55 protein-coding genes, 2 tRNA genes and 3 rRNA genes are annotated in these 52,439 nt (G+C 35.5%); 59 read left to right on the top strand and 1 reads right to left on the bottom strand.

What is annotated here, in order from left to right:
- The 12 genes from CIB95_RS15245 to rsmI all read left to right on the top strand — a co-directional run.
- A 23S ribosomal RNA gene (locus tag CIB95_RS15245) occupies positions 1–99 on the top strand; the annotation flags it as partial.
- A 188-nt stretch (positions 100–287) separates the two neighbouring features.
- A 5S ribosomal RNA gene (gene rrf, locus CIB95_RS15240) occupies positions 288–404 on the top strand.
- 175 nt (positions 405–579) lie between these two features.
- A complete protein-coding gene (locus CIB95_RS15235) occupies positions 580–792 on the top strand; it encodes a sigma factor G inhibitor Gin (protein ID WP_094926582.1) in 213 nt (70 codons plus the stop codon).
- A 160-nt stretch (positions 793–952) separates the two neighbouring features.
- The gene (locus CIB95_RS15230) at positions 953–2,401 is read left to right on the top strand and encodes an aminotransferase class I/II-fold pyridoxal phosphate-dependent enzyme (RefSeq protein ID WP_094926580.1); all 1,449 of its coding nucleotides are present in this window, start codon (positions 953–955) and stop codon (positions 2,399–2,401) included.
- 21 nt (positions 2,402–2,422) lie between these two features.
- Positions 2,423–3,073 (top strand): dTMP kinase, encoded by a 651-nt coding sequence (gene tmk / locus CIB95_RS15225; RefSeq protein WP_094926578.1) that lies wholly within the window; start codon positions 2,423–2,425, stop codon positions 3,071–3,073.
- Between the two features lie 21 nt (positions 3,074–3,094).
- Positions 3,095–3,424, top strand: a complete 330-nt coding sequence (locus CIB95_RS15220; protein WP_094926576.1) for a cyclic-di-AMP receptor — start codon at positions 3,095–3,097, stop codon at positions 3,422–3,424.
- 14 nt (positions 3,425–3,438) lie between these two features.
- Entirely contained in the window at positions 3,439–4,437 is a 999-nt protein-coding gene (gene holB, locus CIB95_RS15215; protein ID WP_332893450.1) for a DNA polymerase III subunit delta', read from the top strand.
- A gap of 2 nt (positions 4,438–4,439) precedes the next feature.
- Complete coding sequence (locus tag CIB95_RS15210) at positions 4,440–5,270, top strand: PSP1 domain-containing protein (protein ID WP_094926573.1); 831 nt, start codon at positions 4,440–4,442, stop codon at positions 5,268–5,270.
- Positions 5,267–5,647, top strand: coding sequence for a DNA replication initiation control protein YabA (gene yabA / locus CIB95_RS15205; RefSeq protein ID WP_094926571.1), 381 nt, complete (start codon positions 5,267–5,269; stop codon positions 5,645–5,647). The genes CIB95_RS15210 and yabA overlap by 4 nt, the downstream gene beginning before the upstream one ends.
- A 69-nt stretch (positions 5,648–5,716) precedes the next feature.
- On the top strand, positions 5,717–6,457 hold the full coding sequence (locus CIB95_RS15200; RefSeq protein WP_094926569.1) for a tRNA1(Val) (adenine(37)-N6)-methyltransferase: 741 nt from the start codon (positions 5,717–5,719) through the stop codon (positions 6,455–6,457).
- The gene (locus CIB95_RS15195; protein WP_094926567.1) at positions 6,447–6,731 is read left to right on the top strand and encodes a GIY-YIG nuclease family protein; all 285 of its coding nucleotides are present in this window, start codon (positions 6,447–6,449) and stop codon (positions 6,729–6,731) included. Before CIB95_RS15200 ends, CIB95_RS15195 begins: the two co-directional genes overlap by 11 nt.
- Positions 6,697–7,584 (top strand): 16S rRNA (cytidine(1402)-2'-O)-methyltransferase, encoded by an 888-nt coding sequence (gene rsmI / locus CIB95_RS15190; RefSeq protein ID WP_094926565.1) that lies wholly within the window; start codon positions 6,697–6,699, stop codon positions 7,582–7,584. Before CIB95_RS15195 ends, rsmI begins: the two co-directional genes overlap by 35 nt.
- Positions 7,585–7,842: 258 nt before the next feature.
- Here the strand turns inward: rsmI and CIB95_RS15185 are convergent, their stop codons facing one another.
- A complete protein-coding gene (locus tag CIB95_RS15185; protein ID WP_094926563.1) occupies positions 7,843–8,127 on the bottom strand; it encodes an AbrB/MazE/SpoVT family DNA-binding domain-containing protein in 285 nt (94 codons plus the stop codon).
- A gap of 305 nt (positions 8,128–8,432) precedes the next feature.
- Between CIB95_RS15185 and metG the strand changes: the two genes are divergently transcribed.
- The 47 genes from metG to CIB95_RS14950 all read left to right on the top strand — a co-directional run.
- Entirely contained in the window at positions 8,433–10,388 is a 1,956-nt protein-coding gene (metG, locus tag CIB95_RS15180) for a methionine--tRNA ligase (protein ID WP_094926561.1), read from the top strand.
- A gap of 180 nt (positions 10,389–10,568) precedes the next feature.
- The gene (locus CIB95_RS15175) at positions 10,569–11,333 is read left to right on the top strand and encodes a TatD family hydrolase (protein WP_094926559.1); all 765 of its coding nucleotides are present in this window, start codon (positions 10,569–10,571) and stop codon (positions 11,331–11,333) included.
- Between the two features lie 83 nt (positions 11,334–11,416).
- Entirely contained in the window at positions 11,417–12,412 is a 996-nt protein-coding gene (locus CIB95_RS15170; protein WP_094926557.1) for a G5 and 3D domain-containing protein, read from the top strand.
- Positions 12,413–12,594: 182 nt separating this feature from the next.
- Positions 12,595–13,155 (top strand): ribonuclease M5, encoded by a 561-nt coding sequence (gene rnmV, locus CIB95_RS15165; protein ID WP_094926555.1) that lies wholly within the window; start codon positions 12,595–12,597, stop codon positions 13,153–13,155.
- Positions 13,148–14,023 carry a 16S rRNA (adenine(1518)-N(6)/adenine(1519)-N(6))-dimethyltransferase RsmA gene (gene rsmA, locus CIB95_RS15160; RefSeq protein ID WP_094926553.1) on the top strand — a complete coding sequence of 292 codons (876 nt, stop codon included), beginning with the start codon at positions 13,148–13,150 and terminating at the stop codon, positions 14,021–14,023. Before rnmV ends, rsmA begins: the two co-directional genes overlap by 8 nt.
- 82 nt (positions 14,024–14,105) lie before the next feature.
- A complete protein-coding gene (gene yabG, locus CIB95_RS15155; protein ID WP_094926551.1) occupies positions 14,106–14,975 on the top strand; it encodes a sporulation peptidase YabG in 870 nt (289 codons plus the stop codon).
- A gap of 194 nt (positions 14,976–15,169) precedes the next feature.
- Entirely contained in the window at positions 15,170–15,439 is a 270-nt protein-coding gene (gene veg, locus CIB95_RS15150; protein WP_094926549.1) for a biofilm formation stimulator Veg, read from the top strand.
- Between the two features lie 146 nt (positions 15,440–15,585).
- Positions 15,586–15,765 (top strand): small, acid-soluble spore protein, alpha/beta type, encoded by a 180-nt coding sequence (locus tag CIB95_RS15145; RefSeq protein ID WP_094926547.1) that lies wholly within the window; start codon positions 15,586–15,588, stop codon positions 15,763–15,765.
- 120 nt (positions 15,766–15,885) lie between these two features.
- The gene (ispE, locus tag CIB95_RS15140) at positions 15,886–16,752 is read left to right on the top strand and encodes a 4-(cytidine 5'-diphospho)-2-C-methyl-D-erythritol kinase (protein WP_094926545.1); all 867 of its coding nucleotides are present in this window, start codon (positions 15,886–15,888) and stop codon (positions 16,750–16,752) included.
- A 26-nt stretch (positions 16,753–16,778) separates the two neighbouring features.
- Entirely contained in the window at positions 16,779–17,639 is an 861-nt protein-coding gene (gene purR / locus CIB95_RS15135; RefSeq protein ID WP_094926543.1) for a pur operon repressor, read from the top strand.
- A complete protein-coding gene (locus tag CIB95_RS15130) occupies positions 17,620–18,003 on the top strand; it encodes a RidA family protein (RefSeq protein ID WP_094926541.1) in 384 nt (127 codons plus the stop codon). Before purR ends, CIB95_RS15130 begins: the two co-directional genes overlap by 20 nt.
- A gap of 121 nt (positions 18,004–18,124) precedes the next feature.
- Positions 18,125–18,412, top strand: a complete 288-nt coding sequence (gene spoVG / locus CIB95_RS15125) for a septation regulator SpoVG (protein ID WP_094926539.1) — start codon at positions 18,125–18,127, stop codon at positions 18,410–18,412.
- 170 nt (positions 18,413–18,582) lie between these two features.
- The gene (gene glmU / locus CIB95_RS15120) at positions 18,583–19,944 is read left to right on the top strand and encodes a bifunctional UDP-N-acetylglucosamine diphosphorylase/glucosamine-1-phosphate N-acetyltransferase GlmU (RefSeq protein ID WP_094926537.1); all 1,362 of its coding nucleotides are present in this window, start codon (positions 18,583–18,585) and stop codon (positions 19,942–19,944) included.
- 28 nt (positions 19,945–19,972) lie between these two features.
- Positions 19,973–20,920, top strand: a complete 948-nt coding sequence (locus CIB95_RS15115; RefSeq protein ID WP_094926536.1) for a ribose-phosphate diphosphokinase — start codon at positions 19,973–19,975, stop codon at positions 20,918–20,920.
- Positions 20,921–20,997: 77 nt separating this feature from the next.
- The gene (locus CIB95_RS15110) at positions 20,998–21,630 is read left to right on the top strand and encodes a 50S ribosomal protein L25/general stress protein Ctc (protein WP_094926534.1); all 633 of its coding nucleotides are present in this window, start codon (positions 20,998–21,000) and stop codon (positions 21,628–21,630) included.
- Between the two features lie 75 nt (positions 21,631–21,705).
- The gene (gene pth, locus CIB95_RS15105) at positions 21,706–22,263 is read left to right on the top strand and encodes an aminoacyl-tRNA hydrolase (RefSeq protein ID WP_094926532.1); all 558 of its coding nucleotides are present in this window, start codon (positions 21,706–21,708) and stop codon (positions 22,261–22,263) included.
- Positions 22,264–22,332: 69 nt separating this feature from the next.
- Entirely contained in the window at positions 22,333–22,563 is a 231-nt protein-coding gene (locus CIB95_RS15100) for an anti-sigma-F factor Fin family protein (protein WP_094926530.1), read from the top strand.
- A gap of 52 nt (positions 22,564–22,615) precedes the next feature.
- Positions 22,616–26,155, top strand: coding sequence for a transcription-repair coupling factor (mfd, locus tag CIB95_RS15095; protein ID WP_094926529.1), 3,540 nt, complete (start codon positions 22,616–22,618; stop codon positions 26,153–26,155).
- Between the two features lie 131 nt (positions 26,156–26,286).
- Complete coding sequence (gene spoVT / locus CIB95_RS15090) at positions 26,287–26,826, top strand: stage V sporulation protein T (RefSeq protein WP_094926527.1); 540 nt, start codon at positions 26,287–26,289, stop codon at positions 26,824–26,826.
- A 345-nt stretch (positions 26,827–27,171) separates the two neighbouring features.
- Positions 27,172–28,758 (top strand): putative polysaccharide biosynthesis protein, encoded by a 1,587-nt coding sequence (locus tag CIB95_RS15085; protein ID WP_158217650.1) that lies wholly within the window; start codon positions 27,172–27,174, stop codon positions 28,756–28,758.
- Between the two features lie 13 nt (positions 28,759–28,771).
- Complete coding sequence (gene yabN / locus CIB95_RS15080; RefSeq protein WP_094926523.1) at positions 28,772–30,226, top strand: bifunctional methyltransferase/pyrophosphohydrolase YabN; 1,455 nt, start codon at positions 28,772–28,774, stop codon at positions 30,224–30,226.
- Positions 30,227–30,312: 86 nt separating this feature from the next.
- Positions 30,313–30,582, top strand: coding sequence for an RNA-binding S4 domain-containing protein (locus tag CIB95_RS15075; RefSeq protein ID WP_094926521.1), 270 nt, complete (start codon positions 30,313–30,315; stop codon positions 30,580–30,582).
- 118 nt (positions 30,583–30,700) lie between these two features.
- A complete protein-coding gene (gene yabP / locus CIB95_RS15070) occupies positions 30,701–31,009 on the top strand; it encodes a sporulation protein YabP (protein WP_094926519.1) in 309 nt (102 codons plus the stop codon).
- Positions 31,006–31,611 (top strand): spore cortex biosynthesis protein YabQ, encoded by a 606-nt coding sequence (yabQ, locus tag CIB95_RS15065; RefSeq protein ID WP_094926517.1) that lies wholly within the window; start codon positions 31,006–31,008, stop codon positions 31,609–31,611. The genes yabP and yabQ overlap by 4 nt, the downstream gene beginning before the upstream one ends.
- Before the next feature lie 15 nt (positions 31,612–31,626).
- Positions 31,627–32,004 carry an FtsB family cell division protein gene (locus CIB95_RS15060; protein ID WP_094926515.1) on the top strand — a complete coding sequence of 126 codons (378 nt, stop codon included), beginning with the start codon at positions 31,627–31,629 and terminating at the stop codon, positions 32,002–32,004.
- 76 nt (positions 32,005–32,080) lie between these two features.
- Positions 32,081–32,512, top strand: a complete 432-nt coding sequence (locus CIB95_RS15055; RefSeq protein WP_094926513.1) for a S1 domain-containing RNA-binding protein — start codon at positions 32,081–32,083, stop codon at positions 32,510–32,512.
- 111 nt (positions 32,513–32,623) lie between these two features.
- Positions 32,624–32,700, top strand: a tRNA-Met gene (locus tag CIB95_RS15050).
- Between the two features lie 13 nt (positions 32,701–32,713).
- Positions 32,714–32,785: transfer RNA gene (locus CIB95_RS15045), tRNA-Glu, on the top strand.
- Between the two features lie 172 nt (positions 32,786–32,957).
- Positions 32,958–34,247 carry an MFS transporter gene (locus CIB95_RS15040; RefSeq protein WP_094926511.1) on the top strand — a complete coding sequence of 430 codons (1,290 nt, stop codon included), beginning with the start codon at positions 32,958–32,960 and terminating at the stop codon, positions 34,245–34,247.
- A 14-nt stretch (positions 34,248–34,261) separates the two neighbouring features.
- Positions 34,262–35,020: a hypothetical protein gene (locus CIB95_RS15035; RefSeq protein ID WP_094926510.1), complete on the top strand. Its 759-nt coding sequence runs from the start codon at positions 34,262–34,264 to the stop codon at positions 35,018–35,020.
- A 188-nt stretch (positions 35,021–35,208) separates the two neighbouring features.
- A complete protein-coding gene (spoIIE, locus tag CIB95_RS15030; protein ID WP_094926508.1) occupies positions 35,209–37,659 on the top strand; it encodes a stage II sporulation protein E in 2,451 nt (816 codons plus the stop codon).
- Positions 37,660–37,797: 138 nt separating this feature from the next.
- Entirely contained in the window at positions 37,798–39,192 is a 1,395-nt protein-coding gene (gene tilS / locus CIB95_RS15025; RefSeq protein ID WP_094926507.1) for a tRNA lysidine(34) synthetase TilS, read from the top strand.
- Positions 39,193–39,208: 16 nt separating this feature from the next.
- Entirely contained in the window at positions 39,209–39,748 is a 540-nt protein-coding gene (gene hpt, locus CIB95_RS15020) for a hypoxanthine phosphoribosyltransferase (protein ID WP_094926506.1), read from the top strand.
- A 70-nt stretch (positions 39,749–39,818) separates the two neighbouring features.
- Positions 39,819–41,762, top strand: coding sequence for an ATP-dependent zinc metalloprotease FtsH (gene ftsH / locus CIB95_RS15015; protein ID WP_094926504.1), 1,944 nt, complete (start codon positions 39,819–39,821; stop codon positions 41,760–41,762).
- Positions 41,763–41,960: 198 nt separating this feature from the next.
- Positions 41,961–42,725 (top strand): type III pantothenate kinase, encoded by a 765-nt coding sequence (locus CIB95_RS15010; RefSeq protein ID WP_094926503.1) that lies wholly within the window; start codon positions 41,961–41,963, stop codon positions 42,723–42,725.
- A gap of 14 nt (positions 42,726–42,739) precedes the next feature.
- The gene (gene hslO / locus CIB95_RS15005; protein ID WP_094926501.1) at positions 42,740–43,627 is read left to right on the top strand and encodes an Hsp33 family molecular chaperone HslO; all 888 of its coding nucleotides are present in this window, start codon (positions 42,740–42,742) and stop codon (positions 43,625–43,627) included.
- A 4-nt stretch (positions 43,628–43,631) separates the two neighbouring features.
- Positions 43,632–44,510 carry a peptidyl-prolyl cis-trans isomerase gene (locus CIB95_RS15000; protein WP_094926499.1) on the top strand — a complete coding sequence of 293 codons (879 nt, stop codon included), beginning with the start codon at positions 43,632–43,634 and terminating at the stop codon, positions 44,508–44,510.
- Positions 44,511–44,710: 200 nt separating this feature from the next.
- Positions 44,711–46,066 (top strand): anthranilate synthase component I family protein, encoded by a 1,356-nt coding sequence (locus CIB95_RS14995; protein ID WP_094926586.1) that lies wholly within the window; start codon positions 44,711–44,713, stop codon positions 46,064–46,066.
- Positions 46,047–46,655: an aminodeoxychorismate/anthranilate synthase component II gene (gene pabA, locus CIB95_RS14990; protein ID WP_094926497.1), complete on the top strand. Its 609-nt coding sequence runs from the start codon at positions 46,047–46,049 to the stop codon at positions 46,653–46,655. The genes CIB95_RS14995 and pabA overlap by 20 nt, the downstream gene beginning before the upstream one ends.
- The gene (gene pabC / locus CIB95_RS14985) at positions 46,640–47,500 is read left to right on the top strand and encodes an aminodeoxychorismate lyase (RefSeq protein WP_094926495.1); all 861 of its coding nucleotides are present in this window, start codon (positions 46,640–46,642) and stop codon (positions 47,498–47,500) included. The genes pabA and pabC overlap by 16 nt, the downstream gene beginning before the upstream one ends.
- Before the next feature lie 11 nt (positions 47,501–47,511).
- Complete coding sequence (folP, locus tag CIB95_RS14980) at positions 47,512–48,360, top strand: dihydropteroate synthase (RefSeq protein ID WP_094926493.1); 849 nt, start codon at positions 47,512–47,514, stop codon at positions 48,358–48,360.
- A gap of 10 nt (positions 48,361–48,370) precedes the next feature.
- Entirely contained in the window at positions 48,371–48,742 is a 372-nt protein-coding gene (folB, locus tag CIB95_RS14975) for a dihydroneopterin aldolase (protein WP_094926584.1), read from the top strand.
- Positions 48,735–49,259: a 2-amino-4-hydroxy-6-hydroxymethyldihydropteridine diphosphokinase gene (folK, locus tag CIB95_RS14970; protein WP_094926492.1), complete on the top strand. Its 525-nt coding sequence runs from the start codon at positions 48,735–48,737 to the stop codon at positions 49,257–49,259. The genes folB and folK overlap by 8 nt, the downstream gene beginning before the upstream one ends.
- On the top strand, positions 49,211–49,417 hold the full coding sequence (locus tag CIB95_RS14965; RefSeq protein ID WP_094926489.1) for a helix-turn-helix domain-containing protein: 207 nt from the start codon (positions 49,211–49,213) through the stop codon (positions 49,415–49,417). Before folK ends, CIB95_RS14965 begins: the two co-directional genes overlap by 49 nt.
- Positions 49,418–49,428: 11 nt before the next feature.
- The gene (gene dusB / locus CIB95_RS14960) at positions 49,429–50,415 is read left to right on the top strand and encodes a tRNA dihydrouridine synthase DusB (protein WP_094926487.1); all 987 of its coding nucleotides are present in this window, start codon (positions 49,429–49,431) and stop codon (positions 50,413–50,415) included.
- Between the two features lie 140 nt (positions 50,416–50,555).
- The gene (gene lysS / locus CIB95_RS14955) at positions 50,556–52,043 is read left to right on the top strand and encodes a lysine--tRNA ligase (RefSeq protein ID WP_094926485.1); all 1,488 of its coding nucleotides are present in this window, start codon (positions 50,556–50,558) and stop codon (positions 52,041–52,043) included.
- A 330-nt stretch (positions 52,044–52,373) separates the two neighbouring features.
- Positions 52,374–52,439 (top strand): 16S ribosomal RNA (locus CIB95_RS14950); the annotation flags it as partial.

The following is a 52,439-nucleotide window of genomic DNA, read 5'->3' as shown; positions in this document are numbered from 1 at the left end:
AAGTAAGATCCCTTAGAGATGATGAGGTTGATAGGTCTGGTGTGGAAGCGTGGTAACACGTGAAGCTGACAGATACTAATCGATCGAGGACTTAACCAAAATATAAAAAGCGAGGCGACTGTATAGTTTCGACAAGCGCTGGAACTCATGAATGAGAAGTCCAAAAGACTTCGACTGATGGAGTGAAGCGACCTCGAGAAACTAGGAGCCGCAGCTGGACTATTAAATGTATGTGATTGTCGTTATCTAGTTTTGAAGGAACGATGTTCCTTTAATTTAATAACTTGTCTGGTAATGATGGCGAAGAGGCCACACCCGTTCCCATACCGAACACGGAAGTTAAGCTCTTCAGCGCCGATGGTAGTTGGGGGCTGTCCCCCTGTGAGAGTAGGACGTTGCCAGGCAATAAGGAAAAGTAAGATTGGATATCCAATCTTACTTTTTTTGTATTATATAAGAATACTGACAAACACTTTCATCTTAGAATGGATATAAGTGAATATAAAAATTAGAAAATTTTTAAAAATATGTATAGATAATATGATTCCCGTAGATAATGGATGATGGAGGTGGAGATAGATGGAAACAGCTGCAATTCATAAAATAGGGGAAAAATGTTTGGTTTGTGAAATGAATAAAGAAAATGGGATTCATCTGTGGAATCAGTTCTTATGTACAGAGTGTGAAAGAGAAATTATTAACACAGATCCAGAAGATGAGCAGTATCAATACTATTTAGAGAAGCTAAAAAGCATATCTTTGCCAACAAAAAATGTCAAAGCAAAGATGTAATATATAAGCAACTGTTTGAAAGCTGAACCCCAAAAGGTCTCAGCTTTTTATTTTCTTAAAGTTAATTATAACTGTCTAATAAGCTGTGTCTCGAAAAAAATATTATCATTCAATGTCGTCTGTTATAATAAAAGTAAATAACAATAAAGGGAAATTAATAATGATTGAAAAAATAAATGCTCCTTTATTTCAAGCTTTAGTCAATCATAAAGAGAGTAATCCGATATCTTTTCATGTACCAGGGCATAAAAATGGAAATGTCTTTTTAAACTCTGCAAAGACATTATTTAATGATTTATTAGCAATAGATGTCACAGAACTAAAGGGTCTCGATGACTTACACGACCCACAAGAAGTAATAAAAGAAGCCCAAACGCTTCTTTCAGAACACTACCATACTAAAAAGAGTTATTTCTTAATAAATGGGACTACTGTTGGAAACATTGCAATGATATATGCAACTATAAAACCAGGTGAATTAGTATTAGTACAGCGCAATTGTCATAAATCTATTATTAATGGATTGAAACTAATTGGAGCTACTCCTATTTTTATAACACCACAAATTGATAGTAAAACAATGACGCCAACAGGTCTTCGCCATGATGATGTCATTACAGCATTAAATACGTATAAAGAAGCTAAGGCATTAATATTAACTAACCCTAGTTATTATGGTTTCTCGCAAGATTTAACGGCAATAATCGATAGTGCACACGCTAATCAGGTTCCGGTCTTAGTAGATGAGGCGCATGGCGCGCATTTTTCTTTAAATAAACCATTTCCTAAAAGTGCATTACAATGTAACGCAGATATTGTTGTTCAATCTGCACATAAGACGTTACCAGCAATGACGATGGGATCATATCTTCATATTAATAAAAATAGTAATATCGATGTAGATAAAGTAGAAAATTACTTGAAGATATTTCAGTCTAGTAGTCCTTCGTACCCAATAATGGCTTCACTTGATTTAGCTAGGCTCTATTTACAATCGCTTACTGGAAGTAAGATTGATTCGATAGTATCCTCTCATCATTCATTTAAGAAAAAGCTAAAAAGGTTAGATGAATTAATAGTAATTGATAATTGTGAAGAAGGAAACTATACGATAGACCCATTAAAATTAGTCATTCAAGCGTCTAATAAAGCTACAGGTGTTAGTTTGCAAAAACAGTTGGAGGGTCAAGGTATATATACGGAGTTAGCAGATACTAAAAATGTATTACTAATCTTGCCATTAGCAGAAATGAAAAATTCGGAAGAAGTATTTTTAAGAATTAGTCATGCATTAAAAGGAGTAAAGGCACCGGATAGAGAAGTAAGTTCAGAGGAGAATATTCTAAATTCAAATTTTAAGCGAATTTCCAGTCTCGCAATTTCATATAAAGAAATGGAAAATAGAAAAGTAAAAACGGTATCAATTGTGGAGTCAAAAGGAAAAATTGCTGCAGAAGCAATAATTCCATACCCACCTGGCATTCCAGTAATTATGCCAGGTGAAGTAATCACAAGTGAAATGCTCAATGAAATCAACAACTGGAAAGATTCAGGCGTTCGTATTCAAGGTAAAAGTGAATTTAATAATATAAAAGTCTTCGAAGATTAAACAAAAGGGTAGGGGTTAGAATTGAGTTTATTTATTACATTTGAAGGGCCGGATGGTTCAGGGAAGTCAACACAAATAAAATTGTTAGCTAAGTATTTAGAGGAAAAAAATATTCCTTTTCTATTAACAAGAGAACCTGGTGGCACAGGTATTAGTGATCAAATTAGAAAAGTAATTTTAGATCCTAACAATAAAGAGATGAAAAATGAAACAGAAGTTCTTCTATATGCTGCGTCTAGAGCACAACATGTAAGAGAAAAGATAATCCCTGCATTAAAGGAAGGTAAGATAGTCCTTTGTGATCGTTTTGTTGATGCTTCGATTGCATATCAAGGATATGGACTAGGAGTTCCTATTGAGAAAGTGAAGGAAGTAAATTTGTTTGCCACAGGCAACTTAAAACCTGACCGAACGTACTTGCTAGACATTTCACCTGAAGAGGGGAAAGAAAGAATGCTAGAACGTTTACAAAGGCAAGGAGATACAAGTTTAGATCGTATTGAATTAAAAGAAAGTAGTTACCATGAAACAGTAAGAGAAGGTTTTCACACATTATATAAAGAAAATAAAGATAGAATGCTATTAGTTCATGCAAACCGTTCAGTTGAGGAAATCTTCTCTGACATAAAGCGTGATTTTAATGAGCTAATTGGTAAAGAAAATATTGTATAAAGTAAAATAGGGGGAGTAGCAATGAAATTAGTTCTTGCTGTTGTACAAGATAAAGATAGTCAGCGTCTATCATCTGCACTCGTTGAAAACAACTTCAGGGCGACTAAGCTTGCAAGTACAGGAGGCTTTTTAAAAGCGGGTAATACGACATTCATAATCGGCACAGAGGATGAAAAGGTAGATGAAGTGCTAGAAATTATTAAGGATAACTGTCAACATCGAGAACAACTAGTTGCACCTGTATCACCAATGGGTGGAAACGCAGACTCCTATGTTCCGTACCCAGTTGAAGTTGAAGTAGGTGGGGCAACAGTATTTGTTGTTCCTGTGGAACAATTTTTACAATTTTAAATAAAGCATAAGTGGTGATTTTTTTGTCAAGTTGGCATGAACTAGAGAAAAAACAACATAAAGTAGTAAAACTATTAACGAATAGTATGAAAAACAACCGTTTATCTCATGCTTACTTATTTGAAGGCAGTGTTGGAACAGGGAAAAAGGAGATTTCGCTTCAACTGACGAAAAGTTTCTTTTGTAGAGATAAAAATGCAGAAGAGCCATGTAACAAGTGCACGGATTGTAAACGAATTAACTCAGGGAATCACCCTGATGCACATATAATTGCTCCTTCGGGTCTTTCTATAAAAAAAGAACAAATTGAACAATTAGTAAAAGAGTTTGGTTATGCAGGTGTTGAATCAAAGAAAAAAGTTTATATTATCGAAGATGCTGAAAAAATGACACCACAAGCAGCTAATAGTTTACTTAAGTTTATTGAAGAACCTCGAGAAGAGACGGTAGCTATACTAATAACTTCGAACCTTCATCGAATGTTAAATACAATTATTTCAAGATGCCAAGTCATTTCTTTTGCACCGTTAAATGTGAATGAGTTACTTGAAAAGCTAAAGAATGAAGGTATTCCTGAAAATATTGCAAAGTTAGCAGCATCATTAACTAGCGATTTTCAAGAAGCAAAAGATATAAGTTCAGATGAATGGTTTGCAGAAGGAAGAAATAAAGTGCTAAAATTGACTGAAGACCTTTTTCAAAAACCAGAACAAGCTTTTATCTTTTTACAAGAAAGATTCTTAAGCCACTTTTCAGAAAAGGAACAACTAGAAAAAGGATTAAGTTTACTATTGCTTTGGTTCAAGGATTTGTTATATCTTCAATTAGGGCAGGAAGAAAAGGTTGTTTTTATTGATCAAATTGAAAAAATGAAACAACTTACAATGCAAATGTCCCAACGGCGGATTGTTAATCGAATAAATGTGATTTTAGAAGGGCAAAGGAAATTGCATTCCAATATGAATCCGCAGTTGCTGATGGAGCAAGTTGTGCTGAAAATGCAGGAGGGATAAATTTGTATTACAATGTGATAGGTGTCCGTTTTAAAAAAGCGGGTAAAATATATTATTTCGACCCAAGTGGGTTAACTATAGATAAAGGTGATTATGTTATTGTTGAAACTGTTAGAGGAGTCGAGTTTGGCAAAGTAGTTACTAATGTTAAGAAGGTAGAAGAAAATGATGTAGTTTTACCTTTGAAAAGAGTAATTAGACTTGCTGATGATAAAGACAAATTAACTGTTGAGGAAAATAATCGCGAAGCGGAAGAAGCGTACCATTTATGCGTAAAAAAGATTGATGAGCATAGTTTAGATATGAAGCTTGTTGATGTAGAATATACTTTTGATAGAAATAAAATTATTTTCTACTTTACAGCTGATGGAAGAGTAGACTTTCGTGAGTTAGTAAAAGACTTAGCCGCAGTTTTCCGTACACGAATTGAATTACGACAAATTGGAGTACGTGATGAGGCGAAAATGCTAGGTGGTATTGGCCCTTGTGGGCGGATGTTGTGCTGTTCAACGTTTTTAGGTGATTTTGAACCGGTATCAATTAAAATGGCAAAAGATCAAAACTTATCATTAAATCCAGCAAAGATCTCTGGTCTCTGTGGACGTTTAATGTGTTGTTTAAAATATGAGAATGATGAATATGAAGCAGCAAAAAGAGAATTACCTGATGTAGGTAAAAGAATAAAAACTAGCTATGGTCCTGGTACAGTCGTAGGATTAAACATGCTAGAGCGAATCATTCAAGTAAACCTACAAAATCAAGAACAAACCGTAGAATTTACACTTGATGAATTGTTAGCTGAAGGAGCAGTTGGTGCAAGAGCCACAGAATGAGGTGGGGAAGTGTGGAGAAGAAGGAAATCTTCGACAAAGTAACAAATATTGAAGAGGTCATAGGTGATTTATACCGACAATTAGGGCAACTAAAAAACCAACTTGAAGGTGTATTAGAGGAAAACCAACATTTGAAAATGGAAAATCACCACTTACGAGAACGTCTTTATCCTGGAGAAAACGATAAAGCGTCTGATGTAACATCTACGAAAAGCACCGAGACTGAAAAGAGAAAAGTAGAAATTGGAGAAGGTTACGATAATTTAGCACGCTTATATCAGGAAGGGTTTCATATTTGTAACTTACATTACGGAAAACCTAGAACTGAAGGCGATTGTTTATTTTGCTTAGCGTTATTAAACAAAGTCGACGAATAAAAGGTCTTCCAACACGATGGGAGGCCTTTTCCTGTGGAGATAAACTAATGTATTGGAAGGAACTATAACATGGTAAAGCTATTAGAAACTGAACGTTTTGATGATTTATTAGCTGAAGGTTTAAAAATTATTCAAAGTAGCTCAATATCAACATTTTCATTAGATGCGGTTCTTCTTGCAAATTTCGTATATGTTCCTATTCAAAAAGGAAACATGATTGATCTATGCACTGGTAATGGAGTTATCCCACTAATGCTTAGCAAGCGTACAAAAGGAAAACTTTTTGGAGTAGAGATACAAGAGAGAATTTATGATATGGCAAAGCGAAGTGTTATTTATAATGAGCTCCAGGAGCAAATTAATCTTATTCATGGTGATTTAAAAGATATGCCGGCAAAACTTGGACAAGGAAAATTTGAAGTTGTTACTTGTAATCCACCATATTTTACTATGAAGGATAGTCATATCCAAAAAGAAAATGAGCATTTAGCTATCGCAAGGCATGAATTATTGTGCACTCTTGAAGACACTATTAGTGCGAGTAGCAAATTAGTAAAAAATAGCGGAAAAGTAGCTTTTGTACATCGTCCTAATCGATTATTAGATATTATAGGGCTAATGAAGAAATACAACATTGAACCAAAAAGAATTAGATTCGTTCATCCGAGAGAAGGAAAAGAAGCTAACACGATTCTCGTTGAAGGAATTAAAAACGGAAAATCAGATTTGAAAATTTTACCGCCACTACTTGTCTATCAAGCTAACGGAGAATATACCGAAGAAATGAAAGGTATGCTATATGGAGAATAATCATTATGTTTATATCTTAGAGTGCCGAGATGGTACGCTTTATACAGGATATACAAATAATGTACAAAAGCGACTGCAAGTACATTCTTCTGGCAAAGGAGCTAAGTATACAAGGGGGCGACTTCCTGTTACGCTTATTTATGAAAAGCAATTTACTAATAAAAGTGAAGCATTAAAAGAGGAATACAAAATAAAAAAGCTGACAAAACAACAAAAGTTGAAGTTAGTGAAAACGAGGGATGCAAAAGTTGTGGATTCAGAAAAGCTTTCATAAAGAAAGCAATAAAGGAAGATTAATACTAGTTCCAACTCCAATTGGAAACCTTGAAGATATGACATTTCGAGCAATTAATGAGCTAAAAAATGCAGATGTTATCGCTGCTGAAGATACGAGACAAACAAAAAAACTATGTAATTACTTTGAAATTGAAACAAAATTAGTAAGTTACCATGAGCATAATAAATTAGAGAGTGGTCAAAAGCTAATTATGCAAATGGAAGAAGGAAAGGTTGTTGCATTAGTAAGCGATGCAGGAATGCCTTGTATATCCGACCCAGGTGAAGAGTTAGTTAGACTTTGTATTGATAAAGAGATAGGGGTAGTTCCACTACCTGGTGCTAATGCTGCTTTAACGTCGTTAGTAGCTTCTGGCCTCCCTACAGATCATTTTTACTTTTATGGTTTCTTATCACGAGGTAAAAAGGAAAAGAAAAAAGAGCTCGAACAACTAAAATATAGAAAAGATACAATCATCTTTTACGAATCTCCACACCGTTTAAAAGAAACGGTTAAATTGATGAATGACATCTTCGGGAATCGTAGAATTTCAGTAACTAGAGAGTTGACAAAAAAGTTTGAGGAATTCGTTCGTGGAACAATAAGTGAATTTGTTTCTTATGCAGAAGAAGTAGATGCACGCGGAGAATATTGTCTTATTGTAGAAGGATCAAGTGAAGATGAACCAGAATCTTCTTTGGTAGAGAACTGGTGGCAAAATCTATCTGTTGTTGAACATGTTAATTACTATATAGACAACAAACAGTTTTCAAGTAAAGAATCGATTAAGCAAGTATCTCTTGACCGTAATGTACAAAAGCGTGAGATATACCAAGAATATCATCAATAAAATAGGAACGTCAGAAGTTACTTGTTCTTCTGGCAGTTCCTTTTTTATTTTTGCTTCTCAATAATATCTTCGTGATCAATTGCTTGTGGATACTGCTCATTTCAGCGGAAGTAAGGGGAATGTAACTCTCATTATCATTACTCATCATATAATAACTCCTTTCATGAAAGGTCGTAATTTTATCTTTTCCATTTCAATATTATTTATAAGAGTAAACAAAAAAACTCTACTCAGCGAGAGTAGAGTTGAACGTACATATTATTTAGCTACTTGTAAACCGTCTTGTAATTCTTTTAATACTAGTTCTGCACCTTCACGACTTAAAACAATTTTACCATTACCAATTGTTAAGTTTGTATCTGATACTTCACCAGTAATTTGACAAGTCATGCTAGGCTTGTACTTTTTTAAGATGATGCGATCGTTATCAACGTAGATTTCTAATGCATCTTTTTCAGCAATTCCTAACGTACGGCGTAATTCAATTGGAATTACTACTCTCCCTAATTCATCAACTTTACGTACGATACCTGTAGATTTCATACTAATTTTCCCCCTAATTTTACATAATTCTATGTTATTTTTCTTTATCTCTCAAAATACGTCATTATTCGACAAATTTCATAAACTTATAATACCATTCATTCCCAAACCCGTCAATAATTTTAAATAAGAAAACTACTAATTACCCATTATATTGAAACTCCTTTTCTTTTTAATAGATATATAGTGTTTACCCATTGATCCATCTATTGAAACACGTTTTAAAACTAGCCATTTCTTGACATAAGTTTGGATTATTAGGTATATTTTGTTGAAAGAGTTAAGGTCGAATAGGAGGAAGTACAATGGCACAAGAAAACGCATTCTATATAACAACACCAATTTATTATCCAAGCGGGAACTTACATATTGGTCATGCTTACACTACAGTTGCTGGAGATGCAATGGCAAGATATAAACGTTTACGTGGTTTTGATGTAATGTATTTAACAGGAACGGATGAGCACGGGCAAAAAATTCAACGTAAAGCTGAAGAAAAAGGTATTACTCCGATTGCTTATGTAGATGAAATTGTAGCAGGTATTAAAGATTTATGGGAGAAACTTGATATTTCTTATGATGATTTTATTCGAACTACGGAAGATCGTCATAAAAAAGTAGTAGAAAAGCTTTTTGATCGACTTCTAGAACAGGGAGACATTTACTTAGGGGAATATGAAGGATGGTACTGTACACCGTGCGAATCTTTCTTTACAGATCGCCAATTAGAGAATGGAAATTGCCCAGATTGTAACCGAGAAGTAGAGAAGGTTAAAGAACAATCATATTTCTTTAAGATGAGTAAATATGCTGATCGATTATTAGCTTATTATGAAGAAAACCCTAATTTTATTAAGCCAGTTTCTGTGAAGAATGAAATGATAAACAATTTCATTAAACCTGGATTAGAAGACTTAGCCGTTTCAAGAACAACATTTGACTGGGGAGTTAAAGTGACAAAGGATCCAAAACATGTTATTTATGTTTGGATTGATGCACTTTCAAATTATATTACAGCACTAGGTTATGGTTCAGTTAACGAAGAAAAATATAACAAGTTTTGGCCTGCAAATGTTCATTTAGTTGGGAAAGATATTGCTCGTTTCCACACGATATATTGGCCAATTATGTTAATGGCACTTGATTTACCTCTCCCAAAGCAAGTATTTGCTCACGGCTGGTTCTTAATGAAAGATGGTAAAATGTCTAAATCAAAAGGTAATGTAATTGATCCAGTTTCATTAATGGATCGCTACGGGTTAGACGCACTTCGTTATTACTTGTTACGTGAAGTACCATTTGGATCTGACGGAGTATTTACACCGGAAGGATTTATTGAACGACTAAATTATGATTTAGCAAATGACTTAGGAAACTTATTAAATCGAACAATTGCCATGGTTAATAAGTACTTTGAGGGCGAAGTACCTGAATACAATGGTGCCAAAACTGATTTCGATACGGAACTAGTTACCTTTACAAACGATACAATCACTAATGTTGAACAAGCAATGGAAAGTCTAGAGTTTTCAGTTGCTTTAACAGAGATTTGGAAGCTTGTAAGTCGATCAAATAAATATATCGATGAGACGACTCCTTGGGTATTGGCAAAAGATGAAAATGAACGTGAAAAACTAGCGGCTGTCATGACTCATTTAGCAGAAACATTAAGAATCATTTCAATTTTAATTGAGCCATTTATGACATCGGCACCTAAAAAGATGAGAGAACAATTAGGAGTAAATGAAGCCAAAGAAACATCGTGGGATAGCATGAAAACATTAGGCTTAGCTGGTGGAAAAGAAGTCGTGAAAAAAGGTGAACCAATTTTCCCTCGTTTAGAAGCAGAAGTGGAAATCGAAAACATTAAAAGTGACATGACTTCAAGTTTACCGAAAGAAGAGCCTAAACAAGAGCAAAAAGAAGTTACATTAAAAGATGAAATTTCTTTTGATGACTTTATGAAGATTGAAATGCGAGTTGCAGAAGTAATTGGAGCGGAAAAGATAAAAAAAGCAGATAAACTGTTAAAACTTCAACTAGATTTAGGTTTTGAAAAGCGTCAAGTTGTTTCGGGAATTGCTAAACACTATGCGCCTGAAGACTTAGTTGGAAAGAAAGTGATCTGTGTTACGAATTTAAAGCCTGTTAAACTCCGTGGTGAACTTTCAGAAGGAATGGTGTTAGCTGGATCTGAAGGAGATGTATTATCTGTAGCAACAATTGCAGAAGATCTTCCTAATGGTTCCTTAGTTAAATAATAGAAGTAAGAGGTCAGCAAACAATTGTTTGAATGGCCTCTTTCTTATACTGAAAAAAATATTAAATTTAAAATTAATAATAGAAATTTCAGTTTTTTTGTAACATATTGTAATATAAATGAAACGTAAAAAGAGTCAAATTCGTGGTACAATAATTTTGCATCAGAAAGAGGAGATAAGATGTTATTTGATACACATGCACACATTAATGCTTTGCAATTTGAAGAAGATCGCGAACAAGTCATACAGCGAGCATTAGATGAAGGTGTAGAAAATATAGTAGTTGTTGGTTTTGATAATGAAACAATTGATGGAGCTATGGAACTTGCAGAAAAGTACCCTTTTATATATGCTGCAGTTGGTTGGCATCCAGTTGATGCTATTGATATGACTGAAGAAGATTTAAAACGGATAGAATTATTAGCAGCGCATCCAAAAGTAGTAGCAATTGGAGAGATGGGACTTGACTATCATTGGGACAAGTCTCCGAAGGAAGTTCAGAAAGAAGTATTTAGAAAGCAAATTCAGCTTGCTAAAAAGGTAAATTTACCGATTATTATTCATAATCGCGATGCTACAAATGATGTTGTTACCATTTTAGAAGAAGAAAATGCTGCCGAAGTTGGTGGGATTATGCATTGTTATAGCGGGAGTTTAGAAACTGCCGAACAATGTATGAAAATGAACTTCTATATTTCTTTTGGAGGACCGGTAACATTTAAAAATGCGAAACAACCAAAAGAAGTAGCGAAGAAAATTCCGTTAGAAAAAATATTAATAGAGACAGATTGTCCTTATTTAAGTCCTCATCCGTATCGAGGAAAAAGAAATGAGCCATCTTATGTTAAGTATATTGCAGAACAAATCGCACTTCTAAAAGAAATTAGCTATGATGAGCTAGCTGAGCACACTACAGCTAATGCGAAAAGACTATTTCAACTTTAATTAGTTCTAAATAAATTTTCAGTTTCATAAGATGATTTTGGTTTAAACATCTGAAAGCTCCTAAAAATAAAGGGGGTCACACCATGAAACGATTACAGAAGAAAAAAACTGTAGCAATTATTGCAAGTGGCGTAATCATGATTATTTTAAGTAGTTTGTTATTTTTCGATTTACAACAAACACCATTAACGATCACTGTTAACGGTGAAAAGAGAGCAGTTCTTTCAGATGCTATAACCGTAGAAGAAGTATTAATAGAACAAGGAATTACCGTCTCAGAGCATGACAAATTATCGCATGCCAAAGATGAACCAGTTACTGCACATATGGAAGTGACGTATGAACAGGCAGTTATGGTGGAATTGACAGATGGTAAAGAGAAAATGGAAGTATGGTCTACAGTAACAACAGTTGCTGACCTATTAAAAACACAAGACATTACGTTAGGTGAATGGGATAAAGTTGAGCCTAAGCTCGAGAAGCCGCTTGTCCATGGACAAAAAATTACTATTACTCGTATCGATAAAGAAATTGTAACCGTAGAAGAAGAAATTGATTATACGGTTGAAAACAAAAAAGATGCAACGCTTACGAGTGGGAAGAAAAAAATTATTCAAAATGGAAAAGTAGGTACTAAAGTAAAGCAATTTGAAGTAACGTATGTGAATGGCGAGAAAGTTGCTAGAGTTTTAGTTGAAGAAGAGGTTACAAAAGAGCCAGTTAAGCATGTAATAGCAGTCGGTACTAAACCAAAAGTAGTTCAAACGTATAAACAAATGCCAGCTGGTGAGACATTTGAAGTAGTTGCAACAGCGTATACAGCATTATGTGATAGTGGTTGTACTGGAATAACTGCAACAGGAATAAATTTATTAGAGAATCCTGATATGAAAGTTATTGCAGTAGATCCACGAGTTATACCATTGGGAACTAGAGTTTTTGTTGAAGGTTATGGGTATGCCATCGCTGGAGATACTGGTGGTGCGATCAAAGGCTATAAGATTGATATTTATGTAAAGACAAAAGATGAAGCTAGAAAGTTTGGGCGTAAGAAAGTAAAAATAACTATATTAAATTAATTTTTCTAACAGCAGATGTACATCTGCTGTTTTTTTATTTAACGTTGTATCTTTTTCCCTTGCCTCTGTGTGTTTTATTTTGGTTCAAAGTGCTCCAGTTTATACGTCGATACGTCGCTTACCGGAAGTTTCAGCTTTTCTGTTATAATATAGCAATGAACATTTGAGAAGTTGGTGTAATAATGAAAATAAAAGAAATTATCGTCGTAGAAGGACGAGATGATACAGTTGCAATTAAGCGAGCAGTTAATGCCGATACAATTGAAACAAATGGTTCAGCACTATCGCCAAGCACAATTGAGCAAATAAGGCATGCGCAAGAGATAAGAGGTGTCATAGTTTTTACAGACCCAGACTATCCTGGCCAAAAAATTCGTCAGCAAATTAGAGAACAAGTACCTGGTTGTAAGCATGCATTTATAGAAAAGAAAGATGCAAGACCTAAAAGTGGGAAGGGGATTGGAGTTGAACATGCTTCTCCTGAAATAATAAAAAAAGCATTACAGAACGCGATGCAAGAGTTTATCGAAACGGTAGAAGAAATAACGTACCAAGATCTCATCTACTTTGGTTTAATTGCAGGTAATAAAGCGAAAAAAAGACGAGAAAAATTAGGTGGCATACTGAAAATAGGTTATACAAACGGAAAACAGCTTCATAAAAGATTGCAGATGTTCCAAATTAGTAATGAGTTATTTGCAGATGCTATGACTAAAGTGTTACAGGAGGAAGAAGATGAATAAAGATATTTCAGCTCCACAACGAACGAAAGAGATAATTGCGAAACATAACTTTTCATTTAAAAAGAGCTTAGGACAAAATTTTTTAATTGATCAAAATATATTAAATAATATTGTTTCCGCAGCGGATTTATCGCCAGATAGCGGTGTTATTGAAATTGGACCTGGTATAGGTTCACTGACAGAGCGATTAGCTAAAAAAGCAAAAAACGTTGTTGCTTTTGAGATTGACCAACGATTAATTCCTATTTTAGAGGAAACATTAGAGCCTTATGAAAATGCAAAAGTCATTAATCAAGATGTTCTTGAAGCGGACATTCACGCTGTCATAGAAGAGAACTTCTCAGATGGACAAGATATCATGGTTGTAGCAAACTTACCATACTATGTAACGACTCCAATCATATTAAAATTACTAAACGATAATTTACCGATCAGAGGTATCGTTATTATGATTCAAAAAGAAGTAGCGGACCGAATTGCGGCCAAACCAAGTACAAAAGAGTACGGGTCATTAAGTATAGCTATCCAATTCTTTGCTGAAGCGGAAACGGTAATGACTGTTCCTCACACCGTTTTTATACCAAAGCCTAACGTTGACTCTGCAGTAATAAAAATTACGAAAAGAACGGAACCACTGGCAATTGTAAAAGACGAAGAATTTATGTTTGAAGTTGTCCGAGCTAGTTTTGCTCAACGAAGAAAAACAATTATTAATAATTTAAAAAGTTTCTTCGGGAAAGATGAGAAAGATAAAGTGGAACAAGCTTTAAATGCTTCAGGAATTGATCCTAAACGACGTGGCGAAACTTTATCAATTGAGGAATTTGCAAAACTAAGCGATGAATTACATCATTTATTAAAAGAATAATCACTAATTACTTTCCCGTTTCATAATCTAAAAAGAGATGTACTCGTTACTCGTTAAACGGTCTCTCTTAGGAGGATTGATTATGAATATTAAAGTGGGAGATATCGTCGGAAGACGTTCATACGATTGTGACATGCTATTTCGGGTCGTCACTGTTAAAGAAGATAATACTGTAGAGTTATATGGAGAAGATTATCGTTTAGTTGCTGATGCACCGATTGATGACATAGTAGTAGTCAATATTAGTGAAAAAAAAGCAAAACGTAGCCAAACAAAAGAAAAAGAAGATACATCATACCGTTTATTTAGGCAAGATTATCACTTATTAAAGCAACGTTCGGAGTATAATGCGACTTCCGGATATGGCACGAAGAAATTATTTTTTGAAATACCAGGTCGTGTTCTTCATATTGATGGAGATCCTATTTACTTAAATAAATGCTTAGCTCTTTATAAGAAGTTAGGTATTCCTGTACAAGGTATTCATATGCAAGAAAGTGAAATGCCTTTTAAAGTTAAAGAGCTGTTAGAAAAAGTTAAACCAGATATTTTAGTGATTACCGGGCATGATGCTTACTCTAAAAATAAGGGAAATAAAAGTGAACTTAAAGCGTATCGACATTCACAATTTTTTGCTGATAGCGTTCGTAAAGCAAGGCAATACCAACCGCAACTTGACCAGTTAGTGATATTTGCTGGGGCTTGTCAATCTCACTTTGAATCATTAATACGTGCAGGCGCAAATTTTGCTAGCTCTCCAGGGAGAATTAATATTCACGCGCTCGACCCTGTATATATCGTTGCAAAAATAAGCTATACATCGTTCATGGAAAGAATAAATGTATGGGACGTATTGCGAAATACCTTAACCGGAGATGAAGGTTTAGGTGGCATAGAAACACGCGGGATATTACGAACTGGCATGCCTTATAAGGAAAATAATGATGAATAATTAGGTGGCCTTTTATACGTAGAATGTATGAAAGGTTTTTTTATGTACATAATTTCTCACTTTTTTAGCAAAATATGTATATGACATTTTTGAAAAAGCGATTGACAAATAATTTGTTTCATTGCTATAATTTAATGTTTATTTGACGAAACCGCCCCAAAAATGTTATAATTTACATAAGTGAGGTGTAGTAGATGGGAAAAACCTTAATGGACATTAAACGTTCACTTGATGAGAATGTTGGTAAGCGCTTAACACTTAAAGCAAATGGTGGTAGACGTAAGACAATTCAACGTTCCGGAGTGCTCGAAGAAACGTATCCATCAGTCTTTATTGTTAAATTAGATCAAGATGAAAATGCGTTTGAACGTGTTTCTTATAGTTACGCAGACGTACTAACGGAAACAGTTGAAATAACATTCTTTGAAGGAGCATCTACAGATATAGCAGCAGGTGGGCAGTAGGCAATAGTCTAACTGCTTTTTTCTTTATCTAAAAACCAATAACTGTCTCGTTTTCTTTTTATGGGAAATATGACAACAATTATTCGTAATAACTATTCTTCCGTTTACTCAAACTAATAAGGCAACAAGAAAGGAGCGTTGTTATTTTGAGCAGACGGCGAGGAATAATGTCAGAGCATATGAAAGAAGAATTAGCTAAAGAACTAGGGTTCTATGATGTTGTTCAAAAAGAAGGTTGGGGCGGAATTCGTGCCCGTGACGCTGGTAATATGGTTAAAAGAGCCATTGAAATCGCTGAGCAGCAGCTTGTTAATAAACAACACTAGTTTCCATTGTTGCATAAATGCCGAAGCTATCGCTTCGGTATTTTAAGTTTCATTACTTCAAATAACTTAATTTATGGTACAATAATCCAAGTAATGCACAGCTTATAAGTAGGTGAGCAAATGAGAATATTAGAAAAAGCTCCTGCCAAAATCAATTTAGCATTAGACGTACTACATAAACGTCAAGATGGCTTTCATGAAGTAAAGATGATTATGACAATGATTGATTTAGCAGATAGGATAGAGCTTACACCGTTAAAAGAAAATAAAATAACTATTTCTTCACATAGTAGATACGTTCCAAATGATGAACGCAATTTAGCATATAAAGCAGCAGCACTTTTGAAGGAACGCTTTCAAGTCAATGAGGGAGTAACTATTTCCATTGATAAACAAATCCCTGTAGCGGCTGGACTAGCTGGGGGTAGTAGTGATGCAGCAGCAACATTGCGAGGTTTAAATAAAATGTGGAAGCTCGGTTTGTCTTTAGATGAACTAGCAGTTCTTGGTGCTGAAATTGGCTCAGATGTTTCATTCTGTGTGTATGGAGGAACTGCACTTGCTACTGGTAGAGGTGAAATTATCGAACATCTACCCGCGCCACCTCCTTGTTGGGTTATTTTAGCTAAGCCCTTTATTGGCGTTTCCACAGCTGACGTATACAGTAAGTTAAACTTAGAAAATGTAACACATCCAAATGTTGACCAGATGATAAAAGCGATTGAAGAGCAAGATTATTCTACAATATGCCAATCATTAGGGAATGTTCTTGAAACTGTCACGTTAGAAAAATATCCTGAAGTCAAACAATTAAAAACACAATTACAACGTTTTGGTGCAGATGGAGTGCTTATGAGTGGAAGTGGTCCAACTGTCTTTGCTATTACAGAGCACGAATCTAGAATGCAAAGAATTTATAATGGTTTAAGAGGTTTTTGCAATCAAGTTTATGCTGTTCGGATCTTAGGCGAATCACCATTTAAATAAATAAGGAACTTTTTGGAGTGAAACACATGAAATTAAGACGAAGTGCTCGTCTCGTCGATATGACGAGGGTGTTATTGGATCAACCACATGAACTAATATCTTTATCTTATTTTTCGGAAAGATATCAATCTGCAAAATCTTCTATTAGTGAAGATTTAGGGATAATAAAAAGTAGTTTTGAGCATGAAGGTATTGGTACCTTAAAAACAGTTGCTGGGGCTGCTGGAGGAGTATTATACATACCTCTTGTTAATCAACAAGAAGCTAGTACAGTTATTTCTGACTTGAAAGAAACCGTAGCTAATTCAGAACGCCTTCTTCCAGGTGGTTATTTATTTATGACCGATATTTTAGGTGACTCTCGCCTGATGAAAAAAATAGGACGTTTATATGCTTCAATCTTCGCAGATCGAAAAATAGATGTTGTAATGACGGTAGCTACAAAAGGAATACCTTTCGCTTATTCAATTGCTTCATTTTTAAATGTTCCTGTTGTTATTGTCCGCCGAGATACAAGAGTAACAGAAGGTTCGACGGTTAGTATTAATTATGTTTCAGGGTCACAAAAAAGAATTCAAACTATGGTATTGTCGCGCCGTAGTTTAAAAACTGGCTCAAATGTTTTAATTGTTGATGATTTTATGAAAGCTGGTGGAACTATTTCAGGCATGGTTTCATTATTAAATGAGTTTCAGGCGAAAGTTGCAGGTATTGGCGTGCTCATTGAAGCACAAGACAAAGAAGCAAAACTAATAAATGATTATGTTTCGTTAGTTAAAGTCGACGAAGTAGATGAAACTTCCAAACAAATTTCTGTCACCGATGGAAATTACAAAGAGTTCTTAACTAGTGGGGAGAGTGTGAAACATGAAGGCGATACAAACTAATAAGGCTCCAAAAGCAATCGGCCCTTATTCTCAAGGTATAGTTATTAATAATATGTTTTATAGCTCAGGTCAGATTCCTTTAACTCCCGAAGGTGAAATGATAACAGGCGGTATTGAAGAACAAACACATCAAGTATTTGAAAATATGAAAGCAGTATTAGAAGCGGCAAACGCTTCATTACAAACAGTAGTTAAAACAACCCTTTTTATTAAAAATATGAATGACTTTCCGATTATTAATGGAATATATGAGCAATACTTCGAAACTCATAAACCAGCTCGTTCGTGTGTAGAAGTAGCTAGACTTCCTAAAGATGCCTTAATTGAAATGGAAGTTATTGCACTAGTAAAAGAGAAAAAATAAAAAATATTATAAAATTTAGAAAATTTATTAAAAATTTTACAAAAAAAGAAGGATTTGAGCTACCGATAGAGAATATTCATAAAATAAAGTTTCTGATATTCCTTAAAGGTGGTGACTACAAGTGGAAGTAACTGACGTAAGATTACGCCGTGTAAATACGGAAGGACGCATGAGAGCTATCGCTTCCATTACACTAGATCATGAGTTTGTTGTACATGATATTCGTGTAATTGATGGTAATAACGGCTTGTTTGTTGCAATGCCAAGTAAGCGTACTCCAGACGGAGAATTCCGTGATATCGCTCACCCAATTAATTCGGGTACCCGTGCTAAAATTCAAGATACAGTTTTAGCTGAGTATCACCGTGTTGGGGAAATGGAAGTTGAATTTGAAGAAGCAGGGGCATAATAATGCCAAGCAAGAACCTACCCTAGTGGTTTAGGTTCTTTTTTTTATTCATTTTAGCTTTTTAAATAGTTTTATTATTAATACAGCTCATGAACGCCATGTTTCTTGAATTAATTATAGATTTAAGATATATTCGTTAATGGATAAGTAGGTTAATGGAGGTGCAATTAATGTCAAATAGATTTGCAGTAATATTAGCAGCAGGTAAAGGTACGAGAATGAAATCAAATTTACATAAAATTCTACACCCAGTTTGCGGTAAACCAATGGTCCAACACGTCGTAGATCAAGTGAATAAACTTTCTTGTCAAGAGATTGTAACGATTGTTGGTTACGGTGCAGAAGAAGTAGAAAAACAATTACATGGACAAGTGAAATTTGCAATGCAGCATGAGCAATTAGGTACAGCACATGCAGTTCAGCAATCAGCTCCATTTTTAGAAGATAAAGAAGGAACAACTATTGTAGTTTGTGGTGATACACCTTTAATCACTGCAGAAACAATGGAGCAGTTAATAAATCATCATGAAACTAACCAAGCAAAAGTAACAATTCTAACAGCAGAAGCAGCAAATCCACTCGGATATGGAAGAATTGTTCGCGACGCATCTGGTAATGTAGCTAAAATTGTGGAACAAAAAGACGCTAGTGAAGAAGAGCAAAAGATTACTGAGATTAACACAGGGACATACTGTTTTGATAATAAAGCATTATTTGCTACGATTAAAAAAGTAGATAATAATAACGCACAAGGTGAATACTACTTGCCTGATGTGATAGAAATTTTAAAAGCATCTAGTGAAATTGTATCTGCTTACCAAACAAGTGACTTTGACGAAACGTTAGGTGTAAACGACCGTGTTGCACTAGCGAAGGCTGAAGTTCTTATGAAAAAGCGCATTAATGAACAACATATGAGAAATGGTGTCTCTTTAATTGACCCAGAAAATACATATATTTCGGATGATATAATTATTGGGCAAGATACAATTATTTATCCGGGAACAGTTATTCGTGGAAATACAACAATAGGTAATGATTGTATCATTGGACCAAACACTGAAATTGTAGATTGTTCAATTGGAAATGGTAACGAAATTAAACAGTCAGTAATTACACAAAGTGAAATTGGTAATGATGTAACTATCGGACCTTTTTCGCATATTCGCCCACTTTCAACTATCTCTGATGAAGTGAAGATTGGAAACTTTGTCGAGGTTAAAAAATCTACCTTTGGGAAAGGAAGTAAAGCATCGCACTTAAGTTATTTAGGAGACGCAGAAATTGGTGCTAATGTAAACATTGGTTGTGGCTCAATTACAGTTAATTACGATGGTAAAAACAAGTTTTTAACAAAGGTTGAAGATGGGGCATTTATTGGCTGTAATTCAAATTTAATTGCACCAGTGACTGTCGGAAAAGAAGCATATGTTGCAGCAGGGTCAACAATAACAGATGATGTCCCTGCAAGTGCATTATCAATCGCTCGTAGTAGACAAACAAACAAAGAAAATTACGTTAAAAAAGACTAATAAGAGATAATTCGGAGGGTTTCATTTCATGCCATATTCTGATTCAAACTTGAAAGTTTTTACTTTAAATTCAAATCGTGATTTAGCGCAAGAGATTGTTGAAAAGATTGGCGTCCCTATGGGGAAAAGTACAGTTACGCGTTTTAGTGACGGCGAAGTACAAATTAATATAGAAGAAAGCATTCGTGGCTGTGATGTTTACGTCATTCAATCAACAAGTGACCCTGTAAATGAACATTTAATGGAACTGTTAATTATGATTGATGCACTAAAACGTGCTTCTGCTAAAACGGTTAATATCGTTATGCCTTATTATGGATATGCTCGTCAAGATCGTAAGGCCCGTGCTCGTGAACCAATCACAGCTAAACTAGTAGCAAATATCTTAGAAACAGCTGGTGCAACACGTGTAATTAGTTTGGATTTACACGCTTCCCAAATTCAAGGATTTTTCGACATTCCAGTTGATCAGTTGCTAGGTGTACCTATTTTATCTGATTATTTTAGCAAGAAAAACTTTGAGGATTTAGTTATTGTTTCACCAGACCATGGTGGTGTTACTCGCGCGCGTAAAATGGCAGACCGTTTAAACGTACCAATTGCAATTATTGATAAACGCAGACCGAAGCCAAACGTAGCAGAAGTAATGAACATTGTTGGTCATGTTGAAGGGAAAACATGTATACTAATTGACGATATTATTGATACTGCTGGAACGATTACTTTAGCAGCTAGTGCATTAATTGAAAGTGGTGCAAAAGAAGTTTATGCATGTTGTACACATCCAGTTCTTTCAGGACCAGCAATTGAAAGAATCGAAAATTCAAAAATAAAGGAACTTGTAGTTACGAATACAATTCCATTAGCAGAAGAAAAGATGATCGGAAAAATTACTCAACTTTCAGTAGCACCACTTATTGGTGAAGCAATTATCCGTGTGCATGAGAAACTTTCTGTAAGTAAATTGTTCGATTAAGGAATTTAATGTTTGATTCCTCTCCATCATGGGAAAACATATAATGTGAAATCTTTTTTGATGGAAAGGTGATAAATATGGAAATGGAATTACAAGCAAACACAAGACACGACACAACAGGGTCTGTTTTAAAAAGTATTAGAGATGAAGGTAATATCCCGGCTGTTCTTTACGGAACTAATATGCCAGAAAATGAATTGCTTTACGTTGATAGTTCGGAATTTAAAAAACTCTATCAACAAGTTGGACAGCATGGTGTGTTTACATTAGTTAATGGCGATGGGAACCATTCTGTTATGATACATGAAGCACAAAGGGACCCATTGAAAAATGATTATGTTCATGTTGATTTCTTTGAAGTTGATATGAACAAAGAAGTGACTGCAGAAGTTCCGGTACATTTTGAGGGGAGTCCAAATGCTCCGAAAGATTGTCTTGTTCAACATGGTGTAAGACAATTGAAAGTAAGAGCTCTTCCTAATGAAGTACCTGATGTAATTCATGTAGATGTTAGTAACCTTGAGGTTAATGAGTCATTACAAGTAAAGGATATTAGTGAAAATTGTCCATACGATATTCAACATGATGCTGAAGAAGTTGTCGTATCAGTGCTACCTCCAAAAACATATGAGGACAAACCAGATGCAGAGAGTGATGTAGCTGGTGAGCCAGATATTATAAATGGCGCGAGTGAAGAAAGAGAAGAATAAATATGACGTAACCATTTGGTTACGTCTTTTTTCGCTAAATAATACATAAAGTAAAGGGAGAAAGAGGGTAACTCAATGAAGTGTATCGTCGGTTTAGGAAATCCAGGTAGAAAGTATGATAATACGCGACATAATGTAGGATTTGATGTTGTTGATCTATTAGTAAATCGATGGAATGTACCATTGAACAAAGAAAAAAGTAAAGGATTATATGGACAAACAGTAATGAATGGGGAAAAAGTCATTCTCATAAAACCTTTAACGTATATGAACCTTTCAGGTGAAGCGGTTCGGCCAATTATGGACTACTACAATATTGATATAGAAGATTTAGTTGTCATTTATGATGATTTAGATTTAGTTCATGGTAAGATTCGCCTCAGACAAAAAGGAAGTGCTGGCGGTCATAACGGAATTAAATCATTAATTCAACATTTAGGCACAGAAAAATTTAAACGTGTTCGTATCGGAATTGATCGCCCACCAAGTGGGATGAGTGTTCCAAATTATGTTTTAGGAACATTTAATAAAGAGGAGCAACAACTAATTAATGAAGCGGTAGAAAAAGCAGCTGATGCGTGTGAGAAGTGGTTAGATACACCGTTCTTAAATGTAATGAACGAATTTAACTAATGCATATTTTTAACTCCGATTGTTCATACTAGAAAAAAAGTGTGAGCAATTAAGGAGGATTTTATATAGATGGCAATAAATTATGTATGTAGGCATTGTAACCATCAAGTTGGTAAATTAGATCAACAATCTGTTTCTGCACAACAATTAGGATTCGATCATTTAAATGATAGTGAACGATTAGAAATGATTGATTATAAAACAAATGGTGATATGACGGTGAAAACAATTTGTGAAGATTGTCAGGAAGCATTGCAACGAAATCCACAATTTCATGAATTAGAAACATTCATACAGTAGCTTTGGTGAGGACCAAAGCATTTTTCCGTTGTAAAAAGGAGGGGGGATTCCTTTGGAAAGACTAATAGACTTAATTGCAAAATCTGAAGAAATAAATAGTGTCATAAGCGGGGTAGAAGCAGGATTATCTGAGCAATTAGTTTCGGGTACAGGAGGATCAGCTCGATCTTTTTACATGGCTTCACTTTATAAAAGAACGAAAAAGTCCCAGATAATTGTTACTCATAACTTATTTCAAGCACAAAAGCTCTATGACGACTTAAGTGAACTTGTGTCTGAGAATGAGATTTTTTTATATCCCGTTAACGATCTAATAGCTTCTGAAATTGCAATAGCGAGCCCAGAACTAAAAGGACAACGCCTTGAAGTATTAAATCACTGGAGTAGAGAAAACCGTGGTATTGTGATTGTACCAGTTGCTGGTTTTAGAAGAATTTTACCGCCAAAAGCAATGTGGAAGAGTAGTCAAATTTCTTTACTATTAGGAGAAGAAATTGACCTGGATCATTTTTTGGGAATGATGTTAGGGATGGGATTTGAAAGAACTTCAATGGTAACAACCCCTGGACAATTCAGTATAAGAGGTGGAATTATTGATATTTATCCACTAACTGAAGAAAATCCAGTTCGAATTGAATTATTTGATACTGACATAGATTCACTTCGCTATTTTGACGCAGAAAGTCAACGTTCGTTTGAAAAGACGCTCGAGCAAATTACATATGGACCTGCAAAGGAAACACTTCTTTTTGATGAGCAATATGACAGGGCTGCAATGTTATTAAAGGAAGAGTTAGCAAAAACACTAAAAACAGTGAAAGATAAAAAAATTCAAGGTCTTCTATCAGAGCAAATTGGCCATGAATTAGAACAACTTCAACAACATCAACCTATTGATCAATATTATAAATACATGTCTTTATATTATGAAAAGAAACATAGTTTGCTAGACTATTTGCCAAAAGATGGACTAGTATTAATTGATGAATTGAGCAGAGTTTACGATGCAGCTGAACGATTAGAAAAGGAAGAAGCGGAATGGCAGACAACACTGCTAACACAAGGAGGCTTTTTAGCAAACTTTAATTTATCTCATTCTTTTCAAGAGTTAATGGCACAAAATAATAAGCCTATAATATATTTCACATTTATGATGCGCCATGTGACTAATACGAACCCACAAAAACTTATTAACTTACCTAGTCAATCTATGCAAAACTTTCATGGGCAACTGCATTTATTGAAAAATGAACTAGACCGTTGGCAAAGAGCGAATCAAACAGTTGTCTTCCTAGCGGCAGACCAAGAACGAGCAAAGCGGTTAAGAAATGCACTATACGATTATAAAATAGAAGCTGATATTAGTAGAGATGGAATTATAAATTCTGAACGCCCACAAATAATTGCCTCTAGTGTAAGTGCGGGATTTGAATTACCAATGCTTAAGCTGGTTGTAATTACGGAGTCAGAAGTATTTAAGCAACGCGTCAGAAAACCAGTTAAAAAGCAAAAAATGTCTAATGCTGAACGAATTAAAAGCTACAGTGAGTTAAAAGTTGGCGATTATGTCGTTCATGTGAATCATGGTATTGGGAAGTACTTAGGGATTAAAACATTAGATATGAACGGTATACATAAAGATTACTTGCATTTAAAGTATGCAGGTAATGATCAGCTTTACGTACCAGTGGATCAAATTGAACAAGTGCAAAAGTTTGTTGGATCCGAAGGAAAAGACCCTAAAATATATGCACTTGGCGGAAGCGATTGGAAAAAAGTAAAAAACAAAGTGCGCTCATCTGTTGAAGACATTGCCGATGACCTAATTAAGTTATATGCAGCAAGGGAAGCAGCAAAAGGCTATGCTTTCTCTGAAGATAGCTCAGAACAAAGGGAATTTGAAGATTCTTTTCCATATCAAGAGACGGATGATCAAATACGTACAATTAACGAAATAAAAAAGGATATGGAAGATACAAAACCGATGGACCGTTTATTATGTGGCGATGTTGGTTACGGGAAAACAGAAGTGGCTATTCGTGCAGCATTTAAAGCAATTGTCGATGGCAAACAAGTAGCATTTTTAGTCCCGACAACGATATTAGCGCAACAGCATTATGAAACGTTAACAGAAAGGTTTCAAGATCATGCGATAAATATTGGTCTGTTAAGTCGTTTTAGAACGAAGGCGCAACAAGCAGAGACAACAAAAGGGTTAAAAGCAGGGACTGTTGATATTGTAGTAGGAACGCACAGACTATTATCAAAAGATGTAACGTACCGTGATTTAGGCTTATTAATTATTGATGAAGAACAGCGTTTTGGGGTTAAGCATAAAGAAAAATTAAAACAACTAAAAACAAACGTTGACGTCTTAACGTTAACGGCAACACCGATACCGCGGACACTTCATATGTCACTATTAGGTGTCCGCGATTTATCTGTTATTGAAACACCACCGGAAAACCGCTATCCGGTTCAAACGTATGTTGTAGAATCAAACCCTGGGCTAATACGTGAAGCAATTGAACGTGAAATGGCTCGTGATGGTCAAGTTTTTTATTTATATAACAAAGTTGAAGGCATTGAGAAAAAAGCAGAATCCTTATCAATGCTTGCGCCAGAAGCTAAAATTGCCTATGCGCATGGACAGATGAACGAAAATGAATTAGAAGCAGTAATTCTTGATTTTCTTGAAGGGCATTATGATGTCCTCGTAAGCACAACGATTATAGAAACTGGCGTTGACATTCCAAATGTAAATACATTAATTGTAGAAGATGCAGATAAAATGGGATTATCACAACTTTATCAATTGAGAGGAAGAGTCGGAAGATCCAATCGAGTTGCTTATGCTTACTTCACATATCAACGAGATAAAGTCTTAACAGAGGTTGCGGAAAAAAGGTTACAAGCCATTAAAGAATTTACAGAGCTTGGTTCCGGATTTAAAATTGCTATGCGTGATTTAGCAATACGCGGAGCAGGAAATTTATTAGGTGCACAGCAGCATGGTTATATTGACTCAGTTGGTTTTGATTTATATTCTCAAATGTTACAGGAAGCAATTGAAGAAAAACGTGGGTTGAAAAAGGAAGAGAAAACACCTGATGTAGAACTAAACCTTGAAGTTGATGCCTATATTCCTGATCACTATATAGAAGACTCAAAACAAAAGATCGATATGTACAAACGATTCCGAGCGTTACAGACAAAAGAAGATATTTTTGATTTGCAATCAGATATGATTGATCGCTTCGGAGAGTACCCTGGAGAAGTTGAAGATTTATTTCGCGTAGCATCAATTAAAATATTATCACAAAAGCATAAAGTGGAATCTATTTCAGAGCGAAGAAATGTAATTGAAATATTGTTTACAGAAGAAGGTTCAAATGAGACAGATCCTGCCTTACTTTATGGTGCAGTAACAGACTTTGGAAGGAAATTTCAATCGCCTATATTAATTGACCATAAAAAGTTTAAAGTTGGCGTAAACGCTAAAGGAATAGCGATGTCTGAAGCTCTACTATTAGTGGAAAAATTCTTGATAAAAATGAAGGACCTAAAAAGAGATACAATTTCTTCTTCATAATTTGGACAAAATGTATAGTTCTTGGCAAGAGAAGGATACTATAACCAAGTTAATGGTGAAATCTTCATTAGATGTAAGTCTTTTATGAAGCGCCAATAAAAACATCAAAGATGAAAGCGAGGCATCACTAGATGAAAGCAACAGGAATTGTTCGTCGTATTGATGATTTAGGTCGCGTAGTAATACCGAAAGAAATTAGAAGAACATTAAGAATTAGAGAAGGCGACCCTTTAGAGATCTTTGTTGACAGAGATGGAGAAGTAATTTTGAAGAAGTACTCTCCAATAAGTGAATTAAGTCATTTTGCCCAAGAATACGCTGACTCTCTTTATGATAGCAGTGGTCATTTAGTACTTATTGCAGATCGCGATACGTTCATCGCAGTATCTGGTGGATCCAAAAAAGAATACTTAAACAAAAGCATAGGACAAGTTGTTGAGAAAACAATGGATGAAAGATCAACAAATTTACAAAGTCCAGAAGGTGAAACGGAAATTATTGATGGGCATGGAGAAGAGATTTCTTCTTTTATTGTTGCCCCAATTATTGCAGGCGGAGATCCGATTGGTGCAGTGTTGTTTATATCCAAAGACGAGAAGTCGATGGGTGACGTTGAGCAAAAGCTAGTAGAAACTGCAGCAAACTTTCTTGCAAGACAAATGGAACAATAAGATGTTAAGGGGCAGCTATGCTGCCTCTTTTTCGTTTTCCTTTGCCCGTTTTTATGCACAAGCTAGGTTGCGAGGAATTTCACGTTGCCGACAGGACATCGGCGTGTTTAGTGAAATTAGCGATTCCTTCAGCTTTTCTTTATCTGTCTAGCTTCGACTCCTAGCGACTAGTTAACTTCATACTTCTCGTTTGCGATAAGTCAACATCGATTCGCAAAGCTCATCGTGTTTCCTTTATTTCGAGTCGAAGTACGATAAGGTTATACGGCGCTAAACGGGAGCATCAGCTTTTCTTATTATGATATAATGAAACAATTGATATTTGTGTTTGTGGATGGTGAGGTAATGAGTAAAGGAACGCTATTGAAAGGTGCAATTATATTATCAATAGCCGGAGTAATTACAAAAGTAATTTCTGCAATATATCGAGTGCCGTATCAAAATATGGCTGGAGATATCGGATTTTATGTTTATCAACAAGTATATCCTTTTTATGGGATGGCAATCATTTTTGCAACGATTGGTTTTCCAGTTGTAATTTCTAAATTTGTTGCAGAATATAGAGTTAAAAACAAAGAGAAGCTCCAAGAGTTTTTGGCGTTATCCTTTATTAGTTTACAAATAGCTGGATTAGTAATATTTCTAATCTTTTATTTAGGAGCCCCTGTTATCGCTTCATTTATGCAAGACAATCAATTGGTACTGCCGATTCGAGCAATTTCTTTTATTTTTTTATTTGTCCCATTTGTCGCTGTTGTTCGCGGGTATTATCAAGGACTGGGCGACATGAAACCGACAGCTATGACTCAAATTATCGAACAGGTTATACGCATTACGGTAATATTAACGTTTACATACATTTTTGTTAAAAACGGTTTTGGAGATTATGTGGTAGGTACTGGTGCTGCATTTGGATCAATAATAGGAGTGTTCTTTGCAGGTGTTTTATTATTTTTAATTAGTAGAGAAGACATATCATATCGAGCTTTCTTAATGCACATTAAGAAGGTCAACGGGTATACAACTGTTATAAAGAAAATATATATGCATGGCTTTGCGATTTGTTTAAGCGCAATGGCCTTAATTTTATTTCAGGCAATTGATGCGTTTACGATGGTTCCTTTATTAAAAACAATAGGTATTAACGTAGAGGAAGCTAAAATCATGAAAGGTGTTTATGATCGAGGACAACCATTAATACAGCTAGGAACAGTTATTGCTACATCAATTGCATTACCACTTATTCCGATGTTAGCTACTGTTTTTGCGCAAAAGAAATGGGAAGAACTAAGAAGTAAAGCGGAGTTAGCGTTGCGAACTAGTTTATTATTCGGGCTTGCAGCAGTTGCTGGACTAGCAATTATAATCGAACCTGTAAATATTATGCTTTTTACAGACGGAAAAGGAACAGATGTTTTACTTATTTTAAGTTTTTCAATCCTTTTCAGTTCTATAACTTCTACTACATCGGCTGTGCTACAAGGTGTAGGTTATATCGGGTTGACTGCTCGCCACGTCACTTATGGTATTATTTTAAAAATCATATTATCTCTAGCTTTAATTCCTATATATGCAACGAAAGGAGCTGCTCTTGCCACAGTAATAGGTTTTTCTTTTATTGCATTATTAAATGTCATTGCAATGCTTAGAAAAGTTGGAGGTTGTATACCTTCATTAAAAAAAATACTATTAATGTTATTAGCAACAATCTTCCTAATTGTTGCGTGCAGTAGTTGGCAATTTTTAATAAGTGATTTCCTTCACTTACATATGAACACGCGCTTAGGAGCAGCTTTTATTGCCCTAAGTACAGCAGTTCTAGGAGTAGCCGTTTATCTTGGGACGATTATATTTGTCGGTGTTTATTCTGAAGAGGAACTTAAGGCTCTTCCTATCGCAAAAAAAATTCCAATATTAAAAAGAGAAAGATAAGAAGGATGATATTGTGAGTAAATCTATTAAAATTATTGGTCTAGGTGCTGGTGATGAGCAGCAGATCACACTAGGTACATTACGAATATTAAAAGAGGCGGAAGCGTTATATTTACGTACGAAGGAACACCCAGTTGTACCCTATTTAGAAACAGAAGGTGTTCACTATTGTTCATATGACAATATATATGAGGAAAATAAAGCGTTTGAAGACGTATATGCTACTATCGCGGAAAAGCTATTAAGTGAAGCTGAAACGAAAGATATAGTTTATGCAGTACCAGGACATCCAATGGTTGCAGAGAGTACAGTGCAATTATTATTAGAAGAAGGAAAAAAACGCGGGTATAAAATAAATATTGCGGGAGGCCAAAGCTTTCTGGACACTCTGTTTACTGCACTTAAAATAGACCCGAACGATGGGTGTCAATTTGTTGATGGAACAGTGTTGAAGCGGAACGAATTACAAGTACGTCATCATATCATTATTAGCCAAGTTTATGATGCCTTTATCGCTTCAGAGGTGAAGTTAACATTAATGGAGCTATTGCCAGATGATTATGAAGTTAAAATTGTAACAGCTGCGGGTAGTATGGAAGAAAAGATAGAAACCGTAAAATTACATGAATTAGACCGAGCGGTGACTCTTAGTAATTTAACTTCTGTATATGTTCCACCTGTAAAAAAGGAAGAAGTACTTTATCGTAATTTTGAGTTTCTGCGTCAAACCATTGCAACTTTACGTGGACCGAACGGTTGTCCGTGGGATAAAGAACAAACACATGAAACGCTAAAAAAATATTTAATAGAAGAAAGCTATGAAGTTCTTGAAGCTATTGATGAACAGGATGATGACCATCTCATTGAAGAGCTTGGCGATGTTCTTTTACAAGTATTACTTCATGCTCAAATCGGCGAAGACGATGGCTATTTTTCAATTGACGATGTTATTAAGAATTTAAGCGAGAAAATGATTCGCCGCCACCCTCACGTTTTTGCAGATGTAAAGTTACAAACAGAAGAGCAAGTTGTCGAGAACTGGCAAAAGATTAAAAATAGAGAAAAGAAAAATGCTAGCGATTACTCACATTTAAGTGGTGTTAATAAAAGTTTACCAGGGCTTTTAAAAGCATATGCCATTCAGAAAAAAGCGGCTAAAGTTGGATTTGACTGGCCAAATGTAGTGGATGCTTGGGAAAAAGTTCGTGAAGAGGTCACAGAATTCCATGAAGTTTTTCAACAAGATTATGATAAGCAGGTAGAAGAAATAGGCGACCTATTATTTGCGATTGTCAATGTTACTAGATTCTTGAAGATTGACCCTGAAATCGCAATCAATAGTTGTATTCGTAAGTTCGAAAAACGTTTTCATTTTATTGAAGAAAATGCGAAAAAATCAGGCGTAAAATTAGAAGATATGTCTCTTGAAGAAATGGATAACTTATGGAATCAAGCGAAGAAAAGATAAAATGTAATTGCAGGACTTTTGCATTCTTAAGAGAATGTTACGAGGAAAAGCATTTTAGTGATTTATTTGGGGAGAGGTGTAATTAAATGAGATTAGATAAATTTTTAAAAGTTTCGCGGATCATTAAGAGAAGAACACTAGCGAAGGAAGTGGCAGATAGTGGTCGTGTTTCTATTAATGGGCTTGAAGCGAAAGCAAGTACAAAAGTTAAAGTCGGCGATGAGCTAACACTTAAATTTGGCCAAAAAATATTAACGGTAAAGGTAGAAGCGATATCTGAGAATGCGAAAAAAGCTGAAGCAGAAGAACTTTACTCTATCGTAAAAGAAGAAAGAATCGAAAACCCATCCATTTAAAGGATGGGTTTTTTACCCTTTAGAAATAAATTACTCTCTTTCTACAAAGATTTATAGAGGGCTTGTTCTATTTATTCATAAATTCTCATAAATATTTTGGTAGAGGGAGGCGATAGTAATGGAACGCTATTATGAAAATAATACAGTGAATAAAGGTGCAACTGAAGCACAGCATGACATTATTATGAGAGGGAGGAGAGCGGTAGAAATCACCGGCGTAAAACAGGTGGAAAGCTTTGATAATGAAGAGTTTTTACTGGAAACATCTATGGGTTACTTATCGATTCGTGGTCAAAACTTATCAATGAAAAACTTAGATGTAGATAAAGGGAATGTCTCAATCAAAGGGAAAGTATTTGATATTGTATACCTAGATGAGCAGCAAACGGAGAAAGCTAAAGGGTTCTTTAGCAAGTTATTTAAATGAGTCTTTCCGTTCAATTTCTAACTACATTGGCTATGATAGCAATGGGGGTAGAGGTTGGTGCTGCACTTGATACGTATAAACGATTTATCGAGAAGCAAAAATCGATTATATTATTTATTAATGATTTTTTGTTTTGGGTATGCCAAGGTTTATTAATCTTCCTTGTTTTACTTAATGTAAATGAGGGTGAACTTCGCATATTTGTTTTTTTAGCATTACTTTGTGGATATGCAATGTACCAAAGTTTATTCAAGTCAATATACATGAGACTATTAGAAAGATTAATTTCCATTACAATTACCTTGTATCGTTTTTTGCGAAAACTCATCAATGGACTTATTATTAAGCCCATTATATGGCTGTTGCAACTAGTTCTTGCTTTATGTATGATGATAGGAAAGGTAATTTACACCATATTCCTATCAATATGCAAATTCTTTCTTGCGATAATATCCTGGATCTTAAAGCTTCTTTATGCATTACTTCCGACAAAGATTAAAAATTATTTACACAAAGGGAAGGAAATTTTGTTAAAAGGAAAAGGATATTGGGTATTATTACAGAATAAAGTAAAGCAATGGATTAAGAAATGGCGGAGTTAGGAGGTTCAATAACGTATGGAACCGGCAAGAAAACGAAAGATTACTCAAATTCATTCAGAATACGCACAGTATGAAAATGAGGTCCAAGTTAAAACTAATACAAAGCGTAATTACTTGAAGAACCGTTTAATTGCACTCGTAGTAATAATGACTATAATTACAGTACCTATGCTTGTCATGATGAACAATCAAGACGCAAAAATTGCAAGTCAACTAAAAGAAAAAGAAGCAATGGAAGAAAAATTAGTTACTTTAAAGAAGGAACAAAAGCAATTACAACAAGAAGTTATTAAATTAAATGATAATGAATATATAGCAGAACTTGCTAGAAGAGACTTATTTTTGTCAAGTGAAGGTGAGAAGGTTTTCATAACCCCGCCATCATCAAATTGACATTGCAATTTTCTGTAACGTATAATAAAGAAAGTAATGTTAACTTTTTTATTTCTTAAGGAGGAGCAATTTTTTTATGTCAATCGAGGTAGGCAGCAAGCTACAAGGGAAGGTCACAGGTATTACAAACTTTGGAGCGTTCGTTGAGCTTCCAGAAGGTGCTACAGGGTTAGTTCATATCAGTGAAGTTGCTGACAATTATGTCAAAGACATTAATGATTTTTTAAAGGTCGGAGATGAAGTTCAAGTTAAAGTCATCAACGTTGAGTCAGATGGCAAGATTGGACTATCAATTAAAAAGGCGAACGAAAGTGAGAATAAAGCGGCATCTTCTTCAAGACCACCACGTTCTGGAAAACCACAACGTTCACCTAGACCTCCAAGAAAGCCGATGGAAAATTTCGAATCGAAAATGAGTCGTTTCTTGAAGGATAGTGAAGAAAACTTAGCTTCACTGCGTCGCAATACGGAATCAAAGCGCGGAGGCAGAGGAGCTAAGCGTGGCTAGCTAACTGCTTGCTTGGAAATATTAAGCACCTATTTTAGGTGCTTTTTTTCATGAAAAAATATTGACGGATAAACTTAATTTTTGTATTATAAATCTTGTGTTTTTCATATTGGCGGTGTAGCTCAGCTGGCTAGAGCGTACGGTTCATACCCGTGAGGTCGGGGGTTCGATCCCCTTCGCCGCTACCAAGTAAATAATTCTGGCCCGTTGGTCAAGCGGTTAAGACACCGCCCTTTCACGGCGGTAACACGGGTTCGAATCCCGTACGGGTCATCAAAAATAGAAAAACCTCATCTTATGATGAGGTTTTTTTATTTATTCTTCTTATCAAAGTAACAACCCTCGTACTGTTACTATTTCTTCATTAATTATTCAAAGTGTTATAATTTTGTATATCTATCTCGAGAAAAAACAAATAGGATTTTTTATTATAAGGAGTTATTCAATGAATGAGTATGTAAAGCTATTAAGGAATAAGTACTACAGAAAGTTTTTAATCGCGATGACGGTACTACAACTTGGTCGAAAAGTCTCATGGATTGCGTTAGCTTGGTTTGTCTATGAAGTTACTGGTTCCGCTCTTTCGATTGGAATTGTCATCTTTTCAGCGACAATATCACCATTACTATCGAGTATATTTGTCGGGGGTATTTTAGATAAGTATGACAGAAGGAACATAATGATTTTTGAAAACATAATTAGAGGAACATTACTTTTAAGTATTCCATTACTTTTTTGGTTTGATCTATTGAACTTCCAGCTTATTATTACAGTTGTAGTCATAAATGGAATACTATCTTCGTTTACTACGATAGGGACTTCAGCAATATTGCCTTCGTTTATTCATGAAGATGATTTAGAAACTGCAAATGCGCTTTTTACAATGTCATGGCAAATTGCCTTTTTAGTTGGTCCGGCTATTGGTGGTCTTTGTGTAGCAGCATTCGGCTCGCCAATTACGCTTTTACTAGATGTTTTGGCCTTTTACATTGCCTCATTTTTATATTATAAAATTCCTCAAGAAGTATATCAGCGCGACCAAACAATAGATACGAGTAAAGATGATAATAAAAGTAATAGTCAAAGAGTGTTGAGCTTTTTCAAAGATACCAAGGCTGGATTTACTTTCATCTTTAAATTCCCTGTTCTAATTGTTATTGCTGTTGTAACTTTGTTATTTAATTTTGCTTATGGGCCGCTTGAACCGATGTTTCCAATATACGTCGATAAAGTTTTACAATCTGGACCGGAAACATTAGGTCTTATGTGGACGTTTTTCGCAATTGGTTCATTGTTAGGAGCATTTTTGTGGGTCCGTTTTAAGAAGAACTTCGCATATTCTCACGCATTAGGTAGTGTCATTATTTTGTGGGGAATTGTCCCGTTCCTATTAACGAAAGTTGATACTCCATTTCTTGTGTTTGCTTTCATGTTTTTCGGTGGAGCGGTATATGCACCTTACAATATTGTTGCACCTACATTGCGCCAAAGGCTTGTTCCGAATCAGATAAGAGGAAGGGTTTTTGGAGCTTATGGCTTAATAGGTGGTTTAGGTCTACCTTTAGGCGTCTATGTAGGTGGTTTGTTAGGGGAGTATTATGGAGCAATTCATACCATCTTTCTTTCTAGTATATTTACTTTTTGTTTAGGGATATTTGTTTTTATGCACCCTGCTTTACGGTTTACTAAAGCGGAAACGTTGAAGGTACCGGAAGATTATAAAAGTTTGAACTAAGGTGGTATAAATAGATGAAAGCACCCCAGGATATATTAAAAGTTTGGAATAAATTTAATAGCTTTCCAATGGAAACGTTAACGAAAGCGTGGTTTTATGAGCAAGGTACAAAGCAGAAGCAAAGAAGCGTATCGTTAATGAAAGAACATTATGAGCAATATCTTATTACAGGTAATTGCTTTGACTTAACGATATGGCTGTTAGACGAATTTAAAGAAGCGGGAATTGAGTCGTACCCCATCGGAACGAACTTACATACAGAAGATGCTCATGTCGCGGCGATCGCTTTAGATGAAAAGGGTAATCGTTATTTATGTGATTTAGGTGATCAATGGATTCAACCAATTTTAGTAGATAAATGCTCTAGTTGTTTTAGTGAAGAAAAGTTAGCAGGTTACTTTCCGGCAGCGGAAGTAGCAGTACAGGCAGAAGAAAATCAAGCTACAATTAACTACTATAGACCGAACGGAAAAATAAGTAAGCAGACATACGATTTAACAAAAGTAAGTAATGAAGAATTTTTCCTAGCTGCTGAAACATCTCAGCGTAAAGTAGGAAAGAAACCGTTATTAGAATGTCGAATCTTCGATAAGGGTGAAGTAACACATTGGGAGTTTTATAATTGGGAAAGTTGGTTAAGTACAAGTAAAGGAAAGTTTTATGATAAAGAGGTACAAAATATAGATAAGTGGGTTACGAGAATCCATCAAAAAACTAGCTATGATAAAGCTTTTATATTAGAAGCATTAAAGCTATATGCACAAAGAAAATAAACCGCCATTAGGCGGTTTATTAATTACTCAGAAAAGAGAAGTAGTTAAAGTTTTAGCAATAATGTAAGAAAAACGTCGATAAGTTTACCTGTTTTCCACTCTTATTTTGACAAAGTTTGAAAACTAGCTATGTTTTAATTGAAAAAAAGCATGGGACAAGCGAGAAAAAATAGGAGGGTGGGAAAAAAATGCGAGTTTCAACAACAGTTGAACATATGAAAGACACAATACCATTCTTTGTACGAACAAGAAGGCAATTAGAAACTGTCTTAATAAAAAAAGGTTTATTTTTAATGATTATCGCTTTTCTACTAGGAAGAGCTGCAATATTAACGGACATTATGCCTTTTGCTATTCCGTTTTTCGCAACCGTTTTCATTATTAAACGTGATAAAGCTTTACTTATTGCAATGGCTCTAATTGCTGGGAGTATAACAAAAGATCCAATCAATAGTGTTTTTGTATTTTCAGGATTAGCTGTTTTTTTAATAACAAGAAAACTAATTAATTTTAGTAGCAAAAGTGATCAGCGTACTTTGCCATTTACAATTTTTCTAGCAAGTTTAATTACACGCCTTTGTTTTGAGTATATGGTGGGTCCAGATCTTTTATTACTAGAATTAGTGATGGCATTTTTAGAAGCCGGACTAAGTTTACTGTTAGCAATGATTTTTTTACAAAGTGTGCCATTATTAACAACAAATAATAGAAGGCATGCGTTAAGGCATGAGGAAATAATAAGTTTAATGATATTAATAGCTTCAGTAATGACTGGAGCGATTGGCTGGACTGTCTTTGATTTATCTATAGCCAATATACTTACGAGATACTTAGTTATCGTTTTTGCATATACAGGGGGAGTGGCTGTAGGAACAACAGTTGGTGTAGTTACTGGCTTAATAGTTAGCTTAGCGAGTGTCAGTAGTTTATATCAAATGAGTTTACTAGCTTTTACAGGGTTGTTAGGTGGACTTTTAAAAGAAAATAAAAAATTTGGAGTAGCTATTGCTCTTATTATTAGTACGTTACTAATCGGACTATCTGGATTAAATAGTCAGTCATTAACAAATGCGTTATACGAATCATTTGTCGCAATCGCATTACTTTTTTTCACTCCAATATTTATTTTTAAAAAAATATCTACCTATATCCCTGGAACAAAAGAATATAGTAATGAACAGCAACAATATTTAAGAAAAGTGCGAAATGTAACAGCGGATCGTGTTGAACAATTTTCAAGCCTATTCCAAGCTTTAGCAAATAGCTTCTCTTATAATGGCCTCACTGTAGAGGATGAGGAGTCAAATAAAGAGGTTGATTATTTCCTGAGCAATGTTACAGAAAAAACGTGTCAAACGTGCTTTAAAAAAGAATATTGTTGGGCAGAAAATTTCAATAAAACATATGGGTATATGCAAAATATAATGGATGAAGTTGAAGAGCATGAGGAAGTCCGCAACAAAGTGTTCCTTCGAGAATGGAATAACTATTGTTATAAATCAAAAAAAGTAATCGATGCGATCAAACAAGAATTAAATTATTTTCAGGCTAATAAAAAGTTAAAAAGACAAGTGCAGGAAAGTAGAAAGCTTGTAGCTGATCAACTTTTTGGTGTATCACAAGTGATGGAAGACTTTGCGAAGGAAATACAACGTGAACGAATGCAAAATCATCATCAAGAAGAACAAATTTTAGAAGTAATTCAAAGCTTAGGCTTGGAGATTTTACAAATTGAAATATATAGCTTAGAGGAAGGGAAAATAGATATAGAAATTACTTTCCCAGGACCGGATATGTTAGGTGAATTCGAAAAGTTATTTGCACCATTACTTTCAGATGTATTACAAGAGACGGTAGTTGTTAAAAATAAAGAGGGCGGCGAACACCCTAATGACCCTTGTACGATAACTTTCGGATCGACGAAAGCGTTTGAGATTGAAACTGGGGTCGCGAATGCTGCTAAAGGTGGAGCTTGGCTGTCGGGGGATTGCTATTCAACAATTGAGTTAGCCTCAAGTAAGTATGCAATAGCTATTAGTGATGGAATGGGTAATGGGCAAAGAGCTCACTTAGAAAGCAATGAAACGCTAAGATTGTTGCAGAAAATACTTCAATCAGGTATTGAAGAGAGCATAGCAATAAAATCGATTAACTCAGTCCTTTCTTTACGGTCGACAGATGAAATATTCTCGACGCTTGATTTAGCAATGGTTGATTTACAGACTGCAAAGGCGAAATTTTTAAAGATTGGTTCAATCCCGAGTTTCATTAAAAGAAACGACCGTGTTTTAATGGTTCAAGCAAGTAATTTACCAATGGGTATTATTAAAGACTTTGAGGTCGATGTAGTTAGTATGGAGTTAAAAGCGGGAGACTTACTAATTATGATGAGTGATGGAATTTTTGATGGCCCTAAACATGTAGAAAATAAAGAGTCATGGTTAAAACGAAAGCTAAGTGAATTTGAAACCGAAGACCCACAAGCAGTAGCAGATTTATTATTAGAAGAAGTTATTAATTCACGTGATGGCGACATTAATGATGATATGACGGTTGTAGTTGCTAAAGTTAAGCGCAATATACCAAAATGGGCTACATTTTCACAAAAGCAGTTTTTAGGTAAATTAAACAACCAATAAGATTTATAAAAGTCCGAGAGAGTTAATCCTTGGACTTTCATTTTTTAGGGGTTATTGTAAGAAACAATAGGGAAATAATGATAAGATAGAGTAGTATTTAATAAACATAATTATTAGGCTAGAAATGAGGATAACGTTTTGCAAACGGTTCACGGTTTTATTAAGCGGCATCAGCTTATAAAAAATAATTCTACAATTGTAGTAGGTGTCTCTGGTGGGCCAGATTCATTGGCATTGCTTCACTTTTTATGGAACCATCGTACCCATTTTGGTATTAATGTCATTGCTGCTCACGTCGATCATATGCTTAGAGGGGAACAATCTCACGACGATTATCTAGCAGTAGCTGCATTTTGTGATGCATTGGGCATACTACTTGAGGCAGAAAAAATAGACGTTAATAGCTATAAAAAGAAAGAAAAGCTTAGTACGCAAGTAGCGGCTCGAAATGCTAGATATGCCTTTTTTGAAGATGTGATGAAAAAGCACCATGCAGATTATTTAGCATTGGCACACCACGGGGATGATCAAGTAGAAACAATGATTATGAACCAAGTTAGAGGGAGTGTTGGATTTGGTCAGGCGGGTATCCCTTTCAAGCGTCCTTTTTCTGAAGGGATGATTATTCGTCCATTTTTAAGCATAACGAAAGATGAAATTGAGCACTATTGTAAAGAAGAAAAAATATTACCTAGATATGATGAAAGTAATGAGAGTGATTCGTATACAAGAAATCGATTTAGGAAATATGTCTTGCCTTTTTTGAAAAAGGAAAATCCAAATGTCCACTTGCGAATGCAAACGCAAAGTGAACTACTGATGGCTGATCAACAGTGGCTGATTAAAGAAGCAGAAGAAAAATTAAGCGATTTACTTATTAGTAAATCAAGGGAAACTGTTATTTTAGCTGTAGAAAAATTTATACATGTTCCCTTTCCTTTACAAAGGAGAATGATTACTCTAATATTAAATTATCTATATGGTCAAAATGCCCAAGATTTATCTTATGTACATATTCAGCAGGTGTTAGATTTACTTAATAATAAACACCCTTCTGGGGAATTGTTTTTACCAAAAGGAATTTACATATCACGTTCTTATTCATGCTGTTCATTTTCAGTACATATGCTTAAAGAAGACCATTTTTCTTATGAAAAAGAATTACATATTCCAGGACAATGTGAAACTCCAATTGGCACTATTCAGGTTAGTTTAGAGGAAAAACTCCCAACAATAAAAGATGAGAAATCTTTTTTTGTTTGTAATTACGAAGATTTAACACTTCCAATTATTGTTCGTACTCGAGTGCCAGGTGACAGAATGACATTGAAGGGGAGTCCAGGTTCAAAAAAGCTCAAGGCAATATTTATTGACCAAAAGGTGGATAAAGAGCTACGCGATGTATGGCCGGTTGTTGTTGATGGTAATAACAATATATTGTGGTTACCAAAACTAAAGCTTTCTAGCTTTGCACAAACCTCACAAAACACTGCTAAATATGTCGTATTCACATTTTGTAATCTTAACCAATAGTGTGGGAGGAAAAGTAATGCATAATGAAATGAAAGAAGTACTAATATCAGAAGAAGAGATCCAAGCGAAGTGTGAAGAACTTGCAAAGGTCCTTTCCGAAGAATACCAAGACCGCTATCCACTAGTTATTGGCGTGTTAAAAGGTGCTGTATTATTTATGGCAGATTTAACAAAGCGAATGAATATTCATTTGGAAATGGACTTTATGGATGTATCAAGTTACGGTAATTCTACTGTATCTTCTGGTGAAGTGAAAATAATTAAAGATTTAAACACATCTATTGAAGGGCGCGACATCTTAATTGTCGAAGATATTATCGACAGTGGCTTAACATTAAGCTACTTAGTAGACCTCTTCAAGCACAGAAAAGCAAAGTCAATAAAAATTGTCACTCTACTTGATAAGCCAACTGGTCGTAAAGTCGATCTAAAACCAGATTTAGCAGGCTTTATTGTTCCAGACGCGTTTGTTGTAGGCTATGGTTTAGACTTTGCTGAGCGCTATCGTAATCTGCCTTATATCGGTATTTTAAAGCCAGAGATTTATGAAAGTTAATCATTTTGTGTTAAATAATAACTATGATACTATTAACTACGGTGTATATGCTCGTGGGAGGAGGTAAGGAATGAATAGAATTTTTCGTAATACAATCTTTTATTTACTAATATTCCTTGTCGTCGTTGGAGTTGTAAGTATCTTTAACGGGCCGAAGCAAGAAACAGAGGAATTAGATTTAAAACAGTTTTTCCAATTGCTAGAGGCTGGTGAAGTAGAATCAATAACGATTCAACCGGCACATGGAGTATATTTTGTTACAGGTCAATTGGTCAATCACTCGGAAAAAGAAAGTTATCAAACAAACGTATTCCAAGGTGATACTACGCATGCTGCAATAGTTGCAGCTGCAAAAGAACAAAACATTGCCATAACAATAAAGGAAGCAGAACAAACGAGTGGATGGGTAACATTTTTCACATCAATTATTCCGTTTGTCATTATCTTTATTTTATTCTTTTTCTTGCTAAACCAAGCGCAAGGCGGCGGAAGTCGTGTTATGAACTTCGGTAAAAGCAAAGCAAAAATGTATAGTGAAGAGAAGAAAAAGGTGCGCTTCAAGGATGTTGCAGGTGCAGATGAGGAAAAGCAAGAACTTGTTGAAATAGTTGAGTTTTTGAAAGACCCTCGTAAATTTGCTGAATTAGGTGCACGAATTCCTAAAGGGGTCTTATTAGTAGGACCTCCAGGAACAGGTAAAACATTACTAGCAAGAGCCGTTGCAGGTGAAGCTGGCGTTCCGTTTTTCTCAATTAGTGGATCAGACTTCGTCGAAATGTTTGTCGGTGTAGGTGCATCACGTGTACGTGATCTATTTGAAAATGCTAAGAAGAATGCTCCGTGTATTATTTTCATTGACGAAATTGATGCAGTTGGACGTCAACGTGGCGCAGGCCTTGGTGGCGGACATGACGAGCGAGAGCAAACGTTAAACCAATTATTAGTTGAAATGGATGGATTCGGTGCAAACGAAGGAATTATTATCGTAGCTGCGACGAACCGCCCAGACATTTTAGATCCAGCTTTATTACGTCCAGGACGTTTTGACCGTCAAATTACGGTTGACCGCCCAGACTTAAAAGGCCGTGAAGAAGTCTTAAAAGTACATGCTCATAATAAACCATTAGCGGATGACGTTAATTTAAAAACAATTGCAATGAGAACACCAGGCTTCTCTGGGGCAGACTTAGAAAACTTATTAAACGAAGCTGCACTTGTTGCTGCTAGACATGATAAGAAGAAAGTTACAATGGAAGATGTTGATGAAGCAATCGACCGTGTTATTGCGGGTCCTGCTAAAAAGAGTCGAGTTATCTCTAAGAAAGAACGCAATATCGTTGCTTACCATGAATCTGGTCATACAGTTATTGGAGCAACATTAGAAAATGCAGAAATGGTTCATAAAGTTACGATAGTACCTCGAGGGCAAGCAGGTGGTTATGCAGTAATGCTTCCGAAAGAAGACCGTTACTTTATGACAAAGCCTGAGTTACTTGATAAGATCGTTGGTCTATTAGGTGGGCGAGTAGCCGAGGAATTAACTTTCGGTGAAGTATCAACAGGTGCACACAATGACTTCCAACGTGCTACTGCAATTGCACGTAAGATGGTAACGGAGTACGGAATGAGTGACAAGCTTGGACCGCTTCAATTCGGTCAAGTGCAAGGTCAAGTGTTCTTAGGTCGTGACATTCAAAGTGATCAAAACTACAGTGATCGTATCGCGTATGAGATTGACTTAGAAATTCAACGAATTATTAAGGAACAATATGATCGTGCGAAGCAAATTCTAACAGAGAAGAAAGATAAGCTAGAACTTATCGCTCAAACATTGTTAGAAATTGAAACTCTTGATGCTGAGCAAATTGAGGAATTAATGAAGACAGGAAAGTTACCGGTTCGTGCTGTAAAGGACGCTGGTGATGTGAAAGTAAATATTAGTCGTCAAGACGAAGAACCTATCGATGTTAAAGATGACGAAGAAACTCCTGTTGATGAAAAGAAAGAAGATTAATACATGATGAAAGAATGCCTTATTAGAAGGCATTCTTTTTTTATGTGTTTGTACAATCGCGGTGATTTTACAATTGCGTCTAATTTCTTCAGAAATAGTGATATTATTGCAACATCTGAACTAATCATTGCTATTTTCTTTAGCCTATATGAGTGATATGATATGATGAAATCAAAATTGAATTAGTGGTGATGACTTATGATTTTAGTATTAGATGTAGGGAATACAAATACAGTCTTAGGGGTATATGATAATAACGAATTAAAATATCACTGGCGTATTGAAACGAGTAGAAGTAAAACGGAAGATGAATATGGCATGGTTATTAAAGGTTTATTTGCACATGAAGGTTTAAACTTTTCTAGCATTAAAGGTATTATCATTTCTTCTGTCGTACCTCCGATTATGTTTGCACTTGAGCGTATGTGTACGAAGTATTTTCACATCAATCCGATTGTAGTCGGGCCAGGGGTGAAAACAGGATTAAACTTAAAATTAGAAAACCCAAGAGAAGTTGGAGCTGACCGAATCGTTAATGCGGTTGCTGGCATACATTATTATGGCCAACCATTGATTATCGTTGATTTTGGTACAGCGACTACTTATTGCTATATAAACGAAGAAGGTCACTATTTAGGTGGAGCAATTGCACCTGGAATTAGCATTTCAACTGAAGCGCTTTATTCAAAAGCAGCTAAGTTGCCCCGGATTGAAATCGCTAAGCCGGAACATGTTGTTGGGAAAAATACGGTAAATGCGATGCAATCAGGTATTTTATTTGGCTATGTCGGACAAGTTGAAGGTATCGTTAAAAGAATGAAAGATCAGGCAAATGGCACACCGAAAGTAATCGCTACAGGTGGTCTAGCCAAATTAATTTCAAAAGAAACCGATGTTATTGACTATATTGATCCATTATTAACATTGAATGGCTTAAACTTAATTTATCAAAAAAATTGTTAAAGGAGTCTACAACTATGAAAGACTACATCGTAAAAGCCTTAGCGTATAACGGTGCGATCCGCGTGTATGCAGCAAGAACTACCGAGACAGTTTCAGAAGCGCAAAGAAGACACGACACTTGGGCGACTGCATCAGCAGCATTAGGTCGTTCGTTAACTGCTTCGGCTATGATGGGTACCATGCTTAAAGGTGAAGAAAAAATTACAGTGAAAATTGAAGGTGGAGGTCCGATTGGACATCTAATTATTGACGCAGACGCAAAAGGGAATGTTCGTGGATATGTTTCAAATCCACATGTTCATTTTGATTTGAATGAACATGGAAAGCTTGATGTTGCTAGAGCTGTAGGAAAAGAAGGATTTTTGACAGTAGTTAAAGATATTGGGATGCGAGATCATTTCACTGGGCAAGTGCCAATTGTCTCTGGTGAATTAGGAGAAGATTTCACTTACTATTTTGCATCTTCTGAGCAAGTGCCATCCTCAGTAGGGGTAGGTGTATTAGTAAATCCAGATCACTCTATTTTAGCCGCTGGTGGATTTATTATTCAAGTTATGCCTGGTGCAGATGATGAAGTAATTTCGAAAATAGAACAGCAGTTATCTTCCATTGAGCCGGTATCTAAATTAATTGAAAAAGGATTATCTCCAGAAGAGTTAGTTCGAAACGTGCTCGGAGAAACAGAAGTGAAGTTTTTAGATACGGTTCCTGTAAAGTTTCAATGTAAATGTTCACGTGAACGAATTGAAAATGGACTGCTTTCATTAGGCGCTCAAGAGCTTCAAAGTATTATCGAAGATGAAGGGAAAGCAGAAGCGGTCTGCCATTTTTGTAATGAAAAATATACTTTTAACAAAGATGAGTTAGAAGAAATTAAAGGTCAATCGAATAAGGGGAATTAAAATAATGTTTAATCACAAATTGCTTTATGCAATTATTGCAGTACTAGTATTATCTAATAGCTATTTCTTATTTACGAGCATAAAGAAAGATGACAACGATGTTGTAGCAAAGGTTGGAGAAGTTGAAATTACTAAAGAAATGTGGAGTGAAAAATTAACTAAGCAGTTTGGGCAAGACGTTTTAAAGGATATGATTAATCGCGAAGTAGTATTTCAATTAGCAAAGAAGCAAGGCTTAAAAATTTCACCAGAAGTTATTGATAAAGAAGTTAGTTTATATAAAGTAATGCATGATCAATCTTCACATGAATTAGAGAATTTACCAGACTTTGATGAAGCTAAGTTACGAGAAGAAATAGAATATATCTTATTGCTAGAAGAGATATATACGCAAGATATTGTTATTTCTGAAGCAGAAATAAGAAATTATTATGATGAAAACAGATCGCTGTTCGAACAAGACGATATCTATTACTTATCTCACATTGTAGTAAAGACAGAAGAAGAAGCGAATGAAGTATTAGCAGAATTGAATGCAGGGTCGAGTTTTGAGGCTTTAGCTTTGGAGAGATCTTTAGATATGATAACAGCTTCAAGGGGTGGCGACATCGGATATGTTGAGCGAAACTCTTATTCTGTACCTGAAGAATATGTTCATGTCGCAGATTCTTTGTCAGTCGGTGAAGTAAGTTCTCCTATAGAAATTGCTGAGGGTTATGCTATTATCGTTTTGAAAGAAGAAATTCCAGGGACTTCGTATGCTTTTGAAGATATGAAAAGGGAAATACGAAGACAACTTGCTTTGCAACAAATCGAAGGAGATATTAATGCTGAGCATTTATGGAATGAACTAGGGGTAGTGTGGCAATATAATGAACATTAATACTTGTTACGAAAACTCGCCTTTGGCGAGTTTTTTCTTTTTTTGGTGAAAATAAGTGTACCACTACATACTATCATGTAAAATAAAAGCAGGTTTATAGGACTGGAGTGAATCAATTGGAGAAAGCAATCACTGGTAATAGAATAGTTATTTGGAAAAAGATAAAAGGAAACTATAAGGACCTTTTTTATAAATATAAAATGCTGGCGAGGAAAGAAACACATCACGTCATTTTGGAAAGTTTACTAGGTGGACGCTACAGTATTATAGGGCTGCAACCGTTTGCTATTGCAACAGGGTATGAAAAATCGTTACAAATCAATGTTGGTGGAATCGAAGAAACTTATCATGGTGATCCGTTAGAACAACTAAAACAATGGATGGAACCGTATAGGACAGCTGTAATTGAAGATTTACCTGATTTTCAAGGTGGGGCAATTGGCTATATAAGTTACGATTATGTTAGACAAATTGAAGTATTACCTGAGCAAAGTAGAGATGATTTACAAATGCCAGAAATATATTTTTTAATCTTTAATGATGTAATTGTATATGACCATCAAGAAGAGGCACTTTGGTTAATTACCCATAGTCAAGAGCGAAGTGAGCAAGAAGCTGAAAAGAGATTAATTAAATTAGAAAAAGCAGTACAAAGTGAATTCAGTGAGGAGAGTTGGAAAAAACGCTCAAATGTTGGACTTGAGAAAAAATTCTCATTAACTGAAGATGCATTTAAAAATGCAGTGGAACGAATTCAAAATTATATTTCTGCGGGTGATGTATTCCAAGTTAATTTATCAGTTCGACAGGCGGAAGAACTTAACACAGAGCCTTTGCACATTTATGAAAAGTTAAGAGAATTGAACCCTTCACCTTATATGGGGTATTTTCATGTTCCTGAATTTCAGCTCGTATCTGGTTCGCCGGAACTTTTAATAAAGAAAAAAGGGGATACATTAAGTACTAGACCTATTGCTGGAACAAGGTCACGAGGAAAAAATGCACAAGAAGATGAATTGCTTGCAAAAGAGCTAATAGAAAATGAAAAAGAACGAGCAGAACATGTCATGCTCGTTGACTTAGAAAGAAATGACCTCGGAAGAGTAAGTAAATTCGGTACGGTTGAAGTAAATGAATTTATGACAATAGAGAAGTATTCACACGTCATGCACATTGTTTCAAATGTTCGAGGACTACTTGCAAAACAGTATGATGGTTACGATGCGATAAGAGCAGCTTTTCCTGGCGGAACAATTACCGGCGCTCCTAAAGTTAGAACGATGGAAATTATTGAAGAATTAGAACCTGTTCGTCGTGGTATTTATACTGGCTCAATTGGTTGGCTTGGCTTTAATGGTGATTTAGAATTGAACATTGCAATTCGAACAATGGTAGCAAAAGATAATATAGCTTATGTACAAGCTGGAGCTGGAATAGTTATTGATTCTAATCCAGCAGCGGAATATAAAGAGTCATTGAAGAAAGCAAAAGCGTTATGGAAAGCAAAAGAGCTAAGTGAACAGGAGGTGAGTGTTAATGATATTAATGATAGATAATTACGATTCATTTACGTACAACTTAGTGCAATATTTAGGCGAGCTAGGTGAGGAGTTAATAGTTAAACGTAATGATGAAATAACAATAGAAGAAATCGAACTGCTAGACCCGAGCTTTTTAATGATATCACCAGGACCTAAAACACCAAATGATGCAGGGATTAGTTTAAATGTAATATCACACTTCAAAGGGAAAATACCAATTTTCGGAGTTTGCTTAGGGCACCAATCGATTGGCCAAGCGTTCGGTGGAGAAGTTGTCCAAGCGGAAAGGTTAATGCACGGAAAAACGTCACTCATCCATCATGATGGAAAGACGATTTTTCAAGATATTGAAAACCCATTTACTGCAACGAGATATCACTCGTTAATTGTAAAAAAAGAAACGTTGCCTGATTGCTTAGAAGTTTCAGCGTGGACAGATGCAGGTGAAATAATGGCCTTAAGACATAAAGAATATGCAATTGAAGGTGTACAGTTTCATCCAGAGTCAATAATGACTGAGTCGGGGAAAATGTTATTACAAAATTTCATTAATACACATCGTAAAACGAATAGGACTGTAAACAAAACATGTATGTCTATTTAAATGGACAAATAGTAAAAGAAGAAGAAGCTACTATTTCAATCTTTGAGCACGGTTTTATGTATGGCTTAGGTGTTTTCGAAACGCTCCGTGTTTATGAGGGACATCCATTTTTATTTCATGACCATATGGAGCGGATGGCTAGGAGCTTAAAACAAGTTGGTATTATAATGCCTGAAAAGTGGCAGAAAGAACTGTTGAGTAACCTCATTATATTACTAGAGGCGAACAACTATAAAAACGCTTATGTAAGAATAAACATATCAGCTGGAGCAGGTTCACTTGGACTTCAAGTCGAACCTTATGTAAGCCCGACAATTATTATTTATTCCAAGCCGATGCCCGTGCTATCAAATAACCTACAGGGTAAACATTTGCAACTTCTGAAAACGAGAAGAAATACACCTGAAGGTCCAGATCGAATAAAATCACACCATTTTTTAAATAATGTAATCGGTAAACGTGAAGTTGGTGAATGCACAAATATCGAAGGATTATTCCTAACAAAAGATGGCTTTGTTGCTGAAGGAGTAGTATCGAATATCTTTTGGGTAAAAGATGGTGTGCTATATACTCCGGCACTTTCAACAGGAATCTTAGGGGGAATCACCCGCGGATTTATTTTGTGCTTAGCTAATAAACTTGAAATTCCATATCGAGTAGGTAAATTTAAACTAGAGCACTTACTTAATTGTGAGGAAGCTTTTGTTACAAATTCAATCCAAGAAATTGTTCCGATTAAAGGAATTGAGAAGATGAAATTTACAGCAAAAAATGAATTAACGGAAATGTTCAAAGAAAATTACGAGAAACATCGTACGTCGCTTTGGTCGACCGTTAATATATAAAGGTGATGCAAATGATAAAAAGTGTAAGCAAACATAATAAAGGATCATTGATATGTCGGCCATATTCACTTAATCTATCGGAAAAAACGGCGATTATGGGCATTTTAAACACAACACCAGATTCTTTTTCTGATGGTGGAAAGTTCAATGAAGTGGATCATGCTGTCGCTAAAGCAAAAGAAATGGTTATAAACGGAGCAGATATTATTGATATTGGTGGCGAGTCAACAAGACCTAATGCGGAGAAAGTTTCTTTGGAAGAAGAAATTGCTCGAGTAATACCAATCATAAAGGCAGTTTCTGAAGCGGTAAATGTACCAATATCGATTGATACGTATAAAGCAGAAGTTGCGAAATTGGCTATTGAAGCGGGTGCTCATATTATTAATGATGTTTGGGGAGCAAAAGCAGACAAGGATATGGCCATAGTTGCTGCAGAAAAAGAAGTACCTATCATCTTAATGCATAATCGGAATAATAAAAATTACAATAACCTAATGGATGATATTATAAGCGACTTGGCGGAATCAATCTCAATAGTAAAGAAAGCTGGAGTGAAAGACGACAAAATTGTCTTAGATCCAGGAATAGGGTTTGCGAAAACATATGAGCAAAACTTAGAAGTGATGAATAAACTTGATCAAATCACGAAATTAGGTTACCCAGTGTTGCTAGGAACTTCGAGAAAATCAATGATAGGATTTGCCTTGGATTTGCCAGTCGATGAAAGAGTAGAAGGAACTGGTGCTACAGTATGCCTAGGAATTGAAAGAGGTTGTGACATTATGAGAGTACATGATGTTCTAGAAATGTCGCGCATGGCTAAAATGATGGATGCGATGCTTGGAAAGGGAAAGTGAGGAGTTTCTAATCGATAAAATATATGTTTCAGGAATGAAGTTTTATGGGTATCACGGTGTTTTTCCCGAGGAAAATAAGTTGGGTCAGCGCTTTATTGTTGATGTAACATTAGAATTGCCATTAAAAGCAGCGGGTGCAACGGATGATTTGGAAGAAACCGTTAACTATGCAACGGTTTATGAAACAGTGAAAGAAGTAGTTGAAGGTCCCCCTAAAAAGCTAGTAGAGTCAGTTGCTGAAGAAATAGCTGCTAGATTGCTCCTAAATCCGAAAATACACTTTTGTACAATAAAGATGATAAAGCCAGATCCCCCTATTAACGGTCATTATGATTCAGTAGCTGTTGAAATAGGAAGAGGTACTAGAGGTTCCAATGGATAAAAATATAGCGTACATTAGCTTAGGGACAAACATCGGGAATAGGGAGTTAAATTTACAAAAGGCAATTTCTTTGTTGCAAGCGGATGCAAAAATACAAGTTGGAAATATTTCATCTATTTATGAAACAGATCCTGTCGGCTATACTGAACAAGCGAGATTTTTAAACATGGTAGCTGAAATTAATACTTCTTACACTGCTAGCGAATTAATTAAAAAAACGATGGAAGTCGAGGCTTCGCTTGGTCGTCAGCGTACAGTTCATTGGGGACCACGAACAATAGACCTTGATATTTTATTATACAATCAAGACAAAATTGAATCTGATCACTTAATAGTCCCTCATCCTAGAATGGTTGATAGAGCGTTTGTTTTAATTCCTTTATTCGAGATTGTTGGTGACATTGTCGTAAATGAAACATCTCTTAAAGACGCAATCAAACGACTACATGATAAAGAAGGTGTCCATTTATGGAAACAGAAAATTTCGGCAGAAGAATTCGCGCCTACAGAAAATTAAAAGGATTTACCCAAGAGACGTTTGCTAAAAAATTAAATGTCTCTATTTCTCTATTAGGTGAAATTGAACGTGGAAATAGAAATCCTAGTGAGAGTATATTAGAGCAAATTACACAATTGTTACAAGTTACTATAGATGATTTAAAGCCAAAAGAATAGAGGTGGAACCTTTGTTTAAAATAGATAATATTACAATGAATAATAGAGTTGTACTTGCACCTATGGCAGGAGTATGTAACTCGGCATTCCGTTTAACTGTAAAAGAATTTGGAGCCGGATTAGTTTGTGCAGAGATGGTAAGTGATAAAGGCATTGTCCTTGAAAATGAAAGATCGTTGCAGATGCTTTATGTTGATGAAAGAGAAAAACCTTTAAGCTTACAAATCTTCGGTGGAAATAAAGATACGCTAGTTGAAGCTGCTAAAATAGTAGATACGAAATCAAATGCAGACGTAATTGATATCAACATGGGTTGTCCAGTACCGAAAATTACGAAATGTGATGCTGGTGCAAAATGGTTATTAGACCCAGATAAAATTTATGAAATGGTTTCTGCTGTAGTTGCCGAAGTAGAAAAGCCGGTAACAGTAAAAATGCGTACGGGCTGGGATGAGAAACATATTTATGCTGTTGAAAACGCAAAAGCAATCGAAAGCGCTGGAGGAAAAGCTGTTTCACTCCATGGTCGAACGAGAGTGCAAATGTACGAAGGTGTTGCAGACTGGGACATTATTAAACAAGTGAAAGAAGCGGTAAATATTCCGGTAATCGGAAATGGTGACGTTACGACGCCACAAGACGCTAAGCGTATGCTTGATGAAACTGGTGCAGATGCTGTTATGATTGGCCGAGCTGCATTAGGAGACCCGTGGATGATTTACCGTACAGTTCGTTATTTAGAGACAGGTGAACTTTTAGAACAACCTACGGCATTAGAAAAAGTAGAAGTTTGTTTACTTCACTATAATCGCTTAATTGGAATAAAAGGTGAGGTTGTTGCTACTCGAGAAATGCGTAAGCATGCTGCTTGGTATTTAAAAGGATTACGCGGAAACGGACTTGTTCGTAATATGATCAATGAAGCAGAAACGAAAGAAGCGTTAACAGATATATTATTAAATTACGCTCAAAGACTATCAGAAGAAAAAGTAGGTTAAGTTGACAGTGCCGGCTACTCTTTTCTATAATATTCTGAGATGGAATACTAAACTGCCAGTGATAAACTGGCAGTTTCTTTATATATTCACAAATAATCGTTTACATATATAAGCGAAAATAATTAATTGGAGATGATTTTATGAGCCAGAATGAATTAAATGAGCTCTTTCAAGTCCGTCGTGACAAAATGCAAACACTTCGTGATAGTGGAATTGATCCGTTCGGAAAACGTTTTGAACGTACGCAAACAGCAAAAGGTATCGCTAGCGAGTTTGATGCTTTATCAAAGGAAGACTTAGAAGAACAAAAGAATGAAGTTAGCATCGCTGGAAGAATAATGACAAAGCGCGGCAAAGGAAAAGCTGGATTTGCACACGTGCAAGATTTAACAGGGCAAATTCAAATTTATGTTCGTAAAGATATGTTAGGTGAAGATAAGTACGAAATTTTTAATACAGCAGATTTAGGGGATATAATTGGTATTAAAGGTGAAGTATTTAAAACTAAGGTTGGGGAACTTTCAATTAAGGTGTCTGACTTTGAATTACTAACGAAATCTTTACGTCCACTTCCCGAGAAGTTTCATGGTCTAAAAGATGTTGAACAAAGATATCGCCAACGCTATTTAGATTTAATTATGAACCCGGAAAGTAAAGAGACGTTTATAGCTCGTAGTAAAATCATCCAATCAATGAGATCGTATTTAAATAATCTTGGGTATTTAGAGGTAGAAACACCGACGATGCATTCGATTGCTGGAGGAGCTTCAGCTCGTCCTTTCGTCACACACCACAATGCATTAGATATGACATTATATATGCGTATTGCAATTGAATTACATTTAAAGAGACTAATTGTTGGTGGTTTAGAAAAGGTATATGAAATTGGTCGCGTATTCCGTAATGAAGGAGTGTCAACAAGACATAACCCTGAGTTTACTATGATAGAGCTTTATGAAGCTTACGCTGATTACCAAGATATTATGAGTCTTACAGAAAATATGGTAGCGCATATTGCTCAAGATGTTTTAGGGACAACAAAAGTTACTTATGGTGATGTAGAAATAGATTTATCTCCACAATGGAAAAGGATTCATATGGTAGATGCGATAAAAGAGTATGTTGGTGTAGACTTCTGGAAGCAAATGACTACTGAAGAAGCGAAAGCTTTAGCAAAAGAACATAATGTATCTATTAAAGATTCTATGACTTTTGGACATATTGTTAATGAATTCTTTGAACAAAAAGTAGAGGAAGAGTTAATTCAGCCTACATTTATTTATGGACACCCAGTAGAAATCTCGCCACTAGCTAAGCAAAATGCTGAAGATCCACGATTCACTGATCGTTTTGAGTTATTTATTGTTGCTCGTGAGCATGCTAATGCATTCACAGAGTTAAATGACCCAATTGACCAAAAACAAAGATTTGAAGCGCAATTAGAAGAAAGAGCAGCAGGAAATGATGAAGCGCATATGATGGATGAAGATTTCGTTGAGGCGCTTGAGTACGGTATGCCACCTACAGGTGGTTTAGGTATAGGTATAGATCGATTAGTAATGTTACTAACAAACTCGCCATCAATTAGAGATGTATTATTATTCCCGCAAATGCGTCATAGAGACTAAAACTAAACCTGCCAAACGTGGCAGGTTTTTTTATTTTCATCTTTTTTTAAAAAAAGTGTTGCATTACAATTGTGAACTTGGTATATTAATAAGCGTCGCTTCTGACAACAAGCAACAACAAACATCACCGAATTAAAAAGATGAAATAAGTTGTTGACTTGGAAGGTCGCGATGTGCTATATTAATCAAGTCGCTGTTTTAGCGAAATTGTTCTTTGAAAACTAAACGAAACGCCAAGCGAGTCAATCGTAATTCCTAGAGTTAATACTCTAGATAAAAGGTTCCATACACCTTTCAAAAAAAGATGGAAAATGAGCAATCAAACAAACTATTATGGAGAGTTTGATCCTGGCTCAGGACGAACGCTGGCGGCGTGCCTAATACATGCAAGTCGAG

The sequence above is a fragment of the Lottiidibacillus patelloidae genome (assembly GCF_002262935.1).
GTDB classification, from domain to species: Bacteria; Bacillota; Bacilli; order Bacillales; family SA5d-4; genus Lottiidibacillus; species Lottiidibacillus patelloidae.
This window is presented reverse-complemented; position numbering and strand designations above follow the sequence as displayed.

What these genes read in the sequence shown, in the direction of transcription:
- CIB95_RS15035 (WP_094926510.1), top strand. Translation starts at nt 34,262, where the DNA reads ATGAAAGCACCCCAGGATATATTAAAAGTTTGGAATAAATTTAATAGC.
- CIB95_RS15235 (WP_094926582.1), top strand. Translation starts at nt 580, where the DNA reads ATGGAAACAGCTGCAATTCATAAAATAGGGGAAAAATGTTTGGTTTGT.
- CIB95_RS15100 (WP_094926530.1), top strand. Translation starts at nt 22,333, where the DNA reads ATGGCAATAAATTATGTATGTAGGCATTGTAACCATCAAGTTGGTAAA.
- yabP (WP_094926519.1), top strand. Translation starts at nt 30,701, where the DNA reads ATGGAACGCTATTATGAAAATAATACAGTGAATAAAGGTGCAACTGAA.
- pabC (WP_094926495.1), top strand. Translation starts at nt 46,640, where the DNA reads ATGTATGTCTATTTAAATGGACAAATAGTAAAAGAAGAAGAAGCTACT.
- folK (WP_094926492.1), top strand. Translation starts at nt 48,735, where the DNA reads ATGGATAAAAATATAGCGTACATTAGCTTAGGGACAAACATCGGGAAT.
- rnmV (WP_094926555.1), top strand. Translation starts at nt 12,595, where the DNA reads ATGAAAATAAAAGAAATTATCGTCGTAGAAGGACGAGATGATACAGTT.
- pth (WP_094926532.1), top strand. Translation starts at nt 21,706, where the DNA reads ATGAAGTGTATCGTCGGTTTAGGAAATCCAGGTAGAAAGTATGATAAT.
- pabA (WP_094926497.1), top strand. Translation starts at nt 46,047, where the DNA reads ATGATATTAATGATAGATAATTACGATTCATTTACGTACAACTTAGTG.
- CIB95_RS15130 (WP_094926541.1), top strand. Translation starts at nt 17,620, where the DNA reads ATGAAGGCGATACAAACTAATAAGGCTCCAAAAGCAATCGGCCCTTAT.
- CIB95_RS15175 (WP_094926559.1), top strand. Translation starts at nt 10,569, where the DNA reads ATGTTATTTGATACACATGCACACATTAATGCTTTGCAATTTGAAGAA.
- CIB95_RS15110 (WP_094926534.1), top strand. Translation starts at nt 20,998, where the DNA reads ATGGAAATGGAATTACAAGCAAACACAAGACACGACACAACAGGGTCT.
- folP (WP_094926493.1), top strand. Translation starts at nt 47,512, where the DNA reads ATGATAAAAAGTGTAAGCAAACATAATAAAGGATCATTGATATGTCGG.
- CIB95_RS15185 (WP_094926563.1), bottom strand. Translation starts at nt 8,127, where the DNA reads ATGAAATCTACAGGTATCGTACGTAAAGTTGATGAATTAGGGAGAGTA.
- rsmA (WP_094926553.1), top strand. Translation starts at nt 13,148, where the DNA reads ATGAATAAAGATATTTCAGCTCCACAACGAACGAAAGAGATAATTGCG.
- CIB95_RS15085 (WP_158217650.1), top strand. Translation starts at nt 27,172, where the DNA reads ATGAGTAAAGGAACGCTATTGAAAGGTGCAATTATATTATCAATAGCC.
- yabQ (WP_094926517.1), top strand. Translation starts at nt 31,006, where the DNA reads ATGAGTCTTTCCGTTCAATTTCTAACTACATTGGCTATGATAGCAATG.
- CIB95_RS15115 (WP_094926536.1), top strand. Translation starts at nt 19,973, where the DNA reads ATGCCATATTCTGATTCAAACTTGAAAGTTTTTACTTTAAATTCAAAT.
- CIB95_RS15055 (WP_094926513.1), top strand. Translation starts at nt 32,081, where the DNA reads ATGTCAATCGAGGTAGGCAGCAAGCTACAAGGGAAGGTCACAGGTATT.
- glmU (WP_094926537.1), top strand. Translation starts at nt 18,583, where the DNA reads ATGTCAAATAGATTTGCAGTAATATTAGCAGCAGGTAAAGGTACGAGA.
- purR (WP_094926543.1), top strand. Translation starts at nt 16,779, where the DNA reads ATGAAATTAAGACGAAGTGCTCGTCTCGTCGATATGACGAGGGTGTTA.
- spoIIE (WP_094926508.1), top strand. Translation starts at nt 35,209, where the DNA reads ATGCGAGTTTCAACAACAGTTGAACATATGAAAGACACAATACCATTC.
- CIB95_RS14995 (WP_094926586.1), top strand. Translation starts at nt 44,711, where the DNA reads ATGCTGGCGAGGAAAGAAACACATCACGTCATTTTGGAAAGTTTACTA.
- CIB95_RS15060 (WP_094926515.1), top strand. Translation starts at nt 31,627, where the DNA reads ATGGAACCGGCAAGAAAACGAAAGATTACTCAAATTCATTCAGAATAC.
- CIB95_RS15000 (WP_094926499.1), top strand. Translation starts at nt 43,632, where the DNA reads ATGTTTAATCACAAATTGCTTTATGCAATTATTGCAGTACTAGTATTA.
- CIB95_RS15195 (WP_094926567.1), top strand. Translation starts at nt 6,447, where the DNA reads ATGGAGAATAATCATTATGTTTATATCTTAGAGTGCCGAGATGGTACG.
- spoVT (WP_094926527.1), top strand. Translation starts at nt 26,287, where the DNA reads ATGAAAGCAACAGGAATTGTTCGTCGTATTGATGATTTAGGTCGCGTA.
- CIB95_RS15170 (WP_094926557.1), top strand. Translation starts at nt 11,417, where the DNA reads ATGAAACGATTACAGAAGAAAAAAACTGTAGCAATTATTGCAAGTGGC.
- ftsH (WP_094926504.1), top strand. Translation starts at nt 39,819, where the DNA reads ATGAATAGAATTTTTCGTAATACAATCTTTTATTTACTAATATTCCTT.
- CIB95_RS15220 (WP_094926576.1), top strand. Translation starts at nt 3,095, where the DNA reads ATGAAATTAGTTCTTGCTGTTGTACAAGATAAAGATAGTCAGCGTCTA.
- yabA (WP_094926571.1), top strand. Translation starts at nt 5,267, where the DNA reads ATGAGGTGGGGAAGTGTGGAGAAGAAGGAAATCTTCGACAAAGTAACA.
- CIB95_RS14965 (WP_094926489.1), top strand. Translation starts at nt 49,211, where the DNA reads ATGGAAACAGAAAATTTCGGCAGAAGAATTCGCGCCTACAGAAAATTA.
- lysS (WP_094926485.1), top strand. Translation starts at nt 50,556, where the DNA reads ATGAGCCAGAATGAATTAAATGAGCTCTTTCAAGTCCGTCGTGACAAA.
- CIB95_RS15010 (WP_094926503.1), top strand. Translation starts at nt 41,961, where the DNA reads ATGATTTTAGTATTAGATGTAGGGAATACAAATACAGTCTTAGGGGTA.
- CIB95_RS15230 (WP_094926580.1), top strand. Translation starts at nt 953, where the DNA reads ATGATTGAAAAAATAAATGCTCCTTTATTTCAAGCTTTAGTCAATCAT.
- rsmI (WP_094926565.1), top strand. Translation starts at nt 6,697, where the DNA reads ATGCAAAAGTTGTGGATTCAGAAAAGCTTTCATAAAGAAAGCAATAAA.
- CIB95_RS15040 (WP_094926511.1), top strand. Translation starts at nt 32,958, where the DNA reads ATGAATGAGTATGTAAAGCTATTAAGGAATAAGTACTACAGAAAGTTT.
- veg (WP_094926549.1), top strand. Translation starts at nt 15,170, where the DNA reads ATGGGAAAAACCTTAATGGACATTAAACGTTCACTTGATGAGAATGTT.
- CIB95_RS15200 (WP_094926569.1), top strand. Translation starts at nt 5,717, where the DNA reads ATGGTAAAGCTATTAGAAACTGAACGTTTTGATGATTTATTAGCTGAA.
- CIB95_RS15075 (WP_094926521.1), top strand. Translation starts at nt 30,313, where the DNA reads ATGAGATTAGATAAATTTTTAAAAGTTTCGCGGATCATTAAGAGAAGA.
- hpt (WP_094926506.1), top strand. Translation starts at nt 39,209, where the DNA reads ATGCATAATGAAATGAAAGAAGTACTAATATCAGAAGAAGAGATCCAA.
- yabG (WP_094926551.1), top strand. Translation starts at nt 14,106, where the DNA reads ATGAATATTAAAGTGGGAGATATCGTCGGAAGACGTTCATACGATTGT.
- hslO (WP_094926501.1), top strand. Translation starts at nt 42,740, where the DNA reads ATGAAAGACTACATCGTAAAAGCCTTAGCGTATAACGGTGCGATCCGC.
- ispE (WP_094926545.1), top strand. Translation starts at nt 15,886, where the DNA reads ATGAGAATATTAGAAAAAGCTCCTGCCAAAATCAATTTAGCATTAGAC.
- metG (WP_094926561.1), top strand. Translation starts at nt 8,433, where the DNA reads ATGGCACAAGAAAACGCATTCTATATAACAACACCAATTTATTATCCA.